The organism is Paenibacillus sp. GQ49, from assembly GCF_059759055.1.
This window is the reverse complement of the sequence record NZ_JCAXEL010000007.1, coordinates 1-57,671: the sequence shown is the minus strand read 5'-3', so window position 1 is coordinate 57,671 and position 57,671 is coordinate 1. Positions and strand designations below refer to the sequence as shown.

The 57,671-nt window shown below is 46.0% G+C and carries 58 protein-coding genes and 1 riboswitch (1 of these 59 running past the window's edge); of the genes, 44 read left to right on the top strand and 14 right to left on the bottom strand.

Annotated elements, in window-relative coordinates; all coding sequences use genetic code 11:
• The 3 genes from AC6CIF_RS14595 to AC6CIF_RS14585 form a co-directional block, all read right to left on the bottom strand.
• Positions 1–571, bottom strand: the 5' portion of a protein-coding gene (locus AC6CIF_RS14595; RefSeq protein ID WP_498200184.1) for a class D sortase. The gene continues 71 nt to the left of window position 1, outside the view; the window shows 571 of its 642 coding nt (coding positions 1–571); its start codon is at positions 569–571; its stop codon lies off the left edge, out of view.
• Positions 572–842: 271 nt separating this feature from the next.
• The gene (locus tag AC6CIF_RS14590) at positions 843–2,324 is read right to left on the bottom strand and encodes an amino acid permease (RefSeq protein ID WP_498200183.1); all 1,482 of its coding nucleotides are present in this window, start codon (positions 2,322–2,324) and stop codon (positions 843–845) included.
• A 119-nt stretch (positions 2,325–2,443) separates the two neighbouring features.
• Positions 2,444–2,659, bottom strand: a riboswitch (Lysine riboswitch).
• 147 nt (positions 2,660–2,806) lie between these two features.
• Positions 2,807–3,949: a virulence factor gene (locus tag AC6CIF_RS14585; protein WP_047841582.1), complete on the bottom strand. Its 1,143-nt coding sequence runs from the start codon at positions 3,947–3,949 to the stop codon at positions 2,807–2,809.
• A gap of 242 nt (positions 3,950–4,191) precedes the next feature.
• Here AC6CIF_RS14585 and AC6CIF_RS14580 point away from each other — a divergent pair, with 242 nt between their 5' ends.
• The gene (locus tag AC6CIF_RS14580) at positions 4,192–4,611 is read left to right on the top strand and encodes a hypothetical protein (protein ID WP_498200182.1); all 420 of its coding nucleotides are present in this window, start codon (positions 4,192–4,194) and stop codon (positions 4,609–4,611) included.
• A gap of 49 nt (positions 4,612–4,660) precedes the next feature.
• Here the strand turns inward: AC6CIF_RS14580 and AC6CIF_RS14575 are convergent, their stop codons facing one another.
• On the bottom strand, positions 4,661–5,359 hold the full coding sequence (locus tag AC6CIF_RS14575) for a response regulator transcription factor (protein WP_036668013.1): 699 nt from the start codon (positions 5,357–5,359) through the stop codon (positions 4,661–4,663).
• A 344-nt stretch (positions 5,360–5,703) separates the two neighbouring features.
• On the opposite strand from AC6CIF_RS14575, the gene AC6CIF_RS14570 reads away from it, so the two are divergent.
• From AC6CIF_RS14570 to AC6CIF_RS14545, 6 genes are all read left to right on the top strand, one after another.
• Positions 5,704–8,550, top strand: a complete 2,847-nt coding sequence (locus tag AC6CIF_RS14570; protein ID WP_498200181.1) for an ATP-binding protein — start codon at positions 5,704–5,706, stop codon at positions 8,548–8,550.
• Positions 8,551–8,934: 384 nt separating this feature from the next.
• Positions 8,935–10,281 carry a cytochrome ubiquinol oxidase subunit I gene (locus AC6CIF_RS14565; RefSeq protein WP_076212674.1) on the top strand — a complete coding sequence of 449 codons (1,347 nt, stop codon included), beginning with the start codon at positions 8,935–8,937 and terminating at the stop codon, positions 10,279–10,281.
• Positions 10,278–11,312 carry a cytochrome d ubiquinol oxidase subunit II gene (locus tag AC6CIF_RS14560; RefSeq protein WP_433747190.1) on the top strand — a complete coding sequence of 345 codons (1,035 nt, stop codon included), beginning with the start codon at positions 10,278–10,280 and terminating at the stop codon, positions 11,310–11,312. Before AC6CIF_RS14565 ends, AC6CIF_RS14560 begins: the two co-directional genes overlap by 4 nt.
• An 8-nt stretch (positions 11,313–11,320) precedes the next feature.
• Positions 11,321–11,476, top strand: coding sequence for a cytochrome bd oxidase small subunit CydS family protein (gene cydS, locus AC6CIF_RS14555; RefSeq protein WP_179088544.1), 156 nt, complete (start codon positions 11,321–11,323; stop codon positions 11,474–11,476).
• A gap of 71 nt (positions 11,477–11,547) precedes the next feature.
• Positions 11,548–12,594 (top strand): MBL fold metallo-hydrolase, encoded by a 1,047-nt coding sequence (locus AC6CIF_RS14550; protein WP_498200180.1) that lies wholly within the window; start codon positions 11,548–11,550, stop codon positions 12,592–12,594.
• Between the two features lie 215 nt (positions 12,595–12,809).
• Entirely contained in the window at positions 12,810–14,435 is a 1,626-nt protein-coding gene (locus AC6CIF_RS14545) for an ABC-F family ATP-binding cassette domain-containing protein (protein WP_062836460.1), read from the top strand.
• 115 nt (positions 14,436–14,550) lie between these two features.
• On the opposite strand, the gene AC6CIF_RS14540 is transcribed toward AC6CIF_RS14545, so the two are convergent.
• Positions 14,551–14,739, bottom strand: a complete 189-nt coding sequence (locus AC6CIF_RS14540) for a hypothetical protein (protein ID WP_017692261.1) — start codon at positions 14,737–14,739, stop codon at positions 14,551–14,553.
• Between the two features lie 289 nt (positions 14,740–15,028).
• On the opposite strand from AC6CIF_RS14540, the gene AC6CIF_RS14535 reads away from it, so the two are divergent.
• A complete protein-coding gene (locus tag AC6CIF_RS14535; RefSeq protein ID WP_498200178.1) occupies positions 15,029–15,916 on the top strand; it encodes a cation diffusion facilitator family transporter in 888 nt (295 codons plus the stop codon).
• Between the two features lie 91 nt (positions 15,917–16,007).
• On the opposite strand, the gene AC6CIF_RS14530 is transcribed toward AC6CIF_RS14535, so the two are convergent.
• Positions 16,008–16,526 (bottom strand): hypothetical protein, encoded by a 519-nt coding sequence (locus AC6CIF_RS14530; RefSeq protein ID WP_124118117.1) that lies wholly within the window; start codon positions 16,524–16,526, stop codon positions 16,008–16,010.
• A 372-nt stretch (positions 16,527–16,898) separates the two neighbouring features.
• A complete protein-coding gene (locus AC6CIF_RS14525; RefSeq protein WP_017692264.1) occupies positions 16,899–17,063 on the bottom strand; it encodes a DUF1328 domain-containing protein in 165 nt (54 codons plus the stop codon).
• Positions 17,064–17,282: 219 nt separating this feature from the next.
• Between AC6CIF_RS14525 and AC6CIF_RS14520 the strand changes: the two genes are divergently transcribed.
• From AC6CIF_RS14520 to AC6CIF_RS14470, 11 genes are all read left to right on the top strand, one after another.
• Positions 17,283–17,792 (top strand): DUF948 domain-containing protein, encoded by a 510-nt coding sequence (locus AC6CIF_RS14520; RefSeq protein ID WP_076212664.1) that lies wholly within the window; start codon positions 17,283–17,285, stop codon positions 17,790–17,792.
• Between the two features lie 68 nt (positions 17,793–17,860).
• Positions 17,861–18,394 carry a hypothetical protein gene (locus AC6CIF_RS14515; protein WP_498200176.1) on the top strand — a complete coding sequence of 178 codons (534 nt, stop codon included), beginning with the start codon at positions 17,861–17,863 and terminating at the stop codon, positions 18,392–18,394.
• 94 nt (positions 18,395–18,488) lie between these two features.
• A complete protein-coding gene (locus tag AC6CIF_RS14510; protein ID WP_498200175.1) occupies positions 18,489–18,833 on the top strand; it encodes a YflT domain-containing protein in 345 nt (114 codons plus the stop codon).
• Between the two features lie 533 nt (positions 18,834–19,366).
• On the top strand, positions 19,367–20,536 hold the full coding sequence (locus AC6CIF_RS14505; RefSeq protein WP_498200173.1) for a PP2C family protein-serine/threonine phosphatase: 1,170 nt from the start codon (positions 19,367–19,369) through the stop codon (positions 20,534–20,536).
• Positions 20,533–24,258, top strand: coding sequence for a response regulator (locus tag AC6CIF_RS14500; RefSeq protein WP_498200172.1), 3,726 nt, complete (start codon positions 20,533–20,535; stop codon positions 24,256–24,258). The genes AC6CIF_RS14505 and AC6CIF_RS14500 overlap by 4 nt, the downstream gene beginning before the upstream one ends.
• An 87-nt stretch (positions 24,259–24,345) precedes the next feature.
• Entirely contained in the window at positions 24,346–25,218 is an 873-nt protein-coding gene (locus tag AC6CIF_RS14495; RefSeq protein WP_074096446.1) for a CheR family methyltransferase, read from the top strand.
• 16 nt (positions 25,219–25,234) lie between these two features.
• Positions 25,235–26,911, top strand: a complete 1,677-nt coding sequence (locus AC6CIF_RS14490) for a response regulator (RefSeq protein ID WP_076212656.1) — start codon at positions 25,235–25,237, stop codon at positions 26,909–26,911.
• A gap of 86 nt (positions 26,912–26,997) precedes the next feature.
• Positions 26,998–27,336, top strand: a complete 339-nt coding sequence (locus tag AC6CIF_RS14485; RefSeq protein ID WP_036606989.1) for an STAS domain-containing protein — start codon at positions 26,998–27,000, stop codon at positions 27,334–27,336.
• An 18-nt stretch (positions 27,337–27,354) separates the two neighbouring features.
• Positions 27,355–27,807, top strand: coding sequence for an anti-sigma B factor RsbW (rsbW, locus tag AC6CIF_RS14480; protein ID WP_076212654.1), 453 nt, complete (start codon positions 27,355–27,357; stop codon positions 27,805–27,807).
• Positions 27,804–28,577 carry a sigma-70 family RNA polymerase sigma factor gene (locus tag AC6CIF_RS14475; RefSeq protein WP_047841571.1) on the top strand — a complete coding sequence of 258 codons (774 nt, stop codon included), beginning with the start codon at positions 27,804–27,806 and terminating at the stop codon, positions 28,575–28,577. The genes rsbW and AC6CIF_RS14475 overlap by 4 nt, the downstream gene beginning before the upstream one ends.
• A 136-nt stretch (positions 28,578–28,713) precedes the next feature.
• Positions 28,714–29,742 (top strand): magnesium transporter CorA family protein, encoded by a 1,029-nt coding sequence (locus tag AC6CIF_RS14470; RefSeq protein WP_498200333.1) that lies wholly within the window; start codon positions 28,714–28,716, stop codon positions 29,740–29,742.
• Positions 29,743–29,762: 20 nt separating this feature from the next.
• On the opposite strand, the gene AC6CIF_RS14465 is transcribed toward AC6CIF_RS14470, so the two are convergent.
• The 4 genes from AC6CIF_RS14465 to AC6CIF_RS14450 form a co-directional block, all read right to left on the bottom strand.
• A complete protein-coding gene (locus tag AC6CIF_RS14465) occupies positions 29,763–30,128 on the bottom strand; it encodes a DUF5665 domain-containing protein (protein WP_076212652.1) in 366 nt (121 codons plus the stop codon).
• A gap of 84 nt (positions 30,129–30,212) precedes the next feature.
• Positions 30,213–30,620 carry a YtxH domain-containing protein gene (locus AC6CIF_RS14460; RefSeq protein ID WP_074096444.1) on the bottom strand — a complete coding sequence of 136 codons (408 nt, stop codon included), beginning with the start codon at positions 30,618–30,620 and terminating at the stop codon, positions 30,213–30,215.
• Positions 30,621–30,684: 64 nt separating this feature from the next.
• Positions 30,685–30,942: a GlsB/YeaQ/YmgE family stress response membrane protein gene (locus tag AC6CIF_RS14455; protein WP_017692278.1), complete on the bottom strand. Its 258-nt coding sequence runs from the start codon at positions 30,940–30,942 to the stop codon at positions 30,685–30,687.
• A gap of 134 nt (positions 30,943–31,076) precedes the next feature.
• Entirely contained in the window at positions 31,077–31,778 is a 702-nt protein-coding gene (locus tag AC6CIF_RS14450) for a phosphatase PAP2 family protein (protein ID WP_498200170.1), read from the bottom strand.
• A gap of 177 nt (positions 31,779–31,955) precedes the next feature.
• On the opposite strand from AC6CIF_RS14450, the gene AC6CIF_RS14445 reads away from it, so the two are divergent.
• Positions 31,956–32,975, top strand: a complete 1,020-nt coding sequence (locus AC6CIF_RS14445) for an asparaginase (RefSeq protein WP_498200169.1) — start codon at positions 31,956–31,958, stop codon at positions 32,973–32,975.
• A gap of 139 nt (positions 32,976–33,114) precedes the next feature.
• Positions 33,115–33,840, top strand: coding sequence for a pirin family protein (locus AC6CIF_RS14440; RefSeq protein WP_498200168.1), 726 nt, complete (start codon positions 33,115–33,117; stop codon positions 33,838–33,840).
• A gap of 98 nt (positions 33,841–33,938) precedes the next feature.
• On the opposite strand, the gene AC6CIF_RS14435 is transcribed toward AC6CIF_RS14440, so the two are convergent.
• Complete coding sequence (locus AC6CIF_RS14435) at positions 33,939–34,163, bottom strand: DUF1128 domain-containing protein (protein ID WP_017692283.1); 225 nt, start codon at positions 34,161–34,163, stop codon at positions 33,939–33,941.
• Positions 34,164–34,321: 158 nt separating this feature from the next.
• Here AC6CIF_RS14435 and yyaC point away from each other — a divergent pair, with 158 nt between their 5' ends.
• From yyaC to AC6CIF_RS14410, 5 genes are all read left to right on the top strand, one after another.
• Entirely contained in the window at positions 34,322–34,879 is a 558-nt protein-coding gene (gene yyaC, locus AC6CIF_RS14430; RefSeq protein ID WP_307542165.1) for a spore protease YyaC, read from the top strand.
• Between the two features lie 60 nt (positions 34,880–34,939).
• Positions 34,940–35,731: an alpha/beta fold hydrolase gene (locus tag AC6CIF_RS14425; protein ID WP_498200167.1), complete on the top strand. Its 792-nt coding sequence runs from the start codon at positions 34,940–34,942 to the stop codon at positions 35,729–35,731.
• 269 nt (positions 35,732–36,000) lie between these two features.
• Complete coding sequence (locus AC6CIF_RS14420) at positions 36,001–36,705, top strand: DUF6483 family protein (RefSeq protein ID WP_498200166.1); 705 nt, start codon at positions 36,001–36,003, stop codon at positions 36,703–36,705.
• 95 nt (positions 36,706–36,800) lie between these two features.
• Complete coding sequence (locus AC6CIF_RS14415) at positions 36,801–38,048, top strand: class I SAM-dependent methyltransferase (RefSeq protein ID WP_498200165.1); 1,248 nt, start codon at positions 36,801–36,803, stop codon at positions 38,046–38,048.
• A 1,298-nt stretch (positions 38,049–39,346) separates the two neighbouring features.
• A complete protein-coding gene (locus AC6CIF_RS14410; RefSeq protein ID WP_498200163.1) occupies positions 39,347–40,711 on the top strand; it encodes an O-antigen ligase family protein in 1,365 nt (454 codons plus the stop codon).
• A 662-nt stretch (positions 40,712–41,373) separates the two neighbouring features.
• On the opposite strand, the gene AC6CIF_RS14405 is transcribed toward AC6CIF_RS14410, so the two are convergent.
• Positions 41,374–41,721, bottom strand: a complete 348-nt coding sequence (locus AC6CIF_RS14405) for a dehydrogenase (RefSeq protein ID WP_477534911.1) — start codon at positions 41,719–41,721, stop codon at positions 41,374–41,376.
• Between the two features lie 160 nt (positions 41,722–41,881).
• Between AC6CIF_RS14405 and uptA the strand changes: the two genes are divergently transcribed.
• The 17 genes from uptA to AC6CIF_RS14320 all read left to right on the top strand — a co-directional run bounded on the left by uptA (position 41,882) and on the right by AC6CIF_RS14320 (position 55,659).
• Positions 41,882–42,496 (top strand): undecaprenyl phosphate transporter UptA, encoded by a 615-nt coding sequence (gene uptA, locus AC6CIF_RS14400; protein WP_036607012.1) that lies wholly within the window; start codon positions 41,882–41,884, stop codon positions 42,494–42,496.
• 2 nt (positions 42,497–42,498) lie between these two features.
• A complete protein-coding gene (locus AC6CIF_RS14395; protein WP_498200161.1) occupies positions 42,499–43,068 on the top strand; it encodes a thioredoxin family protein in 570 nt (189 codons plus the stop codon).
• 6 nt (positions 43,069–43,074) lie between these two features.
• Complete coding sequence (locus tag AC6CIF_RS14390) at positions 43,075–43,707, top strand: MBL fold metallo-hydrolase (RefSeq protein WP_498200159.1); 633 nt, start codon at positions 43,075–43,077, stop codon at positions 43,705–43,707.
• Positions 43,708–44,315: 608 nt separating this feature from the next.
• Positions 44,316–44,561, top strand: a complete 246-nt coding sequence (locus tag AC6CIF_RS14385; protein WP_498200157.1) for a hypothetical protein — start codon at positions 44,316–44,318, stop codon at positions 44,559–44,561.
• A gap of 102 nt (positions 44,562–44,663) precedes the next feature.
• On the top strand, positions 44,664–45,194 hold the full coding sequence (gene sigY, locus AC6CIF_RS14380) for an RNA polymerase sigma factor SigY (RefSeq protein WP_076212623.1): 531 nt from the start codon (positions 44,664–44,666) through the stop codon (positions 45,192–45,194).
• A gap of 2 nt (positions 45,195–45,196) precedes the next feature.
• Complete coding sequence (locus AC6CIF_RS14375) at positions 45,197–45,532, top strand: YxlC family protein (RefSeq protein WP_498200155.1); 336 nt, start codon at positions 45,197–45,199, stop codon at positions 45,530–45,532.
• Positions 45,525–45,755, top strand: a complete 231-nt coding sequence (locus AC6CIF_RS14370; RefSeq protein WP_498200153.1) for a sigmaY antisigma factor component — start codon at positions 45,525–45,527, stop codon at positions 45,753–45,755. The genes AC6CIF_RS14375 and AC6CIF_RS14370 overlap by 8 nt, the downstream gene beginning before the upstream one ends.
• Before the next feature lie 132 nt (positions 45,756–45,887).
• Positions 45,888–46,271: a hypothetical protein gene (locus tag AC6CIF_RS14365; protein WP_024631336.1), complete on the top strand. Its 384-nt coding sequence runs from the start codon at positions 45,888–45,890 to the stop codon at positions 46,269–46,271.
• Between the two features lie 205 nt (positions 46,272–46,476).
• Positions 46,477–46,764, top strand: coding sequence for an Asp-tRNA(Asn)/Glu-tRNA(Gln) amidotransferase subunit GatC (gene gatC, locus AC6CIF_RS14360; RefSeq protein WP_036607033.1), 288 nt, complete (start codon positions 46,477–46,479; stop codon positions 46,762–46,764).
• 27 nt (positions 46,765–46,791) lie between these two features.
• The gene (gatA, locus tag AC6CIF_RS14355; RefSeq protein WP_076212617.1) at positions 46,792–48,249 is read left to right on the top strand and encodes an Asp-tRNA(Asn)/Glu-tRNA(Gln) amidotransferase subunit GatA; all 1,458 of its coding nucleotides are present in this window, start codon (positions 46,792–46,794) and stop codon (positions 48,247–48,249) included.
• Positions 48,250–48,275: 26 nt separating this feature from the next.
• Positions 48,276–49,715, top strand: coding sequence for an Asp-tRNA(Asn)/Glu-tRNA(Gln) amidotransferase subunit GatB (gatB, locus tag AC6CIF_RS14350; protein WP_149846799.1), 1,440 nt, complete (start codon positions 48,276–48,278; stop codon positions 49,713–49,715).
• 98 nt (positions 49,716–49,813) lie between these two features.
• Positions 49,814–50,278 (top strand): GNAT family N-acetyltransferase, encoded by a 465-nt coding sequence (locus AC6CIF_RS14345; RefSeq protein WP_076212612.1) that lies wholly within the window; start codon positions 49,814–49,816, stop codon positions 50,276–50,278.
• Positions 50,279–50,310: 32 nt separating this feature from the next.
• Positions 50,311–51,021: an MgtC/SapB family protein gene (locus AC6CIF_RS14340; RefSeq protein ID WP_498200149.1), complete on the top strand. Its 711-nt coding sequence runs from the start codon at positions 50,311–50,313 to the stop codon at positions 51,019–51,021.
• Between the two features lie 147 nt (positions 51,022–51,168).
• Complete coding sequence (locus AC6CIF_RS14335; RefSeq protein WP_498200147.1) at positions 51,169–51,762, top strand: hypothetical protein; 594 nt, start codon at positions 51,169–51,171, stop codon at positions 51,760–51,762.
• A 26-nt stretch (positions 51,763–51,788) separates the two neighbouring features.
• Entirely contained in the window at positions 51,789–53,198 is a 1,410-nt protein-coding gene (locus AC6CIF_RS14330; protein ID WP_498200146.1) for a DUF4097 family beta strand repeat-containing protein, read from the top strand.
• 167 nt (positions 53,199–53,365) lie between these two features.
• Positions 53,366–53,788, top strand: a complete 423-nt coding sequence (perR, locus tag AC6CIF_RS14325) for a peroxide-responsive transcriptional repressor PerR (RefSeq protein ID WP_026081471.1) — start codon at positions 53,366–53,368, stop codon at positions 53,786–53,788.
• A gap of 140 nt (positions 53,789–53,928) precedes the next feature.
• Complete coding sequence (locus tag AC6CIF_RS14320) at positions 53,929–55,659, top strand: glycosyl hydrolase family 18 protein (protein WP_498200145.1); 1,731 nt, start codon at positions 53,929–53,931, stop codon at positions 55,657–55,659.
• A 263-nt stretch (positions 55,660–55,922) separates the two neighbouring features.
• On the opposite strand, the gene AC6CIF_RS14315 is transcribed toward AC6CIF_RS14320, so the two are convergent.
• Complete coding sequence (locus AC6CIF_RS14315; protein ID WP_017692307.1) at positions 55,923–56,303, bottom strand: DUF2614 family zinc ribbon-containing protein; 381 nt, start codon at positions 56,301–56,303, stop codon at positions 55,923–55,925.
• Between the two features lie 122 nt (positions 56,304–56,425).
• Between AC6CIF_RS14315 and AC6CIF_RS14310 the strand changes: the two genes are divergently transcribed.
• Positions 56,426–57,304: a nucleotidyltransferase-like protein gene (locus AC6CIF_RS14310; protein ID WP_036667991.1), complete on the top strand. Its 879-nt coding sequence runs from the start codon at positions 56,426–56,428 to the stop codon at positions 57,302–57,304.
• The last annotated feature ends 367 nt before the right edge of the window (positions 57,305–57,671 follow it).

Here is a 57,671-nt window from a genome sequence, read left to right as displayed (position 1 = left end):
GATCACAGGTAATCAAGGTAAGGACCTGTCCAAGCCCGGGATCCTCCAGCACAGATAAGTCAGTTGGCTCCACAACGGATATCTGATCTACCTTGTATTGGATAATCGTTCGATCTGCCAGGGTGACTTCCATAGAATCACCAATCTGTAGTTCTCCCAGACGATTGAACAGCCGTCCTTTTTTGTGGGCGCGATGAGCGGCTATGGCAGCATTACCTTTGTTACCGATCCTAGTGGTTTCAACAAGATGGGTTGCAGCTACCTTCATGTTGGCCTCCGTTGCACCCTCCAGGATCGGTAAGCGGACATCAATCTTGTCAATCGATAGTATCCCTAACGTATCCGAAGAGAGCTCTTGCACTGTAGCTGTATTGTCAGTAGTCGGCTCGGCGGAAGCTGCGTCCTGCTTGCCTTGTTCGAAGGAATGATTAAGCTTAGACAAGCCGTTTTGCAACTGCTCCAGATCGTTCATGACACGGGTTTGCTGCCAGTCATAATACGTTTCCCGCAGGAAAGGAAAGCTGATGATCAGGATGCCCAGTAGAACGAGCAGGATAGAGAATTTTTTCATTATACACCAACTCCCGTTGTCCAAGAAAAATAGTATATCTTTCTCTATTCTACTTACCGACCTATACAAAATATGGACAGGGACGAAAGGGAATACAGGAATTGATCAGGGGGAAAGTCGACACAAAACAAAATATCCCTGTATCGCCACAGTAGAAAAACTGCAACGCTACGGGGATATTTTATTATATGGAGTCGGATTGTATCAGCTGTATAAGTTAAACTAACCATTTACATGAGAACGTAGAGGACAGAAACAACCTGATTCTTCGTTAGTGCTTATCACTTGGTGAATCGGTAGGTGTGAAGTCACATTCCTTCAGCGGCACCACCTTGGTCTTTTTGATCCATTTGTAACCAAGCCACAATACCAGGAACAGGGGTACGCTCAAGTAGGCAACGATGGCTCCACTCCAGTCGATCTGATCACCCGTGAATGCCTGGTAGTTCTGTCCGATGATCACGATGATACACAGGACAAAAGCAAAGATCGGCCCAAACGGGAACCAGCGTGCACGGTAAGGAAGATCGCTCAGATCCCTGCCTTGTGCAACGTATGCACGACGGAAGCGATAATGACTGATAGCGATACCCAGCCAAGTGATAAAACCACACATACCGGATGCATTCAACAACCAGGTATACACAATCCCATCGCCGAACAGGGAGGCAAGGAACGCCAACATGCCAACAGCTGTTGTAAGCAGCAAGGCATTCATGGGAATCCCCTTTTTGTTCAGTTTACCGAGGAAACGAGGGGCTTTACCGTCTCGGGCTAGGGCATAGAGAACCCGGCTCGAAGCGTACATGCCTGAGTTACCGGCAGAGAGTACAGAAGTCAGAATAACGGCATTCATGACGGAAGCCGCAATGGCGAGGCCGGCTTTCTCAAACACCAGTGTGAACGGGCTGACACCGATATTTTCCAGGTCACCTTTGAGCAGATTCGGATGCGTGTACGGGATGATCAGACTGATCACAGTAATTGCCAAAATGTAAAAAATCAGTATGCGCCAGAATACCTGACGAATTGCACGAGGGACATTTTCGCGCGGGTTTTCACTTTCACCGGCGGCTACCCCGATAAGCTCGGTACCTTGGAATGAGAATCCCGCAGCCATGAACACACCGAGCACAGCGAAGAATCCGCCATGGATGGGCGCATCACCGATGGTGAAGTTGCTGAAACCAACCGCTTCTCCGCCCATAATACCAAAGATCATGAGCACACCAACGGCCAGGAAGATGATCACGGTAGCGACTTTGATAATGGCGAACCAGTACTCGGACTCTCCATAGCCTTTAACAGACAACACGTTCAAGGAAAAGATCAGCACGAGGAACAATAAGCTCCATAACATGGATGAACTGTCGGGGAACCAGTATTTAATGAGTACAGTAGCGGCAGCAAGCTCTGCTGCAATGGTTACCGCCCAGTTGTACCAAAAGTTCCAGCCCATGGCGAACCCGAGAGCAGGATCGACAAAACGTGCGGCATACGTATTAAATGAACCGGAGTCCGGCATAAAGGTAGCAAGCTCACCAAGGCTGGTCATTAGGAAATAAACCATGATGCCAACGGCCACATAGGCAATTAATGCTCCACCAGGGCCTGCGGTTGAGATGGCGGTACCACTTGCGAGAAACAGCCCGGTACCAATCGAGCCACCGAGGGCGATCATCGTCATATGGCGTGCGCGTAATCCTTTTTTCAGGGAAGGTCCAGTTGTTGTTGGGTTACTGCGGTCTTGCATGGAAACACTCCTTCATTCGATATACTGATGTTTGCGATACTTGAATTCATAAAAACAAAAAGACCACAGGCATCAGCCTGCGGTCTTTAATATTTCAATGTCCGCACCATGTCCCAGATGATTAAGATAGCTCAACACAGAAGAATTCATACCTTTGTATAAAGGAAATGTACTTCCGTGACAGTTCTGCGCCTTTCAACAGCAGCCCCAGCTCACCGGACCGTATAAGGAACGTCCAGCGAGCTTCGGCGGGTACACCTTTCGGCTGATCTCATAAGCGGCTCCTTAGCGCCTCCATCAGCGTACTGATCGCACCCGCGACCTCTACCTCACCATTCATGGATGAGGTGTATCTATTGTCTATGAAATTATGAACAACACAACTTAACACCGTGTGTCCTGTTTAGTAAACAGACAATCAGTATAACGCGCATGGTTTTCCAGTGCAATAACAATTGTTGGATGTGAGGTCTGAGAGACCACTATTCCTCTTTTTTGTTACGTCCAGCCATCTGCTGCCATACCGTTCCAGCCGCCTGTTCGCCCGATTCGATCCGCTCCAGAGCCATCTTGGCCTGTAGGCTGACTTCAAATTCAGGATCATCGGCTGCAACTCGCAACGCTTGTTCTGCTTCTTCTGTTCCGACCTCATAGAGAAAACGTGCTGCACGCCAGCGTACAAGTTTACTTTTATCGGATAACGTTGCTGTCATGGCTGGAGTGGCGGCAGGATCACCGATATCAGACAAGGTGTCTCCAGCAGTACGGCGTACCGCAGGAGAACTGTCCTGAAGCGCTTCGTACAGCAATTCCATCGCTTCGGGTGTACGAATGTCACCCAGATATACCACGGCCAAGCGGCGAATCTGCATTTTGTTGTCATGCAGGGCATGGGCTACGAGAGGCAGTCTTTCTGCCGTAGGCTCCATGCCGTCAAATGCCGCATAACGAACATTCCAGTCCTCGTTTCGCAGAGCCTCTTCAAGTTCGGCTCCATCCAATTCACGGCGGCGCTCCACGAACTCTTCGGATTTGGTACCATGTTCAATGGCCTGTTTGATGACTTGCTCCAGCCGTTCAGGGGGGTAAGCGGCTTCCAATTCCTGCTCGACTTCACGTGCAATATCAGGCAATTCACCATATCGAACACCGTAATCACTCAGTTTACGTTCTTTGATCATCGTTGCACTGGCGACTTCTGTCACGGCTTTGACAAAACGATCTGACAACGAGATTCGTTCTTCCTTGACCCCGGCCTTGACCCTGATCTGCATCGGTACACCTCGGAAGAATTGTACAAATACCTGTGCTTCTCCGAAGTGCTCGCCTGAACCATCTTCGGATTCAATCCAGTCCAGATCAATGCCTTGCTGTCCAAGGCGATTTTGGACTTCGCCCAAGATAACGGACCAGTCGGCATTCCCTTTACGATCAAGTGCGACAAAGTCTGTTGTGTGGAACACACTCTTTACACCGGGAATATGAAGCATCTGGCGAATGAACGCCGGAGCAGATCGTTCGTTGTCCAGTGTATATGTTTTGCGAATTCCGTCCTCCAGACGTTCATCGAGATGTAACATCATCGTATTTGGACTCGGTGTTGGTTCAATGGAAACAATATTCATCAATGTAACCTCCTATAGTACCAGATTCATCTATAACTTCCCGTAAATTAAATCACACGGGTATTTCTCTATTTTACATCAATGTGTGGAATCTGCGAAATCATCCAGAAGTGAAGTGGACGTGTCTAACACTTAATGTGAAGAAGTACGAAATTTGTTAACACTTCTTTCATGTTCACGCACAAACATTTTTAAACGAAAATTGGGACAATAAAGATAAGAATCAACTGGAGGTTATACCTATGGAACCTATTACCGTGCTCTCGGATGGAAAACGTCGTATTGCATATGAGAATATTATTCAATTGTTCAGGAACTGGATTGAGGACTCAACATCTGGTTCTGCGATAGAAACACATCGGGGAAGTTGGGAAAATGCCCGTTACTGTATTGTTGATTATCAAGTTGCCGAAGAAGCGGTGTCAGCAGCAAATGCCATTCGGGCTTTTATGCCACAACTTCCGTTACTGGTCATTACGGATTTCCAATCCCTTATTCGGAAGCGTCACCTGCAAGAGATTACAGGTACAGGTGAGATGAAGATGATTCTCTGGAACGAGCAAGACCCGAATCAACTAATCAAGGATATGGAAAGTTGGTTGCTTTCTTCGTCTGTTCACAAATCAGAAATAGCCATACCACCCATCTTATCCATGAGATAAAAGAGGGATATGGCCAAAGATGTTTAACTTTTTAATCGTTACGATCGTATTAGATCACATATTTATAGCCTGTTCCCCAAACCGTTTTAATATAACGTGGGTTCTTGGGGTCAGGCTCAATTTTTTTACGCAGACTTGAGATATGAACATCAATGGTACGATCCAGATAGGCGCGTTCAGAGCCTTTGATCCGATCCATCAGTTCATTTCGGGTGAACACTTTACCCGGATTGCGGTACAATTCCTTCATAATCTCAAACTCAATATGAGTGACCTCGATTTCAACGCCATCCACAAACAGAGTTCTTCTGTACTCATTCACATTCACATGTCCAGTAACCTCTGCCTGCTTGTCTTCTTTTACCGGTTTATCCTTATAGGAAATGATTGATCTTCGCAGCAGTGCTTTAATCCGGGCATCCAACTCTTTCAAACTAAATGGTTTGCACAGAAAGTCATCCGCACCATTATGCAATGCGCGAAGTCGATCATTCAGCATGGTGCTTGCCGAGATCATCAGAATGGGCACAGTGGAGTGCTGGCGAAAGGCTTCTACGAGATCATTTCCATCCATTTCAGGAAGCATGAGATCCGTTACAACAATATCCGGCTGGAATTGTGGAAACAGTTGAAGTGCCTCGCGGGCATGATGAACCCGTTCAGTGATGTATCCTTCCTCCTCAAGGAAGAAAGCAATCATGTCGGCCAGATTTTTCTCATCTTCTATAAGAAGTACTTTGATAGTCATAGGGTCACACTCCTGGTGAAAATAATATGTTAAGAAAATGCTAAAAAAACAAGGTGAATTGCGAATAAATGCCGCAAATTTTTTAATGTTTCTATCCCAAAATATAGGATGTATATGTAGAGAAGAAATAAGATTTTGAAATGAACTTCAATATTCTAACATGAATGCAGTTTGGTTGCCGATCAATCAGAATTTCCCAAAGCTACACCAAGTATTAATTACAGTATAATGGATCAGAACGAGTTAAGGGGAAAAAAAGTAGATTGTATCCGCTTAAGTTTATAGGGGGAACCAACGTTGTTGTTGAAAACAGAAGAAAAAATGATCCATGAGGGCAATTGCTTATGGATCTTATAAAGGCAAAACAGCTGCTGGAGTGGGTCGTGCTGAAGCTAAGGATACCATGGTTTGGAACCAGCATACTGATCATTCTTGGCTCACTAAGTACTATTTTTCCACTTACCTTATTTTATGGTGTGCAGTTTATGATTGGTAGCGCGGCAGCACTCGTTGCTCTTCGTTTGCATGGGGCCATCTATGGTTTTGTCACCCTTACAGTCATCCATCTGCTGAATACCGTTTTTGTCGGCTTTGTGCCGCACAATTTAACTGTCATGCTTGCCCACTTCATGGAATTAATCTGGATGCTCGTTTGGCAGATCCGCTGGAAGAATGGCAGCTTAATCAAGGCTAATGCTGTCTTTTGGGTAGTCATGTTACTTCCTGTTATCTATGCCGGGCATTTTATGTTGGGTTTAAATATAGACGATTTGAAGTATGAGTATATGTATATTGCTGTGATTGGTATGGTGAATGCGTTGATCGCGGGTATTGTGGTGGACTTCTGGATTACTACGGGTGAACACAAATCCAAGCTGATGGGAACCATTCCACTAACAAGAATTGCGTTTAAATACGTAGTCGCCTTTGTCGTATTTGTTTCTCTCGTACTGTTATCCGCAGATAGCCGCAGACAATTGGGTCAAATGAATGATGCCATATTACGTGATATGAAATATGCAGCGACTGCGGTTGTTCAGGACATTGATGAAGAGTATGTAACCTCCGAGAATATGGATCAGAATATGGCGCGTTATCATCATCTACTGGGTGTGAATGTGATTCTGCTGGTTCGCAATGATACAGTCGTCGCTTCTGGATTGAATACACTTCAGGCAGGCGATTACCTGGACATGGACAGATTCCGTCTTCTGAAATCAAGGGATAACCTTTTTCTGTTAAGTTCCGCAAATATCCATTACAGCGATGTATTGAATCATTGGAAACAAGCCTCTTTCATCTATGAAGCGGAGATGACAGCTGTAACACCTTATCGGGTATTCATTGAGACCAGCTCAACCAAGTATTATCCTCGAATAGAATCGATCTATCTTACCACGCTGCAATCCCTGTTCATCATCATCGTGGCTTCCATGATTGTAGCGGCTCCTCTGAGCAGTAAGGTCGTTAGTCCACTGTTAAGACTAACCAGAATGACAGGTTCTCTTCCGAGGTTGCTGTTTCGAAATGGGAAGATGGAGTGGCCAACGAGCCATGTAACTGAAGTGCAGATTCTTATTGGTAATTTGCGTAAAATGGCTGATGTACTGCTGGAACAATTTGAACAGATTCGTCACGATAAGTTAACGCTGGAGGACAGGGTCATAGAGCGGACCAAGGAACTCAAGAATAGTGAAGAAGTCAAACGTGCCATTATTGAATCGTCGATAGATGCGATTATCGCTGTGGACTCCAATGGGCTGATCGTTGAGTTTAATCCGGAGGCCGAAAGAATGTTTGGATTGCGTCGGGAAGAAGTGATCCTGCACAAGGAAGCGCCATCTCTTTTTCAAGGGGCCAGCTGCAAGGAGATCAAGAATTTGCTGGAGCGATATGAATATGTTGAAGGTAAAAGATACACCATCGTTGAAGAAATTTCAGGTATCCGAAGGGATGGTTCCGTTTTTCCCATCGAGTACAAAATTGTTGAGATCCAGTTGGGCAAAAATGAGACATTATATAACCTATTCATTAAGGATATTACCGAGCGGACCAGAGCAGAAGAAGATCGTGTACGTCATGCCCTTGCGCTGGAGAAGCTGAACTCGGAGTTGTTCAATGAGAAGATTGCCATCCAGGAACAGCGAGATATCAGTGAGCAATTCATTGAATCCGTACGGGAAGGGCTGGTGATGTCTGATCGATCAGGGACCATAACCATCGTCAACCGAAGGATAGAAGAGATGTTTGGTTTAGGTGATTTTATGGGCAGATCCATTGAGGATTTGGCGCAGGCGATTGATACGATGGTATTAACGGACAACTTCAATCTGATGGAACAGACGAGAGCATTCCTGAATGGAGAAACGGCGTTTATCGAGACCGAATTTATATTCAATAATATGGATAAAAGTGTATTTTCCTTGTACATGAAGCAGATGGATGTCCCGGGTAAAAACCATGGGTTTCTGTTGGTGTTCCGTGACCGGACAGGAGAAGAACGGCTGGATCGGATGAAAAATGAGCTGATCAGTGTGGTATCTCATGAACTTCGAACGCCTGTAGCCACCATTATGGGATATGTGGAATTAATGATGATGTATGACCTTCCGGCAGCTCAACAGCGGGAATTCATGCAGACCATCTCTTCGGAGGGCAAGCGGCTGAGCAGTTTGCTCGATGATGTACTCGATATTCAGCGCCTCGACAACGAAGGTATGACTTACCACATGACGTATGTACCGCTGGTGGAGTTGGTAGAAGGGGTTGCCGAACAGTGGAATATGAAGTCTGCCCAACGGATCTACGTGCATACGTTTAATGGAGACTTTTTTGCTTATGCTGACCAGAACAGGATGGTTCAAGTTCTGCATAATCTGGTGGGCAATGCAGTTAAGTATTCGCCGGGAGCCGATCGTATCGATATTACGTTATGGGAAGAAGAGGAATGGTTATGTCTTGATGTGCGTGATTACGGAATAGGTATTGCGGAGCAAGAGAAGGACATGCTGTTCAACAAATTCTATCGGGTTGATAATTCGGATCATCGGCAGATTGGTGGAACAGGAATCGGGTTGTACATTTCCCGTAAAATTGTAGAGGATCACATGGGTACGCTGACTTTTATATCTGCACCGGACAAAGGAAGTACGTTTAAGGTTCGACTGCCCAAGCAGGACGTATTGGTGTAAATCTATTGATGGATGAAGCAATGTATTTCACTTTTTTATGAATAATGTTTATGTACGAGACCTACGGATAGAGCCTTTGCCCTTCAACGCGTGAGCGTGATAAGGGGAAAGGCTTTTTTTGTTTTTCAATTTCCCCGGATAAAAAAACAACTTCTTTTGCAAACTGTCTATAGAGCCATAATTTGCATCCCATGCAAAAGGAGGACCGCAGGTATATGTTCCGTAAACAAGAGAAAACACTCATTATCGTCTGTCTGGTTGCAGCTGTGGTTGTGCTGTATGCCGTTGTGAAGAGCATCATCCGAATTATGAGTTATTGAGATACGTGTTCAAGCAGAGTAACTGCTGTCGTACATAACGATTATGTGAAAGAGGAGTGTAACCATGTCATCCCTGGACCCTGTTTTGCTCAGCCGGATACTAACCGGCCTTACCCTGTTTGTGCACATTATTTTTGCCTCTATTGGTGTAGGTGTTCCACTTATGATTGCCTTGGCCGAGTGGCGAGGACTCCGAACCAATGATATGCATTACACCTTGCTGGCACGCCGATGGGCACGAGGTTTTGTCATCACTGTTGCCGTTGGTGTCGTTACAGGCACCTCGATCGGATTACAGCTTAGTCTGCTGTGGCCGATGTTTATGCGGGTAGCGGGTCAGGCAATTGCCCTGCCGCTGTTCATGGAGACGTTTGCCTTTTTTATAGAGGCGATCTTTCTAGGGATTTACCTCTATACGTGGGATCGTTTCAAGAAGAAATATACGCATATGCTGCTGTTGATTCCGGTAGCTCTCGGCTCATCTGCATCTGCGATTTTCATTACAACGGTGAACTCCTTCATGAACCAGCCTCAGGGATTCACCCTGATTAATGGCATCATGAAGGACATTCATCCAATTGCTGCCATGTTGAATCCGGCAACGCCAACCAAAGTGTCCCATGTACTCGCTTCCTCGTACACCTTGAGTGCCGGTGTCCTGGCGGGCATAGCCGCCTTCAGTTTGCTTCGGGGACGAGATCATGTGTATTACAAAAAAGCACTGAAACTCACGACGGTATCTGCGCTCGTATTTGCCATCAGCACTGTCATGATCGGCGATTCCTCGGGTAAATTCCTGGCGAAGTATCAACCTGAGAAGCTGGCTGCTGCAGAATGGCATTTCAAGACGATGAAAGAGGCACCACTCGTCTATGGCGGTATTCTGGATGAGAACAATGAGGTGAAATACGCTATTGAGATTCCCTATGCTCTTAGTATTTTGGCAGGTAATCGTCCCGATACGGAAGTGAAAGGTCTTGAAGAGTATCCTGCGGATCTGAGGCCACCATTGTCTATTCACTATATGTTCGACCTGAAAGTCACAACCGGAGTGATCATCCTGATGATTCCTGTGTTATATGTGCTGCGTCGATGGTTGCCAGGGCGCAAGCCATATCCCAAATGGTTGTTACTCGGCATTGTCTTGCTTGGGCCACTGGCCATGATTGCCATCGAGTTGGGGTGGATGTTTGCTGAAGTTGGCAGGCAGCCTTGGATTTTGCGCGGGTATATGAAGGTGTCGGAAGCAGCCACGACGTCAACTTCGGTAGGATGGATGTTAGTGTTGTTCATCTTGCTGTATCTGATCCTGTGTTTCTCGTGCATTCGCGTACTCAGCAAGCTGTTCCGCAACAAGGAAGCAGAGAAGGAACTGGAGACGCTGGGGCTTGAAGGAGGGATCGTGCATTGAGTTTCGAAATTGCAGGCATCGCAATATTGTGGACGTTTTTGTTCGGTTACCTGATCGTTGCTTCGATTGATTTTGGCGCCGGGTTCTTCAGCTTTTACAGCATATTGACCGGGCACGAGAACAAAATTCATAACATCATTCAGCGCTACCTGTCTCCCGTGTGGGAAGTGACGAATGTGTTCCTGATCTTTTTTGTGGTTGGACTGGTCGGATTTTATCCGGACAGCGCCTTTTATTACGGGACAGCCTTGCTGGTTCCGGGTTCGTTGGCCATTGTACTACTTGCGATCCGAGGCGTGTATTACGCCTACAATACCTATGGCAATCATGGGCAGAACAGCCGGATCTATATGGCATTGTACGGAGCGACGGGATTGCTGATTCCGGCTGTATTTTCTACCATTTTGGCAATATCCGAAGGCGGGATCATTGAGCAGGTGGGCGATCAGGTGTTTTTTCGCTGGCGTGAATTTTTGACGAATCCCTATACCTGGTCGGTTGTGTTGCTTGCAATAGTCAGTGTGCTGTACATCTCGGCGATGTTTCTATCCTATTATGCAAAACGGGCAGGGGATGAGCCGGCATATGAGGTGCTTCGAGAGTACGCGCTGCTCTGGAGTTTGCCTACCATTTTTGCGAGCTTTCTGGCTTTTCTGCAGATTAACAAACAGAATCCCGCACACTTTGAGCAGATGGTGAATATTTCGTGGATGTTTATCGCTTCGTTTATTTGTTTTGTCATTGCCGTGTCGCTGGTGTGGAAAAGTAAATATCTAGGTTGGTGCTTTGTTGCTGTCATGCTTCAGTTTGCCTTTGCCTGGTATGGTTATGGGCGATCCCACCTTCCGTACATTTTGTATCCTTACATCAATATTTACGACAGCTTTACGAATCGTACGATGGGGATTGCGCTCATTACAGCGTTTAGTCTGGGGTTACTCGTGCTCATTCCTTCGCTTGTGCTGATTATGAAGCTGTTCCTGTTTGATGCCAATTATGTGCGCGGTAATTCTGGTAAAAAGAAAGGATGAGTCTGTTCATGGTCATTACTGAGGGAGTCACGGGGATACCCGGTATAACCGGATTGAGCTTTTTTGAGACATTCACCATTATGTACGCCCCTCCACTGATCATTGCGGCTGCTATTGTCTTTCTGTTTGTATATCTGGCCGTATATAAGAACCCAAAGGATTGATTGGTTGGTACGTCCATTCCCGTTTGGGGTAATCTTTTGTTAAGAAATGAGGAAGGGAGGAGGGCCCTTTCATGCCGAAAATCCGTTATAACAATATCGATAATGTAAGTACGGACAAAACGCTGAAGGAATTCAAGCAATGGAGGGAGCAGCGGCGCAATAAAGTAAAGGACTACTCCTACACCGTGCCCAAACACCCGCCTGAACTGGATTATCTCCATGCCAACCGGGATGACACAAGTATTACCTGGATTGGTCACTCCACGTTTTTCATTCAATATTATGGATTGAACATCGTGACTGACCCGGTGTGGGCCGAAAAAATGGGATTTCAACGAAGGCTCGGTGCCCCCGGCATTCCGATTCAGGATATTCCACCTTTGGATGTGATTCTGATATCCCATTCCCACTATGATCATCTGCATCTGGCTTCATTGCGCAAGCTGATTACAGCCAAGACGTTGCTGATCGTACCCGATGGTCTGAAACGCAAGATGATTCGCAAAGGATTCCATCGATGCCAGGAGATGAAATGGTGGGATCATATGACACTTGGCGGAGTCAAAATAACTTTTGTTCCTGCACAGCACTGGACGCGCCGAACGTTGTTTGATACTAATACATCCCATTGGGGCGGTTATGTATTGGAATCGAACCATACGGCAACGACTTCAGCAGCGGAAAGTGCTGCAACAACGAGCAATCAGGATGAATCATCCACGGAATCAGGGAAGAACGAAACATCCAAAACATCAGGCGGTCCGCCTGTGTTGTATTTTGTTGGTGATACAGGTTACTTCCAGGGTTTCAAAACGATTGGAGAACGCTTTGACATTGGTGTTACCCTGATGCCCATCGGTGCCTACGATCCGGAATGGTTCATGACTTCTCAGCATGTGACACCCGAAGAAGCACTGCAGGGGTTCGTTGAATCCGGCTCACAGCTCATGGTGCCCATGCATTACGGCACATTCAAGCTGGCGGATGATACGCCCAAGGAAGCGCTGGATCGGCTGGAAGTTGAACGTGAACGTTTAGGCATTGGTAAAGAGCGGATTCGGGTACTTGGTCATGGCGAAACACTCCGCATTCACCACGAGGAAGGTAAACGGGGCTAACAAAAGTGAGCCAAATATGTTAATGTAGGGATATGCCTGCATGAACAGTACATTTACCAAATCTTTAATAAGTAAAAAGCGGCCAATTTTCGAATTTGCCGCTTTTTTGTGTTATAATATGGTGCCAGAATAGGCATCGGGATATTGAATCCATGATTTACGCAACTTGCTATTCATGCAGTATGCAGATTAACCAATAAAGGATGGTATGCTTAATGATCAGTACAAGCGGCATCACGCTCCGCTACGGAAAACGTGCACTTTTTGAAGATGTAAATATCAAATTCACACCAGGAAACTGTTACGGCCTCATCGGCGCCAATGGAGCCGGTAAATCAACATTCTTGAAAATTTTGTCCGGTGAAATTGAATCAAACTCGGGAGAGGTGCACATCACCCCGGGCGAACGTATGGCCGTTTTGAAGCAAAACCACTTTGAATATGATGAGTATCCGGTTCTTGAAACGGTAATTATGGGTCATAGTCGTCTCTATGCCATTATGAAAGAAAAAGATACGCTGTATGCCAAAGCGGACTTCACTGAAGAAGACGGCCTGCGTGCAGGTGAGCTTGAAGGTGAATTTGCCGAGTTGAATGGCTGGGATGCTGAGCCGGATGCAGCGGCACTCCTGATCGGTCTGGGTATTGACCGTGACATGCACGATAAGAAAATGAATGAACTAAGTGGTAACGAAAAAGTTCGTGTCCTGCTTGCACAAGCATTGTTTGGTCGTCCAAACAACCTGTTGCTCGATGAGCCTACCAACCACTTGGATCTCGAATCCATTCAATGGCTTGAGAACTTCTTGATGGACTATGAAGGTACTGTTATTGTGGTATCCCATGACCGTCACTTCCTGAACAAAGTATGTACGCACATTGCGGATATCGACTTTGGTAAAATCCAGTTGTACGTAGGTAACTATGATTTCTGGTATGAATCCAGCCAATTGGCACTTGCGTTGCAACGTGATGCTAACAAGAAAAAAGAAGAGAAGATTAAAGAGCTTCAAGCCTTTATTCAACGTTTCTCTGCGAATGCTTCGAAATCGAAACAGGCAACTTCCCGGAAGAAACAACTCGACAAAATCACGCTGGATGACCTTCGTCCATCGAACCGTAAATATCCGTTTATCAACTTCAAACCTGAGCGTGAGGCCGGTAAACAATTGTTGACCGTAGATCGTATCAGCAAATCCATTGATGGTGTAAACATGCTGAATGATATCAGCTTTGTCGTGAACAAAGGGGATAAAATTGCATTTGTTGGCCCGAACGGGAATGCCAAGTCACTCTTGTTTGATATTCTTATGGGTGAAACGGAATTGGATAGCGGCGAATACACTTGGGGTGTAACTACAACTCAAGCGTATTTCCCGAAAGACAACTCCAAATATTTTGACGGTGTAGACATGACTCTTGTGGATTGGCTCCGTCAATATTCCAAAGATCAGGATGAAACGTATCTGCGTGGATTCTTGGGACGTATGTTGTTCTCAGGTGAGGAATCCTTGAAAAAGGCAAGTGTACTCTCCGGGGGCGAGAAAGTTCGCTGTATGCTGGCGAAAATGATGCAGACTGGTGCTAACGCATTGATTCTGGATGAACCTACGAACCACTTGGATCTCGAATCCATTACAGCGCTGAACAATGGTATGATTGATTTTGACGGCACAATGCTGTTCACATCCCATGACCATCAGTTCATTCAAACCATTGCTAACCGGATTATCGAAATTACGCCGAATGGCATCATTGATCGCCAAATGAGCTATGACGAGTATCTGGAAAGTGATGAGATCAAAGAACTGCGCAATAAAATGTATCCGGTAGAAGCTTAATCTAAGCATCATCTGCGGCACATTATTAATAGGAACAGCAAAGAACCGCAAGCCTCTGTGAAGTAGGCTTGCGGTTCTTTTTGTAATTCAATGGGTTTCTCTGCGGCTTTAAGACCTAAGATCCACCAGTACGGCGACGTTGGTTGTTAGGCTTCTTGTTGTTTTGACTCTTCATCGCTTTAGGTCCGCCTTCAAAGTAGGCGCTGGATTGGTTACCGGAATTTGCTTGTTCTTTCTTTTGCGCCAGCTTTTGGCGTATAGCATCCTGCAAACTGACCTTTTTCGGTTCGTTATTTTCGCTCATCGTTATTTCCCTCCCGGTCTTACAGTGAGCCGTCCAGATTGGACGGGATGTACCTATTTTATACGTTTTACAAAAGCCCTACAAGGGCAACCTGATAAAATGCTCAAAACCTTTGGTTTTACCCAGGCCAACATTTTTTCTCATTAACTACAGCCCTGCCGTCTGGCAACTTTGTTTCGGCTTGCCTACAGCAATGCAGCCTGGCAACACTGTTTCTGTAGACCCACACGCTCCGCATTTGTTAACATGGAAAAACCGTAATACGAAACGTTAAAGGGGTGTCGCCCGTTTGAACGCTTATGAAGAAATTCGAAAAGGGGAGCGAGGAGCTTGGGTTAGTATCGCAGCCTATCTTGTCTTGTCCGCCTTTAAGCTGATCTGTGGATATTTATTTGCTTCCAGCGCCTTGCTGGCCGATGGTTTTAATAACCTTACGGATATTGTGGCATCCATTGCTGTATTGATCGGGCTCCGGATCTCCCAGAAACCACCTGATTCGGATCATGCCTATGGTCATTTCAGAGCGGAGACTGTTGCTGCCTTGGTGGCTTCATTTATTATGGCTATGGTTGGGCTGCAAGTATTGGTTGAAGCCGTTCGCTCCTGGTATGAAGGAGCCTTTGTTGCTCCAAATCTGTGGGCGGCAGCGGTGGCTGTAGTCTGTGCTGTGGTGATGTTAGGTGTATATCGTTACAATAACCGTCTGGCTAAACAAATTAATAGTCAGGCTCTGATGGCTGCGGCGAAAGATAATCGTTCGGATGCCTGGGTCAGCATAGGTGCTGCAGTTGGAATTATAGGTGCGCAGTTTGGACTTCCATGGCTGGATAAAGTAGCTGCCATTGCTGTAGGTCTGTTGATCTGCAAAACGGCTTGGGAGATTTTTCGGGATTCTACGCATCGTCTTACCGATGGATTTGACCAGAAGGAACTGACGGATCTCAGATCCTCCGTAGCACGCGTTCCCGGTGTTGAGATGATCAAGGATGTAAAGGCACGTGTGCATGGCAGTCATGTACTTGTGGATGTAGTCATTGAAGTGGACGGAGGCCTAAGCTTGATTGAAGGCCATCAGATCTGTGACCGTGTTGAAGAGCGGTTGAAGCGATCGCATAACATCATGCATGTACATGTTCATGTGGAACCAAAGACGGAAGATGCCACAAGCAACTCATGAACAGGGAGTGAACATCTTGGTAAATCAAAAGAGGACAGCTGCGATTGTGCGCGCTGTCCTCTTTACTTATCGTTAGAACGATTATACGATGTTATTGAATGGCAACGTGGATCCACGCTTTGCCTTTCCAAGTGTATACTTGCACCCACTCGCCGCCGTCGAATCCGTCAACCACTTCACCTGTTGTATCGATGACTTGGGAACCTAATGCACCGATTGGTTTACCGTTAGGTGCATCATAGAACCAAGTGCGCTCCAGAAGGTTCAGCAACATCGTTGGTGCCAGTACTTCATCGCCTGGTTTTACGAGTGGCTCTTCAAACATTTTGTCATCTGTAGTCGTAGCTGGCGTTTCAGTTGTAGTTGAAGTACCTTCTGCACCTGTAGTGTCTGTTGTTGTACCTGTTACAGTCTCAGCAGTACCTTCTACTGTTTCTACAGCAGGTTTGTTCACTTCAACAGCTGGAGTTGTTGTGGTCGTTGGCGTTGTTGTAGCCTCAGTTCCTGTTTCCGGAGTTACCGTTCCAGTAACCGCTTCCTCAGCACCTGCAGCGGCAGCCATCGAACCCATCAACGTTAAAGCAGCAGCAAAACTTACGATTTTTTTCATTTTGTTTTTCCTCCTCGGTAGGTATGTAAAATGTTGTCCTGATTACAAGTAACCAAGCAAGCACCCTTATGAATCACAAATTATAACAATATTTTCTTGCATTCTCCAGTGTCAACTGGCTCATATGTGGGTATATAGCAAGCCTGTAAATATCATACTCCGGTGGGATAAAACCGGGTTGGCTATCTCAAAAAGGTCCTGATTTTTTGTGATTCATACGAGAGCGGATTGGAATAAAGCAGAAGGGAGTGCAATACATAGTATAGAAAAGTTGAACTATGCCTGAACGCACAAAAGCCAATCGGCTTGGTAGCACGATCGGCTTTTGTATGTATTCGTTTAGTAAACACTCAGTCATATCAGAGCCTGAGGTTATCGCATTCGGCTGCGTCCCGTAATCAGGGAGATTACGAACAGTACAACAAAGATGAAGAAGAGTACTTTCGCGATTGAAGCAGCTGCTTCAACAATACCAAAGAATCCAAAAATACCTGCTACCAGTGCAATAATTAGAAATAATACAGACCATTTCAACATAAGTATTCATCCTTTCGTTACTTGATTGTGCAGTGAGTTGTGTTCACCTCACCGCCTTGTGTAGTCTAACTTTAACCGAGTGCTAACCGCTTGAAACATTGGTTTTTTTTCCAAGCGAAGGCATATATGAAGGGATATATAATATTGTTTCGTCCGGGAAATCGCCGGGTAACTATAGCAATAACAAACTGATGCACATATGGAAAGAGAGGTTCTTCTATGATCTATCAAATTAGCGTGGCCCTGATTGCAGTGGCATTTGCAGTACTGGTGTTCTTTTTAATTCGTACCTTGAAATCCGCTCAGGGTTCTCTGGACAATGTCTCACAGACATTGCAGGAGGTACAGAAAACCATTGATGAACTTAGTTATGAAGTGAAGCAGACGGTAAGACATGCCAATGATATTACGGTGGATGTACAGCACAAAATGAAAAAAATTGATCCTGTTATGGAATCTGTTGAGAATCTGGGTGAAGTATTGAATGAAGTGACGGCAGCAGCCAAACAAGTCTCCACAACACTGATGGCGAAATTTCAGACCAAACGTAACAACGCTGAACAGACCAAGCATGCTGAATCGGTTCATGTAACTGCACCGCCTGCTACATCAACGGATCGTACCCTGCAATCCTATGAAGCTACATATAATGGTGAAGCTAAGGGCGGGAAAAACTGGATGAAGTATATTGATCTTGCAGCGAATGTATGGCAACGGATGCGTAAGTAACATGACCGCTTTGTAACCCATGAAGAAGCCTTCAGAGCGGTGATGAACCTGATGAAAGGGTGAGAATCATGATGAAACTACTGCTTGTGATGTTTAGCGTAATTCCTCCCTTTTCCGTTCAACCGGCAGCGGTACCCGCTGCTCACGATATGCAGTGGACGGCAATGGAAGAGAAGGCGTCAGAGGTAACTCTGGCTGTTGATCGATCCGAGACTTTCCAGCATTTTCGGACTCTGAATGGCATTTCTCTGGATGACACCATGGATGATTTGTTGGCCAAGAAGGGCCAGCCGGGGCATAAACAGGAAGATCCTTATCTGGGGTGTCCTGAATATCACTTTCATGATGTGAAGGTTGGTTTGTGTGAAGATACGGATGTTATTCAATATGTGCATATCGATGCATCTGAGAATCACATCATGTTAAACGGAAATAGAATTGAGATGAGTATTGAAGCGATCCATCATGCTCTTGGGAAACCTTATTATGTGGCAGAGGACGGAGAAGTGTTTCTCCGTGGAGACCAGGCTCTGAAGGTATATATGAAGCAAGGATCTCAGCAGATTGAAGGCATTGATCTTTTTGATGATACAGTTTCCTAGGATTGGTAATTACCAAATCGTTTCAACCCCATATAGTATGGTTATATACTAAGTAGCGCGATACAGAAGATTAAATCAGAGGAGAGTGGAAACGATGAATTCAACCAATGAGCAAGCTTATGCAAAAGTGGTAGAAAACGGAGTCCAGGCGGTAGAAGCGGTGAAAGAATTGCAGATTACCGGATACCTTCCTGATCAAATCTTTGTTCTCGCCCATGAGAAGGATCGTACAGATCGAATTGCCGATACAGCAGATGCCAAAGAAATTGGCATGAAGGAAGAAGGCGTATTTGATTCCTTGGCGAATCTGTTCCGCTCACGTGGTGATGAACTCCGGGCCAAAATTGTTTCGATGAGCTTTACCGAAGCGGAAGCGGACTTCTACGAGAGTGAACTCGACAAAGGTAAAGTACTCGTTATTGCTAAAAAGAAAGATTAACCAAATATACTTGCAAGTTGAAGTTTGCTGAACATGGACAAGCTTCTGAATCATTTATGTAAAATGCTTAATCAAAAACATAGATAAGGAATGGGGAAAGCCCCATTCCTTATCTATGTTTTTGCAAGTTTGGAAGCGGGATCAGGACGCTGCAAAAACAGGGTAACGAGCGGGGGATTTCCCCTGCGATGGTGCCATTTTCTGATAAAGGATGTTCATAAAGTCCGCTTTTGATTACGAAGGATGCCTATCGGCATCATCAGCATCGAATATGGAATTCAGCCGAAATGTCCGTTGCTCACGTAGTTTTCCCTACGCTCCGCTACTCCATCTCTAGCTTTATCCCATCTTCTCGGTACTGAAAACCGGTCTTTTTGAACACGTATTGATAGAGTTTTGTTGTTTTTACGATTATAGTTATACTAGGAATTATTATGTCTACTGCCGTTTTGTATGCAAAATTTGTATAATCAACGTTCGTTTTAACTTAATAAGAATCGACAAACCCGGACGCCACAGATAAGGAGATATCAATGAGAATACTTATTGTTGACGACAATCCGACGAATGTCATTATCATTCGAGAAATTCTGAAAAAAGAAAACTATCGTGACATTGTAACGGCGAGTTCCGCCATGGAAATGTTTGAAGTGTTGGGAATTGGAGAGGAAAGCAACGAACTTCGTCCAAGACCGTCGGATATTGACCTGATTTTGCTAGATATGATGATGCCCGAGATGGACGGCATCGAAGCCTGCAGTATTGTGCAGAAATTTGAAAATCTGAAGGATATACCGATTATTATGGTGACTGCGATCGGGGACTCCAAGAAACTTGCCGAAGCATTGGATGCAGGTGCATCAGACTATGTGACCAAACCGATTAATAAAGTCGAACTGATGGCCAGAATTCGACTCGCACTTCGATTGAAACAGGAGAAGGATTGGCATAAAGAGCGTGATCAACGTATTCAGGATGAGCTCAAGTTGGCAGCGATGGTCCAAAATGCTGTATTAAGTCCGGCAATTAGAGACCCGTTGTTCCAAGTGCATGCCATCTATAAACCATCCTTTGAGCTTGCGGGTGATCTGTATTCTTGGTACCCCCTTGGGGAAGGCCGTTACGGAGTACTGTTGCTCGACATGATGGGACACGGGATATCTTCATCCCTGTTTACTATGTTTATCGCTTCTGTGTTGAAAGATACGGTTACCACTTATGTGGATCCAGAAAAGGTCATTCAGGAGTTGAACCGTCGTTTTAACCAGCTCCATCTGGAGAAACAATTGGTGCAGTATTATTTCACGGCAATTTATCTGGTCGTTGATACACGGATGAAGCGCATTGATTATGTTAACGCAGGGCATCCACCTGCTTTATTTTTCCGAAACGACGGCAGTGTGACCACATTTGACAGCGTCTGCTGTCCTGTTGGTTTATTTGACAAGATGGATATTGAACCACAAACGATCCATTACGAGGGTGACGGGCATATTGCAATCTATACGGATGGCTTGTTGGAAGCTGTTCAGGGCGGGCAGGAGGAGCAACATGAATTCCTGATCGAAAAACTGACCGGCTCACATCAGTGGAATGAAGCTGCTATGCAGGCACTATTTTTCGACGACGAAATCCCCCAGGAGCGGGATGATGATAAATGTCTGGTCTGGATTACTTTGGATAAAGGGGCGGGGGATGAATGAAGATCAGGAATAAACTGCTGATTGGTTTTACCGCTCTGATGGCTATTTTGATCGTGCTTACGTTTGTGAGTTATGAACGGCTAAACAGCAGTAATCAACAGATTGATCAGATGTATCAGGAACGTTATCTCAAAGTAAGGTTCACTTCTGCTGCACGTGGAGAGGTCAATGATATTGCCAAAGTGCTGGCTAACTTGTTATTAAATCCGAACAATTCGACCAGTGCTGCTGAAGGTGACCTGAAGGAGATGAAGGATCGGGGGGATGGTTACCTCGCAGAAGTAAGAAACCGAGCGGACAGTGCACCTGAACATCAACTGGTGGATCGTGTGAATACTGCGTGGACCGCTTATACATCTTATGCAACGAGACAGATCAACCTGATGTCCCAAAACCGGGTAGAAGATGCGAATAACTACCGCAATTCAACAGGACTCGTGGTGCAAAAAGAAGCTGTGGATAGTTTGAATGCTCTTTCCCGTTATCAGGACCAAGAGATTGATGCCGAGATCAAGAACGCTAACGCAGCGTATACGAGAGCCGTACAGATCACGATAAGTATCATGATTGCGGGGTTGTTGCTTGCATTGGGTGTCATTATGTGGGTGCTGCCGAGTATTACACGGGGGCTGAACACTGTATCTATGATGATTACCAGTTTTGGTAAAGGCCGTTACCGAACCATTCGGCGCATTCAGGTCAAATCAACGGATGAGATTGGTCAGATTGCTAGTGTGTTCCAAGATGTATCCAGTGACCTGGAAGAAAAACTGGAGATCGAGAGGGCTTATGTACAGGCTCAGCAGGATCAAAACTGGATGAGTTCGAACATCGCAAGAGTCCCGGAGCTGCTTCGGGGGATTGGATCCATTCGCCAAATCTCACAGATGTTTATCAGTGAGTTCACACCTGTGCTTGGTGCTCAGTTGGGTGTCGTCTATCTGATCGATGAGGAGAAACATCCCGACGAACTGAGACGCTACGGTGCATACGCATTTGAAGAGAACGAAGATGTTGGTAAGGAAATGTATCGCATCGGTGAAGGGCTGATTGGTCAAGCCGCGCTGGATATGACACCGATTATTCTGGAAAATACGCCTGAAGATTACGTGCATATTGGTTCAGCTTCTGGCTCAACACGTGCTGCGGGTATCATGATCTATCCTGTCGTGTTTGAAGATGAACTAATTGGTGTAGTTGAAGTGGCTTCTTTTGAAGGTTTCAATGAACTGCACAAGCAGTTATTCACACAACTGATTATGAACCTGGGCGTAATTTTGAACAACGTTCGACGTCGTTTGCGTGTGGAGGAGCTGCTGCGTGAATCCCAGGCACTGACTGAGGAACTGCAGGTTCAATCGGAAGAATTGCAGACACAGCAAGAAGAACTTCGTCGTTCCAATGAGAATCTGGAGGAGCAGACAGAGGCGCTTAAACGTTCCGAGGAATTGCTGCAGCGTCAGCAGGAAGAATTGGAGCATTTCAATACGGAGCTCATTGCCAAGACGCGGGCGCTTGAAGAGCAGGTGCGTGAAGTTGAAGAGAAAAATGACGAAATTGAGAAAACGAAGACACAGTTGGAACAGCAAGCTACACAGCTGTCGATGACAAGCAAGTACAAGTCCGAATTTTTAGCGAATATGTCACATGAACTCCGTACACCATTGAACAGTCTGCTCATTTTGTCCCAGTTATTGTCGGAGAACAAGGGTGGAAATCTGACTGACAAACAGCAGGAATATGCGCAAACCATCTACATGTCGGGCGCGGATCTGCTGAAGATGATTGATGAGATTCTGGATCTGTCTAAGGTGGACGCAGGTAAGATGGATATCAATTATGAGACAGTTCGAATGGAAGAGCTGACCAGCTTTGTTCAGCAAAACTTTGGACCGATGGCGAATAAAAAGGAACTGAACTTGAATATCGAGTTCGACAGCGATCTGCCGGAATGGGTATACACCGACAGTCATCGGGTCAAACAGATTTTACGGAATTTGTTGTCGAACGCATTTAAGTTTACCAATCGAGGTTCGGTTAGTCTGATTGGACGACGGATGAAACCGGAAGAGCTGCCGGGTTATATGAACACCAATCAGGAATATCTCGGATTTAGTGTGAAAGATACGGGCATTGGCATTCCATCGGACAAGACGGATCTGATCTTTGAAGCGTTCCAGCAAGTAGACGGGACCACAAGTCGGAAATACGGTGGAACTGGCCTGGGATTGTCCATTAGCAGAGAACTGGCACGTTTGCTTGGTGGCGCAATCCAGGTGGAATCATCCGAAGGGGAAGGTAGCTGCTTTACCTTGTACCTGCCGGATAATCATGAAGAGGAAGCCTTGGCAGAGGAAGGTGCTTCAAGAGAAGCGGCTGTTTCCTCAGAGGATCTTTATGAACAGTCCATCGAAGCACGGACCATGTTTTCAAGTCATCAGTCCATTCTCTCTCCTGATCCGGAGCGTAGCGTGGGTACAGATCTGTCTCCTACCCATACTCCAGATGTCACGCAGATCGAAGATGATCGGGAGAATATCATGGAGAGTGACAAAATCCTCCTCATCATTGAGGATGATGTGAACTTTGCACATATTTTAATGGATATGGCGAGAGGAAGAGGCTTCAAAGCACTTGTTGCCCTTCAAGGTGATAAAGGACTAGAAATGGCACGTCAGTATCTGCCGGATGCCATTATCCTGGATATTCAATTGCCGGTGATGGATGGTTGGACCATTCTGGGCGAGCTGAAGAGCAGTTCGGCAACACGCCACATTCCGGTTCATGTGATTTCAGTCATTGATGATATGAAGCAAGGTCTGATGATGGGCGCCATTGCGTATCTGAAAAAACCTTCGAGCAAGGATTCACTGGATAAAGCATTCTCGCATATCAAATCATATACCGAGAATCAATTGAAACGACTGTTGATCGTCGAAGATGATGAAACTCAGCGTAAAGCCATTATTGAATTGATTGGTCATGATGATGTTGCAATCACTGCTGTATCGACAGGTAGTGAGGCTTTGAATGAATTACACAGCCAGCGTTATGACTGCATGGTACTGGATCTGATGTTAACGGATATGACCGGGTTTGAGTTGCTCGACCAGATTCGCGATGATGAATATCTGAACGATCTGCCGATTATAATTTATACAGGCAAAGAACTGGATTCCAAGGAAGAAATGAAGCTGCGCAAATATGCGGAATCCATCATTATCAAAGATGTGAAGTCACCGGAACGTTTATTGGATGAGACCACTTTGTTCCTGCATCGGGTAGAAGCCAATTTGCCGGAAGACAAGCGTCGAATCTTACAGAAACTACACAACAAAGAAACGTTGTTTGAAGGCAAGAAAATATTGCTTGTAGATGACGATATTCGTAATGTATTTGCCCTTTCAAGTGTCCTTGAAGGCTATCGGATGGATGTAACGTTTGCAGAGAACGGCCGAGAGGCTTTGGAGATTTTGGACAAAAATCCGGAGTTTGATCTGGTACTGATGGATATGATGATGCCAGAGATGGACGGTTATGAAGCGATGACACGAATCAGACAGATCCCGCAGTTTGAAAAGTTGCCGATTATTGCGCTTACGGCCAAAGCCATGAAAGAGGATCGTGGCAAATGTATTGAGGCCGGAGCATCTGATTATGTGAAAAAACCGATCCAGACAGATCAATTGTTATCCTTAATGCGCGTATGGCTGTATTCGTAAGTTCATTATTCGTATGTTCATTGTTTGGGTAATGAAAGACAATACGACGAATAACGCAAGTAACAAATGAAGAAGTGGAGAGAACTTATGACACCGTGGGAACCTACCGAGACGGGGGCAGATTTGGTCCGTATGCCGCAAGATGAAGAGCGCGAGCTGATCGAGATTGAGTTGCTGTTGGAAGGCATGCATCGTTTATATGGATATGATTTTAGAAACTATGCACTGCCATCCCTGAAACGAAGAATCTGGCATCATGCACATGCTGAAGGTGTTAAGAGCATATCCGGCTTACAGGAACGTGTTCTTCATGATCGTTCCGCGTTTGACCGTTTTGTACAGAACTTATCCATCCCTGTAACGGAAATGTTTCGAGATCCTTCGCTTTTCCGAATGTTTCGGGAACAGATTATTCCTATCCTGAGAACCTACCCGTATATCCGAATATGGCATGCGGGATGCTCTACGGGAGAGGAAGTTTATTCCATGGCCATCATGTTGCATGAGGAAGGACTGTATGACAAGGCGAGAATCTACGCAACGGATATGAATGATCGCTCTTTGCAACAGGCCAAAGAAGGCGTATACGGTATTGAGAAAATGAAACTATTTACTACAAATTATTTGGAGGCAGGGGGTACCAGAGCCTTCTCCGAGTACTATACAGCGAAATACAATTCGGTGATATTTCATCCTTTTCTACGGAAGAACATCATTTTCGCCGAGCACAACCTGGCAACAGACCGGTCATTTAACGAGTTTAATGTTATCTTTTGCCGTAATGTCATGATTTATTTTAATGATGAACTGCGGAACCATGTGCATGGGCTGTTTCACGAGAGCTTGAGCCACTTTGGTATTCTGGTTCTGGGGTCGAAAGAATCGATACATTTTACAGAGTTCAGTGATACCTATGAGCCGTTAGACCGGACCGAAAAAATATACCGGAAGATCAAATAGGGGGTTAGGGTTAGCCATGGGGCTCAATGAACCAATCCACATATTATTGGTAGATGACCGCCCTGAGAACTTGCTTGCTCTTGAAGCAGTTCTGGAATCGGAACAATATAAACTCGTTAAGGCAACTTCCGGAGAAGAGGCACTCCGCTGTCTGCTAAAAGACGAATTTGCGGTTATCGTTCTCGATGTGCAGATGCCTGGAATGGACGGAATTGAGACAGCGAAGTTAATTAAGGCACGGGACAAGTCCAAGGATGTGCCGATTATATTCATCTCTGCCAATAGCAGAGAAGCGGAGCACTTGTTTGCCGGATATTCAGCCGGGGCCATTGATTACATGGTTAAACCATTTATTCCTCAGATTTTGAAATCCAAAATCGAGGGCTTTGTGGAGATGTTTATCACCAATAAACGTTTGAAGACACAGACCATGCTTCTTCACCAGAAGACACAGGAACTGGAGAAGATGAACCAACAACTCATTCAGGCCAAGGAAGAAGCAGAAATTGCAGCCAATGCAAAGACCGAGTTCCTGGCAATGATGAGTCATGAGATTCGTACACCGATGAATGGAGTTATCGGCATGGTTGATCTGCTGATGGAAACGGAACTGAGGGAAGATCAGAAGGAATATGCAGATATCGTTCGTCGCAGCGCGGATGCACTTGTCACGGTCATCAACGACATTCTTGATTTTACCAAGATGGAATCAGGCAAAATGGAACTTGAAGAGCATCCTTTTGAAATTGTCTCCTGTATTCGGGAAGTGCTGGGATTGTTTGCTGCAGAAGCAGGCAAAAAGAACCTGGAACTGGATTATTTCCTGGAAGATTCTGTCCCTGAATTAATCTATGGAGATATGGCAAGGCTCCGTCAGGTTCTCTTGAACCTTATTGCAAATGCGATCAAATTTACCGATCAGGGTGGAGTGTATCTGATCGTGTCGGTTAAGGAAGAAAAGGATGGGCAAATGGCATTGGAGTTTGCCGTTAAAGACACCGGGATAGGTATCGCTTCAGACAAAGTGGATCGCCTGTTCCAGCCGTTTTCCCAGCTGGATACATCCATGACACGTAAATACGGTGGAACTGGCTTAGGACTGGCAATATGCAAGACTCTGGTTGAAATGATGGGTGGACAGATCTACCTGGATACAACAGAGCAACGGGGAGCAACGTTTGTATTCACAATTCAGGCGAAACGTTATGTAGAAACTGAACTGGTCCAGAGGAACGGGGAAGAGAAGGCAACGGATGTTAAAAATGAGAATAAATATCCTACGGTATTAATCGTGGATGATCATCCTATTAACCAGAAGTTGATGGCGATTATGCTCGGTAAGCTTGGGTTGCTCTCAGACATTGCTGAAGATGGGCAGAGCGCACTTGATATGGTAAACGGCAGCCGTTATCCCTATGACTATGTGTTTATGGATCTGCAGATGCCTGTTATGGACGGTTTGGAATGTACACGACGGATTCGAGAGAGCCTGTCCCAATCCAATCAGCCAATCATTATAGCGATGACTGCTAACGTGATGGAAGGTATTCAGCAACGCTGTATTGCTGCCGGCATGGATGATTATATTAGTAAACCGGTGAAAATGGGCAATGTAAAACAAAAAATAGCCCAGTTTCAGAAACAACGACAAATGTTAGACCCAGCTCCCTCAGCCATGAATCAGGCCAATTGAAACATTTGCCAAACTCCTTTCTGTTTCACTTGTGCTGAAGTTGGGTTATTAGGTAAGGAAACCATTGATCAGGAGAGAGATGTCTAATGAATACAAATAAAAATGAAAAATTCAATGCAAGAACTGAAACTCAGGACGGCGTGTGCACGGTGTATCTGACTGGCGAACTGGATTTGTCGGTTGCTCCTGACTTCCGCTTGGTGATGGAGCCGCTCGTGGATAACAAGGAACAGGATCTTGTGATTAACATGAAAGAATTGAAGTATATCGATAGTACAGGGATTGGTATCCTGTTATCTGTTCTGAAGGCAAGACATGGAATGGAAGCTCGCTTTGAAGTACAGGAAGTTCCTGCGCAGATCCAGAAACTTTTTGACATGACGGGCATCGCCAAATTCTTTGTCACACAGAAGAATTCCCAATAGGAAAGGATCGAAAAAGGAATGAATGCAGAAGTTCAAAGAGTCACCCTTAATTTACCGGCGACAGCTGATTACGTTGATATTGTAAGACTTAATCTTTATGGAGTAGCATCCAAAATGGGATTTTCTTATGAAGACATTGAGGATATGAAAGTTGCTGTATCCGAGGCCTGTAACAACTCTGTACTGTATGCCTACTCACACGAAGGTGGCATGGTTGAAGTTGTATTCGAAGTGGAAGGCGAAACATTGTCCATTACTGTCAAGGACGAAGGTGCCAGCTTCGAGAACATGAATCCTGCTGTGTCACGTGCTGGTCTTCACGACAAAGAACTGACAGAAGCACAGATTGGCGGACTTGGGTTCTACCTGATGCAAGCCTTGATGGACGATGTCAGTGTGGAAAGTGAGACGGGCAAAGGTACGAAAGTAGTACTCGTAAAACGTCTTGCAAGAAGTGAGGAGAAAGTATGAATGAAAAAGTGACTCCCCCAGAGTCCATGTCTGAAGCTATAGGTTTGATCTGGGAATACCAGCAGACCCAAGATAATGAAATTGCAACAGTTCTCATCCGTAAATATGAACCAATGGTTAAGATGGCAGCAGGTAAAATCGCTCGGAATCGCCCCGATCTATACGAAGATTTGTATCAGACCGGGCAGATGGCCTTGATTCGATTGCTTAAGCAATACGATATCAACCTAGGTATTCCGTTTGAACCTTATGCCATGAAGAGTATGATCGGTCATATGAAGAACTACTTGCGTGACAAATCCTGGTATATTCAGGTGCCCCGGAGGATTAAAGAAAAGGGAGCCCTTGTGCAACATGCCATTGATGAGTTAACCGTCAAGTTGGAGCGCTCACCCGGTGTGAACGAAATTGCTGAATACCTTGATTTGACTGCAGAAGAGACGATTGAAGTTCTGGCTGGTCGGGAATGTTACCATTATGTATCACTGGATTCTCCTTTATCTCAGGATGACAGTGCAGCAACATTGGGAGAACTGATCAGTGCAGACGTTAATGACTATGATTCGGTCGAAAAACGGATGGACTTGCAACAGGCATTGGGACAATTGAAGGAACAAGAGCAGCAGGTACTTATTCTAGCATTCCAGGATGGCCAATCTCAGCGTGCAATTGCACAGAAGCTTGGTGTTTCACAGATGAGTGTATCTCGGATTCAGAAGCGAGCTACAGAGAAATTGAAACAGATCATGTCTAATGCTTCAATGTTATGAAAAATGGAACCCTAATGTTGTTGAGTACGGCATAAAGAAGGACACGTCATTGCGCTGAAATGCATACGTGTCCTTTTTGGGATCAAAAAAGACGGATATGTAATGAACGAACATAAGTGCAGGAGTGGATAAAGTGATTGTGAACCAAATCAAGTTGGAAGCTCGCCGTGACAATTTATCTTGCTCGGACCATTGGCAATGGTGGGATTGGGTTGCACCTGACACCGATAGCATGAACGATGCTTTGGAGGAGCTGACAGAGGCATTTCCGGATATGCAGTATTGGCTTCATAAAATTCCGGAAGTCGAATCGAATTATTTGTCCGTCCGTTTTGTGAATGGTACAGAACCAGTTATATTTGGTTCTTTGTTGTATGCGGTCAAGAATGAGAGAGATGACCAACGTCAAGATAATCAGATGTTTTTTTATGTCGAACGCAATAACCTGGTTACCTTGAATATGGATGACAATACACGATGTATTATGAAGACGGATGAACGTGCCCATATGTTACAGCAATGTAGTGAGGCCCGGGACGGGATGTTTGTACTTTTTCGAGCTATACTGCATTACTACCATGTGGGAATGGATCATTTTGAGATGAACCTACGTGATCTGGAACGCAAGATGGAATCTCGCAATGCTCGTACCTTGATGGACCAGATTCTCGCCGCTCGATTTGAATTATTGTATTGGAGTAATCTGTTCATCCCTTACTCGGAACTGATGGCCGCTTCACATGAGGCTTACCTTGATGAAATAAATGAAAATCGATACTTCCAACAGCTCCAACATCGAGTAGAGCGAATGGAACGATTGTTTAGTCATTACGAGAAAGAAATCGATACATTAATCTCCATTGATAATGCGATCTCCGGTGTACGTGGCAATGAGATCATGAAGACGCTGACCATTGTTACTGCAGTGTTCATACCTGCCACGGCAGCTGGCGCGATATGGGGGATGAACTTTGAGAACCTGCCCTTTATCGACAAATCATGGGGAGTTGTACTGGTCCTTGTTGTCATTATCTTAAGCATGATCAGCATGTATGTATGGCTGATGATGAAAGGCTGGACAGGAGATCTGCTCAAAGTGAAATCCTCACAGCCTTCAGCTGAAGAGACAGAGAAAAAAGGAGCAACGGAAAAACGTAAGGGATAGCCTACTGTTGGTTAGTCCTCTTAGTTTTTGTAATCTTCAATATAACCAAGCAAGTCAGCGATATATTGGCCCACAATTGGCATATTCACGAATTGGCTGAGAATGAATGCCAGCAAACCGAGAACAACAAAGGTACCCACAGTCAGACCGAGACCTCGTGCCATGCCCGCTGTGAAATTAGTAATAATCCGCTTTTTGGGACTGCTATAATTCTCAATAATATCTTTGATCTGTGCTCTCTCCAGACTGTCCGCAATCTGGTCCAGACGGGTGTTCAATCGCTTTACCTCATGACGTAATTCAAAAGGATGCTCGCTTGTATCATACTGCTGTTCCGGTGTTCCTCCCGTAATTGGAGTATTACCATTGATTGTAACTTTACTCATATTATTCGTCCTCCTCAACTCGCATTGGATAAAAAATAGCCAGCTGAAGTGCAGCTGGCTATTGGTCTCTCGATCTGTATCGTCTTACAGGCTGGTCGAGTTAAGTTCTTTACGTGCATCTTCCTTCGCTTCTACAGAAGCGGCAGCCACTTCTTCAGATGCACGGGATGCCTCGTTAGCCACATCAGCGGATGCTTTTCTCACAGATTCCATTACATCATTGCGGCCTTGGTTTACTGTTTTTGCAATGTCGGAAGTTTTGGATGAGACTGTTTTAGCCAGTTCAGATGCTCTATCACCTACAACGGTTGCAACTTCTTTAGTGCGGTCAGTAACCATGCCTACTTTCTCGGAAAGGTCACCACGCAACTCACGTCCCGGTTTAGGCGCAAAGAGTAGTGCCGCGGCAGCTCCCAGCAAACCTCCGATGAAAATTCCTTTGGCGAAAGTCGAACCCGTCTGTACAGGATATTGCTCTTCTGCTTTATTCATGTCTAATCACTCCTTCTTCAAATTAAGAAACAAATACGAAACAACGAACACCTTGTTGCCCGAATCAGGCAGCCTGTCTTAGCAGTCTGGACACAAGCCCCAGCAAGAAAACAAAGAGCGCTGTACCAATGATGGCAGGGATGATGGCAAAGTTACCGATAACTGGTCCCCAGTTACCAAGCAAAAGTGCTCCTAGCCAGGCTCCGGCAAATCCGGCAATCATTGCACCGATTATGCCTCCAGGCATGTTGTGACCGGCAAGTGCATCTCCGATCAAACCGATGATGACAGCCATCACAATGCTGATAATGATGCCCCACATAACAACCGCCTCCTTTAAACTTGATGTAGGATGTTGTCTGTTCGCGTTTGCTTACTTCGTATATAAACCCCGTGCAACCCTATGAAACAATAAAGATGAGGAAGAATGAACTGGAAATCAGATGAATTCATTTTTTAGCGGCTTTGTTTAATCCCCTTAACCATACAGAAGATCCATGCCAATCCAGCAGTAAATCCAGTAAATACATCCGTAGGATAATGAACGCCCAACATGATTCGACTGAGGCCAATCAAGAAAATAAAACTGATACCACATAGAACAGGAAGCCACACACCGAAAGAGTTATGTCGCTGTCGTTCAATGGCCCAGATTACAAAGAGCATACCGTAGAAGCCCATGGAGATCATGGCATGTCCGCTGGGAAAGCTGTACCCGTGAACGACCAACAGATGATCCAGTTCAGGTCTGCTTCGTCTGAAAAATTCCTTCAATAATGTGTTCAGAATCCACATCATGGCAAAACTGCCTGTGAGCGCATATCCATATATAATAAACCTTGGACTGCGTTGTATGAAGAAAAGAAGAGCAAAACCTGTTGCAGCCACAGCAGAGATTTTGAATGAACCCAGTGCAGTTATGAATGCAGTGTAAGGGAATAGATGAAGACGTGAATCTGAATTCAGATAAAATAATTGCTGAATTTGATCATCCAGACGAATAATAACATCAGCCCCCAACCAGGCACCCAGACCTGCCAGGATGAATACAACCGATGCGCTGAGGGCCAGACCAGCCAAACCCCAGTTGAGGAGTGGACGTAACAACGTGCCGGGAGTTGAACTGAATGAGGCTGGTGAATACGTTTTGCGCGGCATAATGAGTTTCTCCTTCAGTTATTGTAGTAGATGAACATAGATGATAAAGCTATACCCGAAATGCCTGTCGAAAAAACTGTAAAAACGTCGCTTTTGTACTATACTATTTAAGATATCCCATGCGGCGTCGTGACGCAAAGCAGAGATGAAATCGGGAGCACAAAGGAGAGAACTCGCATGGAGAGTGCCTTGTTAATTAAAGAATACCGTGCAGGCGTTATGGAATGCGCCCATTACGGACACATAAGTATTACGGATGAGTATGGCCGAATCGTATACTCGGCTGGTGACCCTCATTTTAGAGCGTTCACTCGCTCATCTGCCAAACCTTTTCAAGCCATTCCAGGTATTCGGGCAGGAATTGCCAGTCACTATGGCCTATCAGCACAGGAGATTGCCATTATGTCCTCTTCGCATCGTTCGGAACCGGAACACATTCGGGTGCTGGAGCAGTTATCCAGTAAAATCGGATTGGGAGAAGAATGCCTGATCTGTGCACCAAGCTATCCGCTTAATGAAGAAAGCCGTAATCAATGGTTACGTGGTCAAGGGGAGAAACGGCGCATCTTGCACAATTGCTCCGGAAAACATCTGGGAATTCTGGGGTACAGTCAGATGAAGCAGGTTGATCTGGGCAGTTACGCTGAACCGGATCATCCGGTACAACGTGAAATTCTTGAAACTTTTGCCGACCTGGCAGGTATTGAAGAAAAAGAGATTGAGCTTGGGACGGATGGCTGCGGCTTTCCGGTATTTTCTTTGCCGTTGTCGGCATTGTCGAACGCTTATCTGAAGCTCGCTTGTCCGGATCTTATCGCTGATCCTTCCACAAGAACAGCTGTAGAGACCATAACATCAGCTATGAATGAACATCCGTTGATGGTAGGTGGCACGGAGCGTGTAGATTCAGTGCTGCTGGAAGACGATAACATTGTAGCGAAGGGTGGATTCAAGGGGGTATTCGGATTTGGCCTGAAAAAAGAAAGACTGGGAATCACCTTCAAGGTGCTTGATGGTTCCGAGGAAGAGTGGGCCTTCATTACCCAATCCATCCTGAGACAGATTGGTTATTCCAATGAGAGAACCATTGCCCGATTGGCTGAAGTGTTCCCTTCGGACATCCGAAATGATGCGGGTACCCTTGTAGGTCATGCAGATAGTGAGTTTATTCTCCACTCACTTGAAGATAGCGTATAACCTTAAGAAGGGGCGTGATTAGAGTTGCCGGACCCCGGGTAAAGATGACATACCAACTGGTATTCATCTATACAATTCATATACACGCATGGACTGCCGCGGTAATGTGGCAGCTCTAAACCCTTGGAGGTGGATGAACATGATTAAAGTGGTGACATCGGAAGAAAGGCACACGTCGGATCGAGGTTGGATACACAGTGAATTCAGCTTTTCGTTTGCGGATTATGATGATCCAAGCAACGCCCATTTTGGCTGTCTTTTAGCTCATAATGAAAACACGCTGATGCCGCAAGAAGGCTTTAAGAAACATCCACATCATGATCTTGAACTTGTCAGTTATGTCATATCAGGTACACTCAAACATACGGATAGTATGGGAACAGAACAATTGCTTGAACCGGGTACGGTCCAGGTGATGAGTGCGGGGACGGGAGTGGAACACTCCGAGACCAATCCGTCAGCGGATGAACCGGTGCGTTTCCTCCAGATGTGGTTTTTGCCATCGGAGCGTATGCTGAAACCTTCCTATACGAATCGGAGAATAGAGCCGCAGGAGCATTTGAATCGTCTATGTCCGATTGTATCCGGGCAAGGGGGAGAGGGAAGCGAAGGCGCATTGCCTATTTCCCAGGATGTAACCTGTTACCTCTCCCATTTGGAGTCCGGGAAAAAGTTGATGTACCCGCAACACGAAGATCGACGGACACATCTTTTCCTGATCAGTGGGCATTTAGAGATTCATTGTTCGGATGGCAACTTCAACCTGAAGCCGGGGGATGCTGCACGAATTCGTAAAAGCTGTGATCTGCAAATCACGAGTACAGACAGTGAACCTGCAGAATTTGTTTTGGTTGACCTGCCTTAAGGATGGGATCTATTCCTTAAAAGATAGTCTGGAAATATAAATATGTGAAAAAGGACCTGTTCCCACGGTGATGTGGAAAACAGGTCCTTTTTTTTTGCTTAGGATTTACGAAGATTACCCAGTTCCGAAGCGACAGCTTCCACTTCAGAGATACTGAGATGTTCCTTGCTCAAAATCATTTCATACAGGTCAAACAGATCTTCATATTTCTCAAGTGGGAATGAAGAAGCTTGCATGGCGGCACCGCTTGCCATACGAAGTTTGGTTTTGATCGCTTCAATCATATATTCCATATTGGCTGCTGTTGCTTGTGTTAAATCCATCGTTAAGTTCATCCCTTCCGTATCGGAAACTCTTGTTATTGTATCATGATTGGAAGCGCTCAGGCTAATGCTTTTGCGAGGAAACCAAGCATCGGTTACAATGATGGATACAACAACAGGATTTAACGGAAACCTGAGTGTACTGGAGGGAATACAGCTTGGCAGCGTATAAGCGAGAAATGGTTCGCCATCAAGGAAGGGAAGTCCGCAAAGGCGTGCCTGCAGAGAATCTGGTATTATTTTTCAAAAACATCGTTCAACTTCATTCTCCAGCTGAGATCACGTTTGTCTGCATCGGTACTGATCGTTCCACCGGGGATGCTCTGGGTCCACTAACAGGAAGTTTACTGCAAGAGAGCGGAATGGAGAACGTGATTGGCACGCTGTCTTCCCCTTGTGATGCAGATACGCTGGAAAAGAAATTGGCACTTATTCCTGCACACCATGCCATCATAGCGATTGATGCATGTCTGGGTCCAAAGCATGCGGTAGGTACATACTATCTCTCGAATAACCCACTCATTCCGGCCCAATCGGTAGGAGGCAAGCTACCTCCTGTTGGACAATACAGTGTAGCAGCTGTGGTTAATGCGAATGGACCAAGGCCCTATTCCATTTTGCAGATGACCTCACTTCACTTCGTCATGGGGATGTCCCGAACGATTGCAGACGCCGCAATTGAAGCATGGAAATGGAGACAAACGTTTCATTCATGATATGTAGGCTTAATAATATACAACCTGAATTATTTAATTCGCGCAGAGAGAGGGATTCATATGGAAAAAGTGATGTGTGATGGAACGACGATTTGTTATGCCGAACAAGGTAAGGGAGAAGCACTCATTTTGCTCCACGGATACTGTGGCAGTTCATCGTATTGGGATGAGGTCGTACCTGAACTGGCACGCAGCTATCGCTGTATCGTACCTGATCTGCGTGGACACGGAAAAACAGATGCACCTGTAGGAAGTTATACCATCGAACAGATGGGCAACGATGTATTACAGTTGATGGATGAGTTGAATGTGGAAAAAGCGGTCCTTCTGGGACACTCGATGGGGGGATACATTACGCTCTCGATTGCACAGCGTCACCCGGAGCGTTTGAAAGCATTTGGTCTGATTCATTCGACAGCCTATCCGGACAGTGAAGAAGCCAAGGAAAAACGCCTTCGTGCTGTATCCACCATTCAGACCGAAGGTATCGTAAATTTTGTAGATGGACTGGTTCCCGGACTTTTTGCACCGGAACATGTGGAATCGCTATCTACGCATGTAACACGTGTGAAGGAAATTGGTTACCAGACTGCTCCTCAAGGTGCTGTTGGTGCTGCACTTGCTATGCGAGAACGTCCGGATCGCCGCGATGTGTTATCGGCTACACCTTTACCTGTATTGCTGGTTGCAGGAGAGAAGGATGCTGTTATCCCGCCAGAACGTACATTTACAAGTGACAAGCCACATATCGTACAAGCCGTGATTGCGGGTGCGGGTCATATGAGCATGTATGAAGCTCCTGAAGAGTTAATTCAGGTCATTAAACAATTTATGGCTGGATTATCGAAATAATTGATGAAGTGATTTATGTTGATTTTATTAGAATATAGTTTGATTCTGGATGATTCAACCTCTTGTGGAGGAGGAGTAACCAGTTCCATTCCGACCAAACCCCTGCTTGTCCCTTTTGGATAGGCAGGGGTTTGGTGTGTTCATGTCCAGAGCAAAGACACGCGTGTCTTGTTTTTGGCTTTTTGTCATGGCATGAATTAAAATAAATATAAAGGAACGATATTAGGGCGATTGAATGTATAGGGTCGAATGATGAGGGGGCATACAGCATGTTCAGAAAAGATTATCTGCTCCGCATGATGGAGGAAATGACTGAAGCAATAGGCAAAGTGTTCACGCTCAAACAGCAGCGTAAGCACACCGAGGCATTGTCTGAACTGGATGAGTTGATGCGCAGGCAGTTTGGGTTGAACTTATCTCTACTGAACTCATTGCCAGCAGAGGATGTTATTGAAATGTTCCGTTTTCGCGGAATAATTGAGGTAGACAATCTGCAGCAAGCCGCGAGGCTGATTGAAGAAGAGGCTTACATTTATCAAGAGAAGGCCAAAGTGGAAGGCATAGATGATCAGGAGAGAATGGACGCAGAGGATGAGGCTGTCATTCGATTGATGAGATCACTTCATTTTTACCTGTATGCATTGAATCATGGCGCTAATCCCCAGTTATTGAATGCACCGGAACGGGTGGAGGGTGTGTTGGGGCTTACGAAAGAATATGAACTTCCTGCCCGGACTGAAAGACAGCTTGCCCTCTATCGTGAACAACAAGGACGTTACGACCAGGCAGAGAACAGTTGGTACAGACTGCTCCAGCTTGGTGTTGAATTCCCGGTGAGCTACCGAGATGATGTACAGGCGTTCTACGAAAGGTTGAGCCAACTCACGGATGAACAGCTGGAGCATGGTGGTTTGCCACGGAACGAAGTTGAAGAGGGGTTAGCTGAACTAAGTCGTCAAGAGATGAGTTCCTAAATATGGATTGGATCAAGGCCTGTTACATGCCTTTACTTGGAGAGGGAACGGAATTGTGGTATGGTAACGGTTGACCAAACCAAACCGAAAGTGAGATGTACCCCGTGGATTCATTGCGAAAGCTTATACAAGACATCTTTGAACAGAATTCGCTGATTACAGCGACCTGGAGCCAGCTGCGCAGACGGGACAATGTCTCGTATACCAAAGTGCAAGTCAAGCCGGTGACACTGAAGAATCAGCTGCATTACCAATTTGCATTCCATTATAACAACAAAGTGCTGCACGAGAATTTGACTCCAGCTGAAGCGGCAGAGCGTATGACTTTGTTATGCGAAGAGACGTTTCGTCAAGGCCTGCTCTGTACGACCGAGGCAGACTATCAAATTTTGATCAGCAAAAAATATAAAGTATCCATTCTGACCAAATCTGCTTCCAAAACTGCGGTGGATCTGTCGCATAATCGCAAGAAGCAATATGTATTGGAAGAGGGAGTACCCGTATCGTTCCTTGTTGAACTTGGTATTATGAACGAAGAAGGTCGTGTGCTGGCCCGCAAGTATGACAAGTTCAGACAGATCAACCGTTTCCTCGAAATGGTGCAGGATGTCATTCCGCATCTGCCAGAGGGACGTCCACTTACCATCGTTGATTTTGGTTGCGGGAAGTCTTATCTGACATTTGCGTTATATCATTATCTGTCTGTACAACAACGGCGTTCACTCAAAATTATTGGGTTGGACTTGAAGGCAGATGTAATTGAACACTGTAACGATCTGGCTAATCGATTGCATTATGGCGATCTGAAGTTTCTGGTTGGAGACATCGCGGACTACGATGAATTGAACGAAGTGGATATGGTTGTCACACTTCATGCCTGTGATACAGCTACCGATGCTGCTTTGGAGAAGGCAGTTCGTTGGGGGGCTTCTGTTATTCTGTCTGTTCCTTGCTGTCAGCATGAATTGTTTGATCAAGTAGAGGCTTCCGTGATGAATCCGTTGTTGTCCCATGGCATCCTCAAGGAACGTTTTTCCGCACTGGCTACGGATGGGATTCGTGCGAAGTTGCTTGATCTGATGGGATACAAGACACAATTGCTTGAATTCATCGATATGGAGAATACGCCTAAAAACATATTGATTCGTGCTGTTCGTGGTCAGGCCGGCGAAGTGATGGAGATGTGGAATGAATATACGGCTTTCCGTGATTTCATTCATGCCGATCCATATTTGGAGCGGGCTTGTGCCGATTTGCTTCCTGGCGATGGCAAGCAGGGCAACGGGAAATCAAAATCGAGCAAAGAAACCGATCAAGATTCCGCAAATTGCGACCTTTGCTGAGTGTGCCAATGCCAATCCAGGGACATACTGCTATTAGGGTCTCTGAATGTAAAATGATATTCAATGCACATACTTCGTAGTAATCAACATCATAACTGTCAGATGTATATCAGGCAGAAGGACCCGTTATCGGGATCTTCTGTCTTTTTGTTATGCATATGGAGGGTGGAAGGAAGGAGGGAGGGTGGATAAGGATGAAGAATAGGACAATTGTTAAGGGAGTTGTAAGGAATACAGAATATGTAGATAACAGGGACTTGTGTAATGGGGACAATACATGTAATAGGGAAGATACATACAACAAAAATGATACGTATAAAAAAGATGATACACATCAATCAAATGGAGCTATCCAGACCGATGCGTCAGGGAGTTTTTCTCAAAGTTTGAGGTGTAAACGTTATTCAGGATCGGGGTGGACTGTTAGGTTAGGCATACTCTCCATTGTCTTGCTGCTTGCAGGATGTCTGAGTCGGGGATTGTATTATTCAGCGGATCTGTACCCTGTCCTTTTGATCGCAGCAGGAAGCATATTGATCATGATTGTGCTATTTCTTGTCGGTATTCGTCCACAGAAGGCGAGTGAACGAATACCCGTGTCCTTGGTACCGGGTCGGGGGAGACTAGAACGAATCGTTGAGAAAATATTCCGATTTCCGGGGATGTGGCGGGTATTGTGGCCGCTGGGGATGATGACATGTTTTGGGGTACATGCGTGGGCAGGCTCGGTGAGTAAACAGGGCAGCATGGATGAGATGCTGCGGTGGAGCCTGCTCGCGATGTTTACTCTGCTCACCGCATTACTGGCTGTGCGCACGGATGGTGCGCGTTGGTTAGCCTGCGGTTGGCAGATGGCAGGCGGCTTGCTTGTGCTAAGTGGCATCTTTGCCGTGTGCGGGATATTGCCGCTGCCCTTCGGGGTGATGCGGACTGCTGACCCCGAGATCAGCTCCGCCGGAGCAAGGCTCGGCGGATTATTGCAGTACCCGAATGCGTACGGTGCCGTTGTTGGCATGTACGCATTGGAGCGGCTGACAGCCGCCGCACGAGTCATAACCCGGCCTGTGCCGGCCGGGCGACTCATCGCGGCAGTGCTGCCGCTCATGCCCGCGCAAGCCGCGCTCCTGCTGAGCGAGTCGCGCGGGGCTTGGCTGGCGACCGGCTGCGCCGCGGTCGCCGCCTTTGCTTTGCAGCGGCGCGGTGCCCGCTTGCCGCTGCTGCTGGCCATGGCCGCGCCACTGGCGTGCGCGGCCTGGCTGTACCGCCAGCTGGCTGCTGCCCAGCTGGCGCCTGCACCCGTGCCCGGCCTGCTGGCACTGGCCGGGGCATGGGCAGCTGCGCTGCTCGGCACGCTGCTGCTGTGCCGTCTATGGCACAGCGGCGCCGCCAAGGCTCCGCGCGCCGCTGCCCTGACGGCCATTGTGCTGGCGGGAGCCGCCGCCGCACTGATGGCCGTGGCCTCCACCGCCGATCGCCTCGCGGCGGGTGTCGGCACTGGGGTGTCCCGCCTACAGATGTGGCGGGATGCCCTCCAGCTGTGGACCGAGGCCGCATGGCTCGGCCACGGGGGGGATACATGGCGCAACATGTTTCGCGCCATTCAATCCTCGCCTTATGTTGGAGGCGAGGTTCACAACGGCCTGCTCGATCTCGCCCTGGACACGGGCATGATCGGCATCGTGCTTGTCGCAGGGTGGTTTCTCCTCACCCTGCGAAGCATCTTTCATTTTGCACCGCAGCTCATGCCATCCGTGCTGGTTTTTGGCCTGCATGGGGTGATGGACTTTGACTGGAGCGTCACATTATTTTGGATGCTCTTCATCTGGCTCGGTGCTTGGGCAACTGCATTGAAGACGGAAACAGAGGGAGTCCAGCGATCCGTAACTGTGAAATACACTCCCATCAGATCTAAATCCAGATCCAGATCTCTTTTCTTGCGATATTTACCAACCCAATCCCACCCATCAGCTGTCCTGATGCGTTCCTTCTTTCATATTTTTCAGCGAGTAACTGCTCGGCTAATAAGGGTATCCACAGTGATGATCATCCTTTTCTGGATTGGTGGAACAGTCTGGCTGACCTCCCGATATGCCGTAGCAGAAGTGCAGTACCGTCAGGCGATGTCTGAACCGGATGGCACTCCAGCACAGAAGGTGCATCTTATGGCTGCTTTTCAATCGAATCCGAATCGACCGGATATCGTGATATCCTTTGCACGATCTCTCCCGGGACGAGAAACAGAATCACTCCTTTTGAGCAGCCTGTCCCATTTCCCGATGCACCCTCAGATTTACATCGAACTTGGACGATTGGCAGCCCAATTCGGCGAAGGACAGCAGGCTGGAGAATATTTTGAACAAGCGATCGCATTGAATCGGTATGATGGCATTAGCCAATCCACGGCTTTGTATTGGATGGAGCAGGCAGCGCGGCGGGAATGGAAGGCAGGATATAGAGATCGAGCCCGACAGACTGCCGCCGCTGGTGTCCAGATGTATGAACGGTATCAACTGCTGGCTGAGGAAGTGGGAGCAGGGGACGTTCGTAATGATCGTCGTTTTGTAATGGAAAAACATGCTCTAGGCTATGGAGAGAATCTGCGCAGGCTTGCTTCGGCTTCTTCTCTTCCGTTTACTCCAGAGTTGACCAAGCGGAGTCCTTGAATCACTGCTGGATCTTGACGTTTACCCAAGTTATATGATGATGGATGTCAGCGTCTAAAAAGTCTGGGAGTCTAGGATGGCTGCTCCTGGCGGATGGATATACGATTTTCTAAGGAACACAGAACGTCTTATTTGGCTTTCCGCTCCTCCTTTTAAATTCTAAGGAACATCAGACACGTTATTTCCCGAAACTCCTTAACAAAAAAGTTAAAAAGGCCAAAAATCCCGAGATAACGTGTCTCAGATTCTTTAGATTTCTAAAAGTGCTTCAAATCCTTGAATAAGACGCCTCAGATTCGTTACCGCTCGTGGGCTTGAGTATGAAAAATTACTCGGTGTTTTTTGTTCATACTTTCCAGCTCATATTCATACTCACAGCTTATGTTCATGCTCCCTGTGGTGGTCGGCTCCATACTCTGCTCAATCCGCAAGCCAGAGGACGACCCTGAATTCCACCTGGAGCGAAGCTTTACATCGGAAAGAGAAAATCGCATTTTTGTTGTCTCTATCGCTTGCTCGTACGTGAAGGACGCATTAACATCACACGTTAAGGACACAGTGCCCGTGCCCTTACCCGTTCCTAACATGTTCAGATTCGCTTCAACTTTGCTTCCTCTTTCAGTAGGTTTGAAGGCACAGCTATCTGCCTCATTCCTCCATATCTACAGACGATAACCGCCAAATGCGTGCTGAAACGCATCTTTTAATGGTTCAACATCTACTTCCCACATCGCGGCGATCTCTGCACTGACATCCTTGTTCCACCACTCACATAATTTCTTGCGGTTGTCGCGATTCTCCCCAATCCAGAGCAGATTTGTGATCACTTTACCGTAATAATATTCTTCCGCCTGCTTCATCCGTTCGGGAGAGACATATACTTTTAGCCTTTTGGCTGTCCGGTACAATTCCTTGCTGCATGCCCGGCGAATTCCTCTGGCGGAAGGAAGGTTTTGACCAGATTGCTTATGTTTGACCGGCGGAGAACCGGGTATTGACTTGTGTGACATCTTCTCACGCTCCTCTCCCCATACCATATGCGGACTGCTGCGAACGGGACACTATCCTAACCTCGTGATGTAGCAACGTCCACAGCCCTGTGATAAAATAGGGACGAACATCCATGGTGCGGAGGGGCACCGCCAATCAGGATGGAGAAAGAGGGTTGAGATGGACTTTATTCATAACCTTGTTGGCCAATTGTTCGATTGGATTCAAAGTCTTGGGTACTTTGGAATCATGCTTGGATTAATGTTGGAAGTTATCCCAAGCGAAATTGTGCTGGCGTATGGAGGTTTTCTCGTTTCACAAGGTAATATCAACTTCTTCGGTGCTATGATTTTTGGTACGGTGGGCGGTGTGATTGCCCAGTTATTTATTTACTGGATTGGTCGATATGGCGGCAGACCTGTACTTGAACGCTACGGTAAATACATACTCATCCAGAAAAAACATATCGACCATTCCGAGGAGTGGTTCCGCAAGTATGGTACAGGTGTCATTTTCACGGCCCGTTTTGTTCCGGTGGTAAGACACGCAATCTCCATCCCGGCTGGCATCACGAAAATGCACACAGGCAAATTCATCTTGCTTACTACACTCGCTGTTATACCTTGGACTGCATTGTTTATATATTTAGGGATGATTCTTGGAGATCAATGGAAGCATATTGATGAGAAAGCGGCGCCATATGTTATGCCTATTTTGCTTGTCGCTCTCGCCCTTATGATCGTTTATGTACTTATTAAATGGATGAATGTTCGTAAAAAGAAAGGAAGTGTCTAGTCATGGGTAAACCCAACTTGTCTCACAAATTCGGTAAAGGTCTTCCACCGAAAGATTTTATCGAGAGTATGACCAAGAACCAAAGTGAATTCCAGGCCAATTATGATAGCTTTACTTGGTCGAATGAAGAGGATCGTGAGTTCTTTGAGAGCCTGAACCATCGCGATGATCTGCGTGTGTTAATTCTGGCTGCTGACTGGTGCGGGGATGTTGTCCGTAATATTCCGGTTGTGTTCCAGGCGCTTGAAATTTCAGGAATTCCAACTGAAGTTCTGATTATGGAGAACCATCCGGAAGTGATGGATGAGTTCCTGACGATGGGTGGCCGCTCCGTGCCAGTCGTTATTTTTGCAGATACAGGTGGTCATGTGTTAGGTCAGTGGGGACCTCGTCCGCAGCATGTACAGGAAGTCATGATTGAATTCAAACGCCTTAATCCAGATCGTGAAGCAGCAGAGTATCAAGAAAATCTGGCTGTAGCGCGTCAAGAGATTGGTAAACGTTATGGGGAAGGAACGGAGTCACATGCGGCCATTATCCGTGAGCTGCGTGAACTGATTTCGGGTTACTAAGCCGATATGCTTAACATTCGTACGTTTACACTAGGCCCGCTTCAGACCAATGCGTATCTCCTACAAGGAGATGATCCGGGCAAAGCCGTCATTATCGATCCAGGCATGAATCCAGGGCCGCTGCTTAAGGCGATCCAAGACTTGGAGATTGAAGCCATTCTCCTCACTCATGCTCATTTTGATCATATGAGCGGGGTAGATGAGATCCGTAAATTGAAGGGATGTCCCGTTTATCTTCACGACTTGGAGAGCGACTGGCTCACCACCCCGAAATTAAATGGGTCTTTGAATTGGCCGCAGGCGACACCACCCCTTTCGACAGATCCGGCTGAATATGCCATGGACGAAGGGCAGAAGTTGAATCTGATTGGTCATACGTTTAAAGTGTTCCATACACCTGGACATTCCCCAGGCAGTGTAAGTTTGCTTTGTGATAACGACCTGTTTGCCGGTGATGTGCTGTTCCGCATGGGTGTAGGCAGAACGGACCTGACAGGAGGGCGTGAACGGGATCTGATTGATTCAATCCAGAACAAGCTTTACACCTTTGCTGATGAAGTGAAAGTATATCCAGGTCATGGTCCCAAAACGACCATTGGTTATGAGAAACAGAACAATCCTTACGTGTCCGCAAGATAATCCGACATGATATGTGAAGAAAGTCTGGACAAGTGACAACTTTTTCATTAGAATAGCAATTAGTTGTTACAAGCGTTAAGGCATCATCTAACTGAAGCATTACCAAGAAACACCCAACCTCGCGAAGCACGCAGACTGTGGTCTATACCCGGTTTGCGTTCTTTTTTTGTTTTCAGCCTCTTTTTATCACAGAATTACCCTTTTTTACGCTACATAGAGATGCAAGATGCGCTTCATCACAAGCCAGTTTGAGACCAATAGCAAGTTAGCAGCAAGTACAGATTGATTTAGAAATAATAAATTTAAAAAAATAGTATATAAGTTGAACTAATTATTTACAGGATAACGAAGAGGATAAAAGAAACCTGAAAAAGCGAAGCTAAAAGCTTTCTGAAAGAAAGCTACTTCGAAAGCATACACTTCGCCTAAAAGCTTTCCGCAAGAAAGCTGCATCGGAAGCATATGCTATCACCGGATTTTCCCTTTAAGAAAAGGGAATCAAAAAATCTGGGGATAACAGCGATTGGAAGGTTATTCTGTCATCGTAGTGTCAGTGTAAATAATCTTTAGTTCAACTTATATAGATCATGAGAGTGGGGAATATCAAAGTGGAGAAACCAAGAGTTATTCCGTTGGGACAGCGTGTCGAGTATCCGATCATTGAAGAAAACCGTCGTATATTGGAAAGTGGGAAAAGAGAAACGGATACTGAGCGAGCTTTAATACATAACCCTGGCGTGACCAATGAAGTGATGAAGTCTCAGCAGAATATATGGACAAGCCGTGTTTTAAAAAACGGAGCCCGCAACCAACCGTGGTTCGACAAGCTGCAGGATTACCGGAATCAAGTCTGATTGCCCGGGAAATTGTCGGGTTTAATTTTTTTTTAATTTCATTGAACGTTTTTGCAGAGCCTGTCGTATTAACTCCAGATTGAACGGGAAGAAGGTGATTTCATGATAAAGGCAGCTGAGCTGGAAGAGGTACGCAGAGCGGTATCGGGAGACGATAGCGCACTCGCAGCGTTGTTGCAACGTCACTACACGTTTGTGTATAAGTATCTTGTCAAAGTTACGATGGACGCTAACCTCGCAGAAGAGACGGTGCAGGATACGATGATTCGTTGCATGGAAAATATCCATCGATATGACGGCACGTCTGCCTTTTCATCATGGATGATCACCATTGCGACCCGCATTTATATCGATAAGACAAGACGTAAGAAGAGAGAACAGAACTGGCTTGCTCTCATCCGGGATCAGGCTGTACGTCGATTCCGTTGGCAGCTTGAGACTCGGAATGAAGAATGGACAGATGTCATGGATGCGATGACAAGACTGACACCCGAACATCGTGTTGCAGTGCTACTGAAGCATTATTATGGATACGGGTATGACGAGATCGGGGAAATGCTGGGTATTCCTGCCGGAACGGTGAAGTCACGCACAGCTTATGGTCTCCGTCAGTTAAGAAAGGAGCTGGAATAAGGATGAGCAGATCAGATGATGCACAAGAACAAGAAGTTGTAGAACGATTGCAGCAACACATGAAAGTGCTGGATGATGCTTTTGAGCCGACAAGTATTCCTTCTTTGGGTTCACTTGAAGCTCAAGTCAGGGAACGTAAACAGATTAGACGTCGAGCCAATTGGATCGAGATGATATGTTTCTGGTTGGTTGGTTTGCTTGCCATTACGTTCGGGGCATTATTTTTTGTATCTGCTCCAGCTCTATATTTGGGAATCCAGGCTCTTGGTACAGCAGTTGCGGTGATTTTGGCTGTGATCTGGGCAGGACGGCGCCGGAAGGAGGTTCGTCATGAATAAAATGCATTATTCATTAGATGAGGTTTCTCCACTGTGGCTAACATTGCTTGGCATTTTTCTTCTGGTTCAGGGCACATGGATCTTTCAGGACGCACGCAGACGTGGACGTTTCCCCTGGTTATGGGGATTATGGGGCATCACAGGATTTCCCACGCCGCTCATCATATATTGGTTTGTCGTAATTCGATCACAGCGCAAGCCAGGTGCACGTAATCTGAAATAACATCATTTTAAAAATGGAAAAAAAGATTTTGCACAAATATGTTGTTTAATTCTAGTATTCCTAGACATCGTTATTCTTTTCTAGTAGACTATACAAATAAATATTAATGATAGACTACCAGGAGGTTAGACGATGCTGCGATTAGGAGAGAAGGTTGTCATCGTCGCGGATGCGTTTGAGCAGAATCTTCCTGTGGGGGAATATGGTTTCATCATCGCTTATGACCGGAATCCGGACAATGCGTTCGATTACGTGCTTCGAGTGCCGCAGGTAAACCGGAACTTTTTTGTTCCATCCGGCGACGTCGATCTGGAAGAGGTTCTGCTGAAGCAGGAAGCTGAGCGGGTCGAGCGAGAAGCGTTGATAGATTACGCCCTTGCGACACACAATGAGAAGCTGTTTCATCATCTGATGAACGGAGATTTTCAAGCTGTGGAAGAGGAAGAGGAAACCGCGAACGATGTTATGTCACAGGCGGATTTTATAAAGCAGGTTAATCTGCGTGCATGGATTTAGAATTTTAAGAGTCGGCTGATGCCGGCTCTTTTTTATTTTATAAGTTTGATTTTATCTTCCCGGAAGCCTGTCAGGTCATTTGCATTGAATTGTCGAACTATCTCACCTATAATGAAAAAAGTTATCTTGAGACTTTAGCCCGTTAAACGAGCGATTCGTTTCAGGTCGTTTCGGGAATCAGAACGAATGAAGGAGGCATCCGCTAATGAGTATTTCGAATAATGACGTTCAGCATGTGGCCAAGCTGGCCCGGCTCAACTTGACTGCTGAAGAAGAACAGACCCTGACAGGTCAGCTGAACGCGATTTTAAAATATGCAGAAAAGCTGAATGAGCTGGATACAGAAGACATCGAGCCCACCACTCACGTTCTGCACGTAAGCAATGTTATGCGTGAAGATGAGACCAAAGAAAGCCTGTCGATTGAACAGGTGATGCGCAATGCACCGGAAGAAGAAGACGGGCAGTTTAAAGTGCCTGCAGTAATGGAATAACGGATAACCGGAAGGAGGACAAAAACTGTGAGTTTATTTGAACAATCGTTGCCTGAGTTACATAACAAGCTGCATGCCAAAGAACTGTCGGTCAGCGATCTGGTGGATCAGGCGTATCAGAACATTGGCGCGCATGACGATAAAGTTAAGGCATATTTGGCTCTGGATGAAGAACAAGCACGCGCTCGTGCACGTCAACTGGACGACCGTCTTGTTAGCGGCGAGGAGAAAGGTTTGCTTTTTGGTCTGCCTGTAGGTATTAAGGATAACATCGTTACGAACGGACTGCGCACGACGTGTGGTAGCCAATTCCTTCGTAATTTCGACCCGGTGTATGACGCGACAGTTGTCGAGAAATTGAAAGCTGCGGACACCGTAACTATTGGTAAACTCAACATGGACGAATTCGCCATGGGCGGCTCCAATGAGAATTCAAGTTTCTCCCCTGTACGTAATCCATGGGCACTGGATCGTGTTCCAGGAGGTTCCAGCGGTGGTTCTGCAGCGGCTGTGGCTGCGGGAGAAGCGTACTTCACGCTTGGATCAGATACAGGTGGCTCCATCAGACAGCCTGCTTCGTATTGCGGTGTTGTTGGATTGAAGCCAACGTACGGACTTGTTTCCCGCTTTGGATTGGTTGCATTTGCATCATCCCTGGATCAGATTGGTCCTTTGACGAAAAATGTTGAAGATTCTGCTTATGTATTGCAAGCTATTTCCGGATATGACGCCAAAGATTCGACTTCTGCAAAAGTAGAGATCCCGGATTATTTGAGCGGACTGACAGGTGACGTCAAAGGGCTTCGCATTGCTGTTCCGAAGGAATACATCGGTGAAGGCGTCGATCCACAAGTGAAAGAAACGGTTTTGTCTGCATTGAAAGTTCTTGAAGGACTCGGGGCAACATGGGAAGAAGTATCCCTTCCGCATACCGAATATGCGGTGGCTACGTATTACCTGCTGGCTTCTTCAGAGGCTTCTTCCAACCTGGCTCGCTTTGATGGTGTACGTTATGGCGTACGTGCAGACAATCCGGACAACTTGCTGGATCTGTATCATCAATCCCGCAGTCAAGGCTTTGGTCCCGAAGTGAAACGACGTATCATGCTTGGAACGTATGCACTCAGCTCGGGTTACTATGATGCCTATTATCTGAAAGCACAGAAGGTACGTACATTGATCAAACAGGATTTCGACAATGTATTTGCCAAATATGATGTCATTATTGGACCAACTGCGCCAACAACGGCGTTCAAACTGGGTTCACAGGTGGATGATCCACTTACGATGTATCTGAACGATATTTTGACAATTCCAGTCAACCTGGCTGGTGTACCTGCTGTTAGTATTCCATGTGGATTCTCGGATGGATTGCCTGTTGGCCTGCAGATTATCGGTAAAGCCTTTGATGAAACAACCGTATTGCGTGTAGCGCATGCGTTTGAACAAAATACAGAATTCCACAAGCAGCGTCCGCAGCTGTAGACTGCCCGGAACGGAGGAATATAGAAATGTCCGCATCTAAATATGAAACGGTCGTTGGACTTGAAGTCCACGTGGAGTTGCATACCAACTCCAAAATTTTCTGCGGCTGCTCCACAGCTTTTGGAGCTCCGCCGAATACGCATACCTGCCCGGTCTGTCTCGGACATCCGGGCGTACTGCCTGTACTGAATCGTCAAGCTGTAGACTATGCGATGAAGGCAGCGATGGCCCTGAATTGTACGATTGCTGATGTCAGCAAGTTTGACCGTAAAAACTACTTTTACCCCGACTCACCAAAAGCTTATCAGATCTCGCAATTTGATCAACCAATCGGTGAGAACGGCTGGATTGATATCGAAGTGAATGGTGAAACGAAACGAATCGGCATCACACGTCTTCACTTGGAAGAAGATGCAGGGAAGCTTACACATATCGATGGCGGATACGCATCTTTGGTGGACTTCAACCGTGTCGGTACTCCACTCGTGGAGATTGTATCCGAACCTGAGATTTCTTCTCCGGAAGAAGCACGTGCGTATCTTGAAAAATTACGCGCAATCATGCAGTACTGTGATGTATCGGACGTGAAGATGGAAGAAGGTTCACTGCGTTGTGACGCCAACATCAGTTTGCGTCCACATGGACAGGAGAAGCTGGGAACAAGAGCCGAACTGAAAAACATGAACTCCTTCCGTGGTGTGCAGCGTGGTCTCGAATATGAACAATATCGGCAAGCTGAAATTCTGGATGATGGCGGTGAAGTGGTTCAAGAGACACGTCGTTGGGACGAAGCTCAAGGAAAAACACTGTCGATGCGTGGTAAGGAACAGGCGCATGACTACCGTTATTTCCCGGACCCGGATCTGGTGAAGCTGCATATTGATGAAGCCTGGAAAGAGCGCATCAGGGCTACCATACCTGAGCTCCCAGACGAACGTAAAGCTCGTTACACGGCTGATTACGGATTACCTAGTTATGATGCAGAGGTTATTACTTCATCCAAGGCTATAGCTGATCTTTTCGAAGATAGCTTGAAATTCACTCAGGATGCCAAATCCGTATCCAACTGGATCATGGGCGACTTGCTGGGTTACCTGAATACGAGCAATCTTGAGGTGACTCAGGTTCCACTGACAGGTCAAGGTTTGGGTGAGATGATCGGACTGCTGGAGAAGGGCACCATTAACAGCAAAATCGCCAAAACGGTATTCAAGGAGATGCTGGAGAGCGGCAAACTTCCACAGCAGATCGTTGAAGAGAAGGGTCTTGTGCAGATTAGTGATGAAGGCGCCATTCTTGCCATCGTTGAGCAGGTTGTAGCGAATAACCCTCAATCCGTGGAAGACTATAAAGCTGGTAAACAAAAAGCCATTGGCTTCCTTGTTGGTCAGGTTATGAAAGAAAGTAAAGGCAAGGCGAATCCAGCTCTAGCCAACCAACTGCTTGCAGATGTACTGAACCGCTAATCCTTCCGGTGAGGCCGGACAGAAAGAGGCTCGTCCCTGTGACAGCCTCTTTTTGGTATTGATAGATACACAAATGCATTTCGGACGGGGGAACGGATATGAACATTCAACCATTGTCACTGCGTGATCTGGAGACGTTGGGACAGTTATGGAGACTACAACATGTAGCTTATCGATTGGAAGCTGAAATCATCGGATTTCAGGAGATTCCTCCTTTGATGGATACGATGGAAACACTTCGGGATTGTGGAGAGAGTTTTTATGGTTGTATCCATGATGACGGAGAGCTTATCGGGGCTGTCGCTGTAGCGGAGGAAGAGGAGAATACACTGACCATTACACGAATGATGGTGCACCCGGATCACTTTCGCAAGGGAATTGCGGCATCTTTAATGACGTATGTGTTGGAACAGCATGCGGATCTTCCGCGTTATATCGTTTCCACAGGAACGTTGAATCAACCCGCAGTGAATCTGTACACCAAATTTGGTTTTAATCCCGTGGAAGTCACACAGATTGCACCTGGAGTGGAATTAACGACTTTTCACAAGAATAAACTTTAATAATATTAACAACTTGAGGAGGAATACCGACTTTGGGCGATCCCTGGTTCATTGATGAGTGGCACATTTTATTACGATTATTGCTGGCTATGCTGCTTGGAGGGCTCGTAGGCCTGGAGCGGGAACGATCCAATCATGCTGCCGGTTTGCGTACCCATATCCTGGTATGTCTTGGCTCTGCACTAATTATGATGTTGTCTGTTTATGGCTTTAAAGATTTTGCTAATGAATTAAATGTAAGGATCGATCCAGCGCGTCTGGCTACTGCTGTAATTACTGGTGTCGGATTCCTGGGAGCAGGGACAATTCTCTTTACGGGAAAATCCATTACGGGACTGACTACAGCTGCTTCAATCTGGGTTGTTGCAGCCATTGGGCTCGCAGCAGGTGCGGGATTCTTTTTTGCATCGATCGTATCCACCGTCCTGGTATTGCTTAATCTCTGGGTATTTAACAAACTGGAGCTGAGGTATTTACGAGGGAACAAGATGCATGTTGTTACACTTCATACGTTGTCAGAACCCGGTTTTCTGGAACAACTGTCTTCATGTATGGAGCAGGAGAAGATCAAGATCCTTAAAATTACTGTGAATGAACAAGACCTGGCATATGCAGAGATGATATCGGTTGAACGCAAAATTGAGATTGTGCTGCATGTCCAGGTACCGCATGATTTCGAAACAGTAGGGCTTGTATCTAAGTTAAGACAGTGGGAACACGTGACCAAAGTTTCGATCGAATAAATGAATTACAACCCTCCAGAGGCCAGTAGTGCCGGAGGGTTTTTGGTCATATCCATATTTCTTCCAGTTACTCTCCTTGCTCTTTAGGGTACTATCTAACCAAATGCATGAAGAGCGGAAGGTCAGATCAGAAGAGAGGAGTATGTTATGAAACGGAGACGTCAATTGAACCAAAAGACCCGTACAGTTCAGACCAAACCGGTCAGAAATCGGACTCACAAGTTTATTGCGGGATTACTGAGTGCCATTATTCCTGGTCTGGGTCATATTTATCTGAGATTGTACATGAGAGGTTTGACCTTTATGCTGCTTGTTTTGCTTGATCTGTCAGCAGTATTGTACTTCTCATCCATTGGAATACAGATCAATGTGCCATTGCTCATCTTGCTGGCTTTGTGTATCCCGGTTATTTACTTTTACAATGTATATGATGTGTTGCAATCTGCAGATTGGGTCATGATGCGCAGACGTAGAGCCGTAACCCAGGCAACTTCGGACAAGCCGATAACCAATGAACGTTCTACAGGAGATGCAATGATGGTCTGGGAGAGAGGCATATCGTTTGGATTACTTCTGATTGTTGGAGGGTCTTTGATGGTGCTGTTTTTCCGCAAACCACGTTGGTTTCAAGAGCTTCTCGCCATGTACGGCGGATATTCATTTGCGGTTCTCATGATTGTAGGCGGTTTGCTACTGTTTGGTCGTGAGTTCTGGGTGATGTTGAACAAGAAAAAAATGTAGTGGAAACGATACGAGGAGGGAACGTGATGAACCGTAAAGTCCGGGTTGGCCGCTATACGGCTGCCGCCTTAATCATAGCGGTCGGTGTGCTGTTGATTTTGGATAAACGGTGGGGAACTGACTATGTATATGAGATGGTGGACTGGTGGCCATTTTTGCTCGTTGTTTTAGGTGTTGAATATATTGTGCTGTTCCTGTGGACACGCAGAAGAAACAAGGTGCAATCGGATAACCCGAGCAATCCTGATGAACAAATCAGAATACGTTTCAGACCCGATGCCAAAGGCATTCTAACCTCATTGATTTTGGCAGCTTCCGTATTTATCGTCACCGAGCAGGATCACTACATGCACTTATGGAATAGAGTGAGTCTAAATCTCGGAGCGGCATCCATGGACTACAGTCAAGCGGCAGGATATATGGAGGATAAGGGCACGATTCGTGTACCTGTTCGCATGGATACGTCAGATCTGGTGGTTGAAGGTGTCAACGGAGATATCTCGATACAACGCGGAGATACGGATGAGATTGAAGTACGGACGGTGATCTGGGTAGATCAGACGACGGAAGTACAGGCAAAGGCCGTTGCAGCAGCCTCTTTTGTAGAGGCCGATGGTACAAAAGTAATTTATATCAAAGCTACAGGCAAGACGTATGGAGACAATGAAAAAACGCAGCCACGGATGAATCTTACCATTACGATCCCGGATGATCGTCGTTTTAATCTGGATATTCGAACTTCCAATGGAGCCATATTATTAAACCGTCCAGAAGCCATTAGTACCATATTGGCCGAAACGGGTAACGGACGTATCCGAATTACCAATGCTGTTGGAGATATCTCAGGGAAAACGTTGAACGGAGATGTCATTGTAGCCAACGCTATTGGTAATGTCGATCTGGACAGTAACCGTGGAGACATGAAGGCTCGCGGTATTTCCGGCGATGTAGATCTTACTACACAAGTGGGAAGTATCAGTATTGCGGACTCCGTTGGTGTATTCACCGCAGAGACACGCAACGGCAATATTACGCTGGATGGAGCCAATCTGGGAATCAAAGCCCAATCGCTTAATGGCAGTATTAACATCGTATCTACCAAAGTCGGAGGAGACTGGGATGTGTACAGTGCTGTGGGAGCCATTAACGTATTACTTCCTGATCGTGGAGACTACAGTCTTGCGGGTTCCAGCAGTTATGGAGATCTAAGTACGGATCTGCCGTTCAAAGTACAGAATAAAACCATAGAAGGCCAGCTCGGCGAGGGCGAGTACAGGGTGAAAATTGAAGGCAACAGTGATCTCACCATTCAGAGCAACCCGGCTGTATCTACCCCTGAAACAGTTACACCTGATTCTGAAGATACGGCTGAGAATCTGGAACAGACTACCGAGGACGGACCAAATTCCCAGCTGGATTCTACAGAGGTTCCTTGACCGCCGCGTTGACAATAAACTTGTAATCGCCGTACAATAAATGTACACTGGCAAGATTACACGGCATGAAAGATGGATTGTCGTTCTTAATGGCCGGGAATCAACTCTGAGCGAGGAGACAGTATCATACTCTTCACCAGAGAATGAAAGGTAAGGCGGTGGGTTTTATGGCAACACGTGTCCAACATGCGTTGGAGCATCTGAAAACGACCGGTGTCCGTATTACACCCCAGCGTCATGCCATATTGAACTATCTGATGGAATCCATGGGGCATCCGACAGCCGATGAAATTTACCGAGCCCTTGAACCCCAATTTCCCAGTATGAGCGTGGCAACGGTATATAATAATTTGAAGATGTTTCTGGAAGCTGGCATGGTCCGGGAATTGACATACGGAGATAATTCAAGTCGCTTCGATGCCAATGTGACGGATCATTATCATGTTATCTGTGATCAATGCGGCAAGATTGAAGACTTCAGCTATCCTTCACTCAAAAGTGTAGAGCTTCAGGCGGAGTCTAGTACAGGATTCGAAGTACACGGTCACCGATTGGAAGTATATGGCGTTTGCAAAAGTTGCAGGGATTAAGAGAGTTGAATTACAATATTAACGTGCAGAATTCAGTATGGATTCTTCACGTTTTTTTTTAGCATTTATGCAAAATGCTCATCTTGATAACAACTTATGCGCACATCCTTATGATCAGCATAATTAACGGAGGTAGACGTTTGGGTAGAAAAAGCAGATATACACGTCAGAAGCGACGTTCATTTTGGCCCGGTTTTCTCGGGGCTTGTCTGATCGCCGGAGGGGCTTACTGGCTTATAACAAATGTATGGTTGAACCAGACCCATGAAGACCCTGACTGGGTAGGAAGAAGCCAGCCTATTTTTGTAGATGGCCAACTGATGGATGGAGACGCTCTGGGTACAGGAGATCAACTCAAGTTGCCTGTAGATGTGCTGCAAGAAGCAGTTGATGAGGGAATACGTTATGAATCAGAATCGGGAGATATCATTATTGCCTCTCCTCAGCGAGTCCTTCATATGAAAGATGGAAGCACACAAGCAGAACTTAATCACAAAGATTATCCTATGACAGTTAAGCCTGAGGTTAAGGACGGGGAAGCATACATTCCGCTCAAACCTTTGAAAGAAGTATATGGCATAACCGTACAGGAAGATTCAGTAACAGGTGCTGTGCTGCTGATGCGTGGAGGAGACATGATTCAGTATGCAGAGATTGATACATTATCATCCAAAGCGGACAAGACCGTGCCGTTATATAAACGTGGGGGAGAATCCTCACCAATCATTGCCGATATGGAAAAGGATGCAAGGGTACGTGTATGGCAGACGGGTGATAAACAGAGTTTTGTTCAACTCGATAATGGATATGCCGGATATGTAGATAATGATTATATTGTCCTCACCGAGAAAAAGAAGGTGGACTTGCCCAAGTATACGCTGACTGCAGCAGAGAAGAAGTGGCAGAATAAACCGGTAAATCTGGTTTGGGAAGCCGTGTACAATCGTCAGCCTGATGTGGGCTCTATCGGTAAAATGCCCGGTGTGAATGTGGTCAGCCCCACATGGTTTCATATTACGGATGGACAGGGCACTGTGAAAAGCAAGGGAAACCAAGCTTATGTGAACTGGGCTCACCGTTCGGGTATGGAAGTATGGGGACTCATGGATAACAGCTTTGACCCGGACGTTACAAAAGAAGCTGTAGCTTCTTACGAGACACGCACGCATATTATTGAGCAGATGTTAGAGTATGCACAGACGTATCAACTGGATGGTATTAACATCGACTTTGAGAACGTGTATACAGATGACGGGCCAAACATTACGCAATTTGTGCGCGAGATCAAGGCGATGGCACGTATACATGGATTGATGTTATCGATCGATGTAACACCAAAATCAAACAGTGAGATGTGGTCTGCCTTTCTGGACCGCCGTGCATTAGGTTCTTTTGCAGACTATGTTATTGTGATGGCTTATGATGAACATTGGGCGGCCAGTCCCAAGGCAGGTTCGGTAGCTTCTCTGCCTTGGACCGAGGCTTCCATGAGACGCATACTTGAGGAGGATGAAGTCCCTTCTAACAAGTTGATCATGGCGGTTCCGCTCTATACCCGGATATGGACGGAAGAGAAGAATGATCAGGGTGAGGTTAAAGTATCTTCCAAAGCGGTGGGCATGAATACCATTGTGGAGCTGATCCAAGAGAAGAAACTCAAACCTGAACTGGATCAGGCAAGTGGACAGAACTATGTGGAATATAAGGAAGACGGAGCTACCAAGAAAATATGGATCGAAGATGCCGTGTCCCTTCAGGCGCGTGTGGATTTGATTGCTTCGCTGAAGCTAGGCGGAGTAGCTGCGTGGAATCGGAGTTTTGCTAATGCTTCTGCATGGGAGGTATTAAAGCAGGCCGGTTACCAGAAATAATTTACTCGAACTCAGAGTGTCTGCTTGCTTTAATTTATTTTCGCTAAGCTCAAAGTTTCTCCTTGGGCACCATCATACGTGCAGTCTACCGTTTTATTGGTCGTAGAACTTATAACATAATTTCATATCTTAGCTATTGATAACAGCAACAAGGGCTCACTTATAAGCCAAGTCCAAAAAGGTCCGGTAAACATACCGGGCCTTTTTTTGTTCTTCAATGAAATTAAGTTAAAAGACATTTAGCGGTTGGAGACCATTTTGTGCTAACCATCGGTGGGGGGAGCTTGTGTAGAAGGCGCTTTCAGTTGTTGACTGGTCATGTTGGCCTTATTAGGGTCCAGGGTGAGGATGGTATGACAGAACATACAACGATCCGTTTTGCCAAGCATTTTGGTTAACTTCCCGCATTCCGGACAGTCGACTTGTACTGCACTGGTGGAGAGCATACCCGCCCAGAAATAAATGGCTAGACTGGCCATCATGGCAATCAGTCCGATGACGAGTCCGACAGCTGCGAATACCTTGCCTGCATGTCCCCAGAAAACAATCCCGGCTGTTCCCAGTATCATTAGGCCCATACCTAGCATGGTCAGTAGTAATCCCCAAGTGCGAAAAGCATTAATTTTTGCTGATTTAAAAATCATGAAAAATGCTCCTATCGTATGAGTAGTATTGGACCTGGAAAAGAAGGAAACTTCAGTCTGGATGTAGAATTACATTATAACTGACTTGGCGCTTATCTGCCATGAAATGTATGGAGGGAATCGTGGAATTAAAGAACCTTGCTTTTTTGTCCGAACAGTCGGAAGAGACAGGGGCAGTTGGGGCTATCGCTTATTCCCACCCGGGAGAGCGATTCCACGGCTCCCTAATTCAAGATTTCGAATTATTAGTACTTGTTGTTCATAATGATGATCAATTGAAGTCGACGGTCGGACATTACAGATATGGTGATCTTCGTTATCAGATGATCTATGCGAGCCGTCATGAATTAAAGAGTAGTGTAGTAACCGGGAATCATAATAATCTCACCCAGTGTCTGATTGAAGGTGAGATTATCTGGGAAGCGGACAGCGCCTTAAGTGATTTGCGAGAAGAACTGTCTACCTTTGGGGCAGAATTGCGTGAGCAGAAGCTGCTTCATGAATTCACCAGTTTCTTGAGAATGTATGTGGAGGCCAAACGTCATATTCAGGAAGGTCATGTTGTAGACGCCTACTACAATGTATTAGAGGCTCTGGGGAACTGGGCAAGAATTGTATTGATTGAACAGGGGATATACCCGGATCATGCCGTCTGGACACATGTGCAGAATCTGGATCGCGCTTTATGGAAACTTTATCAAGAGCTTACCGTAAGCTCGGAGACGCTGGAGCAGCGAGTAGAGCTTGTCCTGCTTGCCTGTGAGTTTTCCGTAATGTCCAAAATGAGTGAATGCTCAGAACTGCTGCTGCGTGTGTTAAGAAGTCGCAAGGAGCCGTGGAGCATGAATGAGCTTGTTCATCACCCGCAGTTAAGATTTGTTCGAGAAGATCTGCCTTTGGTGATACGTAAGCTGGTCTTTCGTTCTATAGTAAAAGAATCGGCAGGATGGCCATCAATCGGAGGAGAGGGCCGGGAGATTCGGTATTGGATTGAGGCATAACCTTCTCCAGAAGCCTGACATTATATTGATCACATAAGGGAGGGGAAACCTTCCTTTTTTGTTTGTTTAATAATTTATAAAAAGATGTTGACTCTCATTCACGATATATGATACATTATATTTCGTTCCCCAAACGAGATTATCGCCAACAAATGATAATTTCTTCAGAGGAAAAGTGAAGAACTAAAGCTTCAAAAAAGAAATTTAAAAAAGTTCTTGACGAAAACAAACGAAATGTGTTACATTATTTAAGTCGCCGCCGAAACTTGGTTGAGACGAAAAAGAAGTAAAACAAATCGTGTTTGATCTTTGAAAACTGAACAACGAGTGAGTAAACATTCTGCTTGCAGAATGAACGCGAAAGTTG

Coding starts and splice junctions, on each gene's coding strand:
- AC6CIF_RS14590 (WP_498200183.1), bottom strand. CDS start 2,324: ATGCAAGACCGCAGTAACCCAACAACAACTGGACCTTCCCTGAAAAAA.
- AC6CIF_RS14585 (WP_047841582.1), bottom strand. CDS start 3,949: ATGAATATTGTTTCCATTGAACCAACACCGAGTCCAAATACGATGATG.
- AC6CIF_RS14580 (WP_498200182.1), top strand. CDS start 4,192: ATGGAACCTATTACCGTGCTCTCGGATGGAAAACGTCGTATTGCATAT.
- AC6CIF_RS14575 (WP_036668013.1), bottom strand. CDS start 5,359: ATGACTATCAAAGTACTTCTTATAGAAGATGAGAAAAATCTGGCCGAC.
- AC6CIF_RS14570 (WP_498200181.1), top strand. CDS start 5,704: ATGGATCTTATAAAGGCAAAACAGCTGCTGGAGTGGGTCGTGCTGAAG.
- AC6CIF_RS14565 (WP_076212674.1), top strand. CDS start 8,935: ATGTCATCCCTGGACCCTGTTTTGCTCAGCCGGATACTAACCGGCCTT.
- cydS (WP_179088544.1), top strand. CDS start 11,321: ATGGTCATTACTGAGGGAGTCACGGGGATACCCGGTATAACCGGATTG.
- AC6CIF_RS14550 (WP_498200180.1), top strand. CDS start 11,548: ATGCCGAAAATCCGTTATAACAATATCGATAATGTAAGTACGGACAAA.
- AC6CIF_RS14545 (WP_062836460.1), top strand. CDS start 12,810: ATGATCAGTACAAGCGGCATCACGCTCCGCTACGGAAAACGTGCACTT.
- AC6CIF_RS14540 (WP_017692261.1), bottom strand. CDS start 14,739: ATGAGCGAAAATAACGAACCGAAAAAGGTCAGTTTGCAGGATGCTATA.
- AC6CIF_RS14530 (WP_124118117.1), bottom strand. CDS start 16,526: ATGAAAAAAATCGTAAGTTTTGCTGCTGCTTTAACGTTGATGGGTTCG.
- AC6CIF_RS14525 (WP_017692264.1), bottom strand. CDS start 17,063: ATGTTGAAATGGTCTGTATTATTTCTAATTATTGCACTGGTAGCAGGT.
- AC6CIF_RS14520 (WP_076212664.1), top strand. CDS start 17,283: ATGATCTATCAAATTAGCGTGGCCCTGATTGCAGTGGCATTTGCAGTA.
- AC6CIF_RS14515 (WP_498200176.1), top strand. CDS start 17,861: ATGATGAAACTACTGCTTGTGATGTTTAGCGTAATTCCTCCCTTTTCC.
- AC6CIF_RS14510 (WP_498200175.1), top strand. CDS start 18,489: ATGAATTCAACCAATGAGCAAGCTTATGCAAAAGTGGTAGAAAACGGA.
- AC6CIF_RS14505 (WP_498200173.1), top strand. CDS start 19,367: ATGAGAATACTTATTGTTGACGACAATCCGACGAATGTCATTATCATT.
- AC6CIF_RS14500 (WP_498200172.1), top strand. CDS start 20,533: ATGAAGATCAGGAATAAACTGCTGATTGGTTTTACCGCTCTGATGGCT.
- AC6CIF_RS14495 (WP_074096446.1), top strand. CDS start 24,346: ATGACACCGTGGGAACCTACCGAGACGGGGGCAGATTTGGTCCGTATG.
- AC6CIF_RS14490 (WP_076212656.1), top strand. CDS start 25,235: ATGGGGCTCAATGAACCAATCCACATATTATTGGTAGATGACCGCCCT.
- AC6CIF_RS14485 (WP_036606989.1), top strand. CDS start 26,998: ATGAATACAAATAAAAATGAAAAATTCAATGCAAGAACTGAAACTCAG.
- rsbW (WP_076212654.1), top strand. CDS start 27,355: ATGAATGCAGAAGTTCAAAGAGTCACCCTTAATTTACCGGCGACAGCT.
- AC6CIF_RS14475 (WP_047841571.1), top strand. CDS start 27,804: ATGAATGAAAAAGTGACTCCCCCAGAGTCCATGTCTGAAGCTATAGGT.
- AC6CIF_RS14465 (WP_076212652.1), bottom strand. CDS start 30,128: ATGAGTAAAGTTACAATCAATGGTAATACTCCAATTACGGGAGGAACA.
- AC6CIF_RS14460 (WP_074096444.1), bottom strand. CDS start 30,620: ATGAATAAAGCAGAAGAGCAATATCCTGTACAGACGGGTTCGACTTTC.
- AC6CIF_RS14455 (WP_017692278.1), bottom strand. CDS start 30,942: ATGTGGGGCATCATTATCAGCATTGTGATGGCTGTCATCATCGGTTTG.
- AC6CIF_RS14450 (WP_498200170.1), bottom strand. CDS start 31,778: ATGCCGCGCAAAACGTATTCACCAGCCTCATTCAGTTCAACTCCCGGC.
- AC6CIF_RS14445 (WP_498200169.1), top strand. CDS start 31,956: ATGGAGAGTGCCTTGTTAATTAAAGAATACCGTGCAGGCGTTATGGAA.
- AC6CIF_RS14440 (WP_498200168.1), top strand. CDS start 33,115: ATGATTAAAGTGGTGACATCGGAAGAAAGGCACACGTCGGATCGAGGT.
- AC6CIF_RS14435 (WP_017692283.1), bottom strand. CDS start 34,163: ATGGATTTAACACAAGCAACAGCAGCCAATATGGAATATATGATTGAA.
- AC6CIF_RS14425 (WP_498200167.1), top strand. CDS start 34,940: ATGGAAAAAGTGATGTGTGATGGAACGACGATTTGTTATGCCGAACAA.
- AC6CIF_RS14420 (WP_498200166.1), top strand. CDS start 36,001: ATGTTCAGAAAAGATTATCTGCTCCGCATGATGGAGGAAATGACTGAA.
- AC6CIF_RS14415 (WP_498200165.1), top strand. CDS start 36,801: ATGTACCCCGTGGATTCATTGCGAAAGCTTATACAAGACATCTTTGAA.
- AC6CIF_RS14405 (WP_477534911.1), bottom strand. CDS start 41,721: ATGTCACACAAGTCAATACCCGGTTCTCCGCCGGTCAAACATAAGCAA.
- uptA (WP_036607012.1), top strand. CDS start 41,882: ATGGACTTTATTCATAACCTTGTTGGCCAATTGTTCGATTGGATTCAA.
- AC6CIF_RS14395 (WP_498200161.1), top strand. CDS start 42,499: ATGGGTAAACCCAACTTGTCTCACAAATTCGGTAAAGGTCTTCCACCG.
- AC6CIF_RS14390 (WP_498200159.1), top strand. CDS start 43,075: ATGCTTAACATTCGTACGTTTACACTAGGCCCGCTTCAGACCAATGCG.
- sigY (WP_076212623.1), top strand. CDS start 44,664: ATGATAAAGGCAGCTGAGCTGGAAGAGGTACGCAGAGCGGTATCGGGA.
- AC6CIF_RS14375 (WP_498200155.1), top strand. CDS start 45,197: ATGAGCAGATCAGATGATGCACAAGAACAAGAAGTTGTAGAACGATTG.
- AC6CIF_RS14370 (WP_498200153.1), top strand. CDS start 45,525: ATGAATAAAATGCATTATTCATTAGATGAGGTTTCTCCACTGTGGCTA.
- AC6CIF_RS14365 (WP_024631336.1), top strand. CDS start 45,888: ATGCTGCGATTAGGAGAGAAGGTTGTCATCGTCGCGGATGCGTTTGAG.
- gatC (WP_036607033.1), top strand. CDS start 46,477: ATGAGTATTTCGAATAATGACGTTCAGCATGTGGCCAAGCTGGCCCGG.
- gatB (WP_149846799.1), top strand. CDS start 48,276: ATGTCCGCATCTAAATATGAAACGGTCGTTGGACTTGAAGTCCACGTG.
- AC6CIF_RS14345 (WP_076212612.1), top strand. CDS start 49,814: ATGAACATTCAACCATTGTCACTGCGTGATCTGGAGACGTTGGGACAG.
- AC6CIF_RS14335 (WP_498200147.1), top strand. CDS start 51,169: ATGAAACGGAGACGTCAATTGAACCAAAAGACCCGTACAGTTCAGACC.
- AC6CIF_RS14330 (WP_498200146.1), top strand. CDS start 51,789: ATGAACCGTAAAGTCCGGGTTGGCCGCTATACGGCTGCCGCCTTAATC.
- perR (WP_026081471.1), top strand. CDS start 53,366: ATGGCAACACGTGTCCAACATGCGTTGGAGCATCTGAAAACGACCGGT.
- AC6CIF_RS14315 (WP_017692307.1), bottom strand. CDS start 56,303: ATGATTTTTAAATCAGCAAAAATTAATGCTTTTCGCACTTGGGGATTA.